The organism is Microbacterium sp. ZXT2-5, assembly GCF_055329545.1.
This window is the reverse complement of sequence record NZ_JBUZWD010000001.1, coordinates 2,010,224-2,067,894: the sequence shown is the minus strand read 5'-3', so window position 1 is coordinate 2,067,894 and position 57,671 is coordinate 2,010,224. Positions and strand designations below refer to the sequence as shown.

Annotated in this window: 42 protein-coding genes (2 of these 42 running past the window's edge); 21 read left to right on the top strand and 21 right to left on the bottom strand. The window is 71.9% G+C overall.

Annotated elements, in window-relative coordinates; all coding sequences use genetic code 11:
• The 3 genes in view from ACZBH1_RS09025 to ACZBH1_RS09015 are tightly spaced (at most 35 nt apart) and all read left to right on the top strand, a layout consistent with a single transcriptional unit that may run on beyond the window.
• A protein-coding gene (locus ACZBH1_RS09025; RefSeq protein WP_336394498.1) for a phosphogluconate dehydrogenase C-terminal domain-containing protein crosses the window boundary here: on the top strand, nt 1-482 show its 3' portion. It extends 397 nt beyond the left edge of the window; 482 of the gene's 879 nt are visible here — the last part of the coding sequence; its start codon lies beyond the left edge, outside the window; the stop codon is at nt 480-482.
• 1 nt (nt 483) lies between these two features.
• Nucleotides 484-1,239, top strand: coding sequence for an SDR family NAD(P)-dependent oxidoreductase (locus tag ACZBH1_RS09020; protein ID WP_336394497.1), 756 nt, complete (start codon nt 484-486; stop codon nt 1,237-1,239).
• A gap of 35 nt (nt 1,240-1,274) precedes the next feature.
• Nucleotides 1,275-3,092, top strand: coding sequence for a D-apionate lactonase family protein (locus ACZBH1_RS09015; RefSeq protein ID WP_378882884.1), 1,818 nt, complete (start codon nt 1,275-1,277; stop codon nt 3,090-3,092).
• A 57-nt stretch (nt 3,093-3,149) separates the two neighbouring features.
• On the opposite strand, the gene ACZBH1_RS09010 is transcribed toward ACZBH1_RS09015, so the two are convergent.
• From ACZBH1_RS09010 to ACZBH1_RS09000, 3 genes are read right to left on the bottom strand one after another with little or no spacing between them, the layout of a single operon-like run.
• Complete coding sequence (locus ACZBH1_RS09010; protein ID WP_463646184.1) at nt 3,150-4,334, bottom strand: cytochrome P450; 1,185 nt, start codon at nt 4,332-4,334, stop codon at nt 3,150-3,152.
• On the bottom strand, nt 4,331-5,461 hold the full coding sequence (locus tag ACZBH1_RS09005; protein WP_378882890.1) for an NAD(P)/FAD-dependent oxidoreductase: 1,131 nt from the start codon (nt 5,459-5,461) through the stop codon (nt 4,331-4,333). Before ACZBH1_RS09005 ends, ACZBH1_RS09010 begins: the two co-directional genes overlap by 4 nt.
• Nucleotides 5,458-5,730, bottom strand: coding sequence for a ferredoxin (locus tag ACZBH1_RS09000; RefSeq protein WP_336394493.1), 273 nt, complete (start codon nt 5,728-5,730; stop codon nt 5,458-5,460). Before ACZBH1_RS09000 ends, ACZBH1_RS09005 begins: the two co-directional genes overlap by 4 nt.
• Between ACZBH1_RS09000 and ACZBH1_RS08995 the strand changes: the two genes are divergently transcribed.
• A complete protein-coding gene (locus ACZBH1_RS08995) occupies nt 5,729-6,598 on the top strand; it encodes a helix-turn-helix transcriptional regulator (RefSeq protein ID WP_463646183.1) in 870 nt (289 codons plus the stop codon). The genes ACZBH1_RS09000 and ACZBH1_RS08995 overlap by 2 nt on opposite strands.
• Nucleotides 6,599-6,623: 25 nt before the next feature.
• Here ACZBH1_RS08995 and ACZBH1_RS08990 read toward each other — a convergent pair whose 3' ends face one another.
• The 4 genes from ACZBH1_RS08990 to ACZBH1_RS08975 are packed head-to-tail and all read right to left on the bottom strand — an operon-like array spanning nt 6,624 to nt 12,240.
• The gene (locus ACZBH1_RS08990; protein ID WP_378882896.1) at nt 6,624-8,819 is read right to left on the bottom strand and encodes a beta-galactosidase; all 2,196 of its coding nucleotides are present in this window, start codon (nt 8,817-8,819) and stop codon (nt 6,624-6,626) included.
• Nucleotides 8,820-8,822: 3 nt separating this feature from the next.
• Complete coding sequence (locus ACZBH1_RS08985; RefSeq protein ID WP_463646182.1) at nt 8,823-10,340, bottom strand: apiosidase-like domain-containing protein; 1,518 nt, start codon at nt 10,338-10,340, stop codon at nt 8,823-8,825.
• Between the two features lie 39 nt (nt 10,341-10,379).
• Nucleotides 10,380-11,408 carry a LacI family DNA-binding transcriptional regulator gene (locus tag ACZBH1_RS08980; protein WP_463646181.1) on the bottom strand — a complete coding sequence of 343 codons (1,029 nt, stop codon included), beginning with the start codon at nt 11,406-11,408 and terminating at the stop codon, nt 10,380-10,382.
• A gap of 1 nt (nt 11,409) precedes the next feature.
• Nucleotides 11,410-12,240: an NAD-dependent epimerase/dehydratase family protein gene (locus ACZBH1_RS08975; RefSeq protein WP_336394488.1), complete on the bottom strand. Its 831-nt coding sequence runs from the start codon at nt 12,238-12,240 to the stop codon at nt 11,410-11,412.
• Between the two features lie 117 nt (nt 12,241-12,357).
• On the opposite strand from ACZBH1_RS08975, the gene ACZBH1_RS08970 reads away from it, so the two are divergent.
• Entirely contained in the window at nt 12,358-14,952 is a 2,595-nt protein-coding gene (locus ACZBH1_RS08970) for a family 78 glycoside hydrolase catalytic domain (protein ID WP_463646180.1), read from the top strand.
• A 120-nt stretch (nt 14,953-15,072) separates the two neighbouring features.
• Nucleotides 15,073-16,053: a sugar-binding transcriptional regulator gene (locus ACZBH1_RS08965; protein ID WP_336394486.1), complete on the top strand. Its 981-nt coding sequence runs from the start codon at nt 15,073-15,075 to the stop codon at nt 16,051-16,053.
• Between the two features lie 179 nt (nt 16,054-16,232).
• On the opposite strand, the gene ACZBH1_RS08960 is transcribed toward ACZBH1_RS08965, so the two are convergent.
• From ACZBH1_RS08960 to ACZBH1_RS08945, 4 genes are all read right to left on the bottom strand, one after another.
• A complete protein-coding gene (locus ACZBH1_RS08960) occupies nt 16,233-16,892 on the bottom strand; it encodes an aspartate/glutamate racemase family protein (RefSeq protein WP_463646179.1) in 660 nt (219 codons plus the stop codon).
• A 20-nt stretch (nt 16,893-16,912) separates the two neighbouring features.
• The gene (locus tag ACZBH1_RS08955; RefSeq protein WP_336394484.1) at nt 16,913-17,827 is read right to left on the bottom strand and encodes a carbohydrate ABC transporter permease; all 915 of its coding nucleotides are present in this window, start codon (nt 17,825-17,827) and stop codon (nt 16,913-16,915) included.
• A 1-nt stretch (nt 17,828) separates the two neighbouring features.
• Entirely contained in the window at nt 17,829-18,710 is an 882-nt protein-coding gene (locus ACZBH1_RS08950) for a carbohydrate ABC transporter permease (protein WP_336394483.1), read from the bottom strand.
• Between the two features lie 65 nt (nt 18,711-18,775).
• Nucleotides 18,776-20,119: an ABC transporter substrate-binding protein gene (locus tag ACZBH1_RS08945; RefSeq protein WP_463646178.1), complete on the bottom strand. Its 1,344-nt coding sequence runs from the start codon at nt 20,117-20,119 to the stop codon at nt 18,776-18,778.
• Nucleotides 20,120-20,363: 244 nt separating this feature from the next.
• Here ACZBH1_RS08945 and ACZBH1_RS08940 point away from each other — a divergent pair, with 244 nt between their 5' ends.
• The 4 genes from ACZBH1_RS08940 (at nt 20,364) to ACZBH1_RS08925 (ending at nt 27,349) form a co-directional block, all read left to right on the top strand.
• On the top strand, nt 20,364-22,355 hold the full coding sequence (locus ACZBH1_RS08940) for a glycoside hydrolase family 127 protein (RefSeq protein ID WP_463646177.1): 1,992 nt from the start codon (nt 20,364-20,366) through the stop codon (nt 22,353-22,355).
• A 5-nt stretch (nt 22,356-22,360) separates the two neighbouring features.
• Nucleotides 22,361-23,632, top strand: coding sequence for a RuBisCO large subunit C-terminal-like domain-containing protein (locus tag ACZBH1_RS08935; protein WP_336394480.1), 1,272 nt, complete (start codon nt 22,361-22,363; stop codon nt 23,630-23,632).
• On the top strand, nt 23,625-24,887 hold the full coding sequence (locus ACZBH1_RS08930; protein ID WP_463646176.1) for a four-carbon acid sugar kinase family protein: 1,263 nt from the start codon (nt 23,625-23,627) through the stop codon (nt 24,885-24,887). Before ACZBH1_RS08935 ends, ACZBH1_RS08930 begins: the two co-directional genes overlap by 8 nt.
• 161 nt (nt 24,888-25,048) lie before the next feature.
• Entirely contained in the window at nt 25,049-27,349 is a 2,301-nt protein-coding gene (locus ACZBH1_RS08925) for a transglycosylase domain-containing protein (RefSeq protein WP_336394478.1), read from the top strand.
• 60 nt (nt 27,350-27,409) lie between these two features.
• On the opposite strand, the gene ACZBH1_RS08920 is transcribed toward ACZBH1_RS08925, so the two are convergent.
• Complete coding sequence (locus tag ACZBH1_RS08920; RefSeq protein ID WP_463646175.1) at nt 27,410-30,565, bottom strand: glycoside hydrolase family 2 TIM barrel-domain containing protein; 3,156 nt, start codon at nt 30,563-30,565, stop codon at nt 27,410-27,412.
• Between the two features lie 62 nt (nt 30,566-30,627).
• On the opposite strand from ACZBH1_RS08920, the gene ACZBH1_RS08915 reads away from it, so the two are divergent.
• Nucleotides 30,628-33,483, top strand: coding sequence for an FAD-binding and (Fe-S)-binding domain-containing protein (locus ACZBH1_RS08915; protein ID WP_463646174.1), 2,856 nt, complete (start codon nt 30,628-30,630; stop codon nt 33,481-33,483).
• Between the two features lie 10 nt (nt 33,484-33,493).
• Here ACZBH1_RS08915 and ACZBH1_RS08910 read toward each other — a convergent pair whose 3' ends face one another.
• The 3 genes from ACZBH1_RS08910 to ACZBH1_RS08900 form a co-directional block, all read right to left on the bottom strand.
• Entirely contained in the window at nt 33,494-34,501 is a 1,008-nt protein-coding gene (locus ACZBH1_RS08910; protein ID WP_463646173.1) for a LacI family DNA-binding transcriptional regulator, read from the bottom strand.
• A gap of 120 nt (nt 34,502-34,621) precedes the next feature.
• Complete coding sequence (locus ACZBH1_RS08905) at nt 34,622-37,447, bottom strand: alpha-L-rhamnosidase (RefSeq protein WP_463646172.1); 2,826 nt, start codon at nt 37,445-37,447, stop codon at nt 34,622-34,624.
• A 51-nt stretch (nt 37,448-37,498) separates the two neighbouring features.
• Complete coding sequence (locus tag ACZBH1_RS08900) at nt 37,499-40,186, bottom strand: family 78 glycoside hydrolase catalytic domain (protein WP_463646171.1); 2,688 nt, start codon at nt 40,184-40,186, stop codon at nt 37,499-37,501.
• A 265-nt stretch (nt 40,187-40,451) separates the two neighbouring features.
• Between ACZBH1_RS08900 and ACZBH1_RS08895 the strand changes: the two genes are divergently transcribed.
• From ACZBH1_RS08895 to ACZBH1_RS08885, 3 genes are all read left to right on the top strand, one after another.
• On the top strand, nt 40,452-41,762 hold the full coding sequence (locus ACZBH1_RS08895) for an ABC transporter substrate-binding protein (protein ID WP_336394472.1): 1,311 nt from the start codon (nt 40,452-40,454) through the stop codon (nt 41,760-41,762).
• A gap of 83 nt (nt 41,763-41,845) precedes the next feature.
• Nucleotides 41,846-42,763 (top strand): carbohydrate ABC transporter permease, encoded by a 918-nt coding sequence (locus tag ACZBH1_RS08890; RefSeq protein ID WP_336394471.1) that lies wholly within the window; start codon nt 41,846-41,848, stop codon nt 42,761-42,763.
• A complete protein-coding gene (locus ACZBH1_RS08885) occupies nt 42,760-43,674 on the top strand; it encodes a carbohydrate ABC transporter permease (RefSeq protein WP_336394470.1) in 915 nt (304 codons plus the stop codon). The genes ACZBH1_RS08890 and ACZBH1_RS08885 overlap by 4 nt, the downstream gene beginning before the upstream one ends.
• Nucleotides 43,675-43,686: 12 nt before the next feature.
• On the opposite strand, the gene ACZBH1_RS08880 is transcribed toward ACZBH1_RS08885, so the two are convergent.
• Nucleotides 43,687-44,469: a nucleotidyltransferase domain-containing protein gene (locus ACZBH1_RS08880; protein ID WP_463646170.1), complete on the bottom strand. Its 783-nt coding sequence runs from the start codon at nt 44,467-44,469 to the stop codon at nt 43,687-43,689.
• 182 nt (nt 44,470-44,651) lie between these two features.
• Here ACZBH1_RS08880 and ACZBH1_RS08875 point away from each other — a divergent pair, with 182 nt between their 5' ends.
• The 6 genes from ACZBH1_RS08875 to ACZBH1_RS08850 all read left to right on the top strand — a co-directional run bounded on the left by ACZBH1_RS08875 (nt 44,652) and on the right by ACZBH1_RS08850 (nt 51,855).
• Nucleotides 44,652-45,065: an L-rhamnose mutarotase gene (locus ACZBH1_RS08875; RefSeq protein WP_336394468.1), complete on the top strand. Its 414-nt coding sequence runs from the start codon at nt 44,652-44,654 to the stop codon at nt 45,063-45,065.
• Nucleotides 45,062-46,231 (top strand): L-rhamnose isomerase, encoded by a 1,170-nt coding sequence (gene rhaI, locus ACZBH1_RS08870; RefSeq protein WP_452323503.1) that lies wholly within the window; start codon nt 45,062-45,064, stop codon nt 46,229-46,231. Before ACZBH1_RS08875 ends, rhaI begins: the two co-directional genes overlap by 4 nt.
• Before the next feature lie 101 nt (nt 46,232-46,332).
• A complete protein-coding gene (locus tag ACZBH1_RS08865) occupies nt 46,333-47,238 on the top strand; it encodes an alpha/beta hydrolase fold domain-containing protein (protein ID WP_463646169.1) in 906 nt (301 codons plus the stop codon).
• A gap of 45 nt (nt 47,239-47,283) precedes the next feature.
• Nucleotides 47,284-49,320, top strand: coding sequence for a bifunctional aldolase/short-chain dehydrogenase (locus ACZBH1_RS08860; protein ID WP_463646168.1), 2,037 nt, complete (start codon nt 47,284-47,286; stop codon nt 49,318-49,320).
• A gap of 184 nt (nt 49,321-49,504) precedes the next feature.
• Entirely contained in the window at nt 49,505-50,869 is a 1,365-nt protein-coding gene (locus ACZBH1_RS08855) for a rhamnulokinase (protein ID WP_463646672.1), read from the top strand.
• Complete coding sequence (locus ACZBH1_RS08850) at nt 50,866-51,855, top strand: serine hydrolase domain-containing protein (RefSeq protein ID WP_463646167.1); 990 nt, start codon at nt 50,866-50,868, stop codon at nt 51,853-51,855. The genes ACZBH1_RS08855 and ACZBH1_RS08850 overlap by 4 nt, the downstream gene beginning before the upstream one ends.
• Nucleotides 51,856-51,882: 27 nt before the next feature.
• Here the strand turns inward: ACZBH1_RS08850 and ACZBH1_RS08845 are convergent, their stop codons facing one another.
• Both ACZBH1_RS08845 and ACZBH1_RS08840 read right to left on the bottom strand, forming a co-directional pair.
• Nucleotides 51,883-52,890, bottom strand: a complete 1,008-nt coding sequence (locus ACZBH1_RS08845) for a LacI family DNA-binding transcriptional regulator (protein ID WP_378882948.1) — start codon at nt 52,888-52,890, stop codon at nt 51,883-51,885.
• A gap of 74 nt (nt 52,891-52,964) precedes the next feature.
• A complete protein-coding gene (locus tag ACZBH1_RS08840) occupies nt 52,965-55,223 on the bottom strand; it encodes a beta-glucosidase family protein (protein ID WP_378882952.1) in 2,259 nt (752 codons plus the stop codon).
• 149 nt (nt 55,224-55,372) lie between these two features.
• Between ACZBH1_RS08840 and ACZBH1_RS08835 the strand changes: the two genes are divergently transcribed.
• Nucleotides 55,373-55,555 (top strand): hypothetical protein, encoded by a 183-nt coding sequence (locus ACZBH1_RS08835; RefSeq protein ID WP_336394461.1) that lies wholly within the window; start codon nt 55,373-55,375, stop codon nt 55,553-55,555.
• Nucleotides 55,556-55,588: 33 nt separating this feature from the next.
• On the opposite strand, the gene ACZBH1_RS08830 is transcribed toward ACZBH1_RS08835, so the two are convergent.
• The 3 genes in view from ACZBH1_RS08830 to ACZBH1_RS08820 are tightly spaced (at most 55 nt apart) and all read right to left on the bottom strand, a layout consistent with a single transcriptional unit that may run on beyond the window.
• Complete coding sequence (locus ACZBH1_RS08830) at nt 55,589-56,434, bottom strand: transglutaminase family protein (protein WP_336394460.1); 846 nt, start codon at nt 56,432-56,434, stop codon at nt 55,589-55,591.
• A gap of 55 nt (nt 56,435-56,489) precedes the next feature.
• Nucleotides 56,490-57,422 (bottom strand): alpha-E domain-containing protein, encoded by a 933-nt coding sequence (locus tag ACZBH1_RS08825; protein ID WP_336394459.1) that lies wholly within the window; start codon nt 57,420-57,422, stop codon nt 56,490-56,492.
• Nucleotides 57,416-57,671: the 3' portion of a circularly permuted type 2 ATP-grasp protein gene (locus ACZBH1_RS08820; protein WP_336394458.1), read on the bottom strand. It continues 1,415 nt past the right edge of the window; the window shows 256 of its 1,671 coding nt (coding positions 1,416-1,671); the start codon falls outside the window, past its right edge; the stop codon is at nt 57,416-57,418. Before ACZBH1_RS08820 ends, ACZBH1_RS08825 begins: the two co-directional genes overlap by 7 nt.

Below are 57,671 nucleotides of genomic sequence, written 5' to 3'. Positions count from 1 at the left end.
GCACCACCAAGGAGGAGTGGGCCGACACGTTCGGCGGCATCGCCGCCCCGCAGGATGCGATCGCCGCCGTCGAGAGCGACGACCCCGCGCACAAGGAGATCGTCGAGGCCACCGTGCGCGCGATCTACGCCCCCGTCATCGACGTCCACTTCGTCACCGTCAAGCAGCTCGCGCAGCTCGAGCCCACCCTCGTCGAGACCGTCGCCTGCATGATCGGCTCGCTCCTCAACGAGGCCCTCGACGAGGCGATCAACACCATGGGGGTTCCCGAGGCCGCCGCCCGCAGCATCCTGTACGGCCACACCCAGGTGGCCCTCGCCAACGGCCTGCGCGGCGACAACCCGTTCTCGGACGCCTGCCTCATCGCCATGGACTACGGCCGCGAGTCGATCATCAAGGAGGACTGGAAGAAGATCTTCCGCGACGACGAGCTCGACAAGAACCTCGCGCGCATGCTCCACCTCGACCACATCGAGCGCTGACGTGGGGCAGCTCGAAGGCAAGACCGCACTGATCACCGGCGCGGCGCTCGGCATCGGCCTCGCCGTCGCGACCCGGTTCGCCCGTGAGGGCGCGCGGGTCGTCCTCGCCGATCGCAACGGCGACGGGGCCGCGGCCGCGGCCGCCGAGATCGGCGAGCACGCCCGAGCGGTCACGATGGACATCTCGGACGAGGATGCCGTCGCCGCGGCGTTCGCCGAGGTCGAGGCGGCCGGCTGGGCGCCCGACGTCGTCGTGGCCAACGCCGGCGTGCAGCTGTTCGGGCAGGACGCGCAGGCGGCCGAGCTCGACCTGGACGTGTGGCGCCGCACGATCGACATCAACCTGACCGGGACGTTCCTGACGGTCAAGCACGCGGTGCGCTCGATGCTGCCGCGCGGCGGCGGGTCGATCATCCTGACCGGGAGCCCCACCGGCGTGAACGGCGAGGGCAAGGACTTCACCGCCTACAGCGCGTCGAAGGCGGGCATCCACGGCCTGGGCCGCACGGTCGCCGCCGCGTACGCCGACCGCGGCATCCGCGTGAACACGGTGCAGCCGGCGTACACCGAGACGCCGCTGGTCGCCGCCATCAGCGAGGACCCCGCGTCGCGGGCGGCGATCATCGGCCGCATCCCGCTCGGCCGGGCCGGCACGCCCGACGACGTCGCGGGCATCATGGTGTACCTCGCGAGCGACGACGGCGCGTTCGCCACGGGTGCGCTCTTCTCCGTCGACGGCGGGATGACCACGATCTGACCCGCGGAAGCGGGATCGCGACGAAGATGGGGCGCATGGCAGACGTGTGGAAGGGTGAGCCGGCACGGTCATGGCGGAGCGGCCGGTGGTCGCTGGAGCTGCGCGACGACGAGTTCGCCGACATCGCCTGCGACGGCGTCGTGGTGCTGCGGTCGGTGCGCGCAGTCGTCCGGGACCGCAACTGGGACACCGCGGGGCTCGTCGTCGACCGCGTCGACGAGTCCGGCATCGCCCTCACGCTGCACGTGCACTCGGAGGGGCTCGGGTCCGACCTGCGCGGCATCGTGCGGGCCGAGATCCGCGGACCGGGCAGGCTGCGGCTGCTGACGGACCTGGAGTCGGCTACCGCCTTCGCCACGAACCGCACCGGACTGGTGGTGCTGCACCCACCGGGGCTGGCCGGCGCCGCGCTCGAGGTGCGCCACTCCGGGGGGACGGTGGAGCACTCCCGCTACCCCGTCGCCATCAGCCCGCACCAGCCGGCGTTCGACATCGCGGGGCTGGCGTGGTCGCACGAGGGCCTCGACGTCGACCTGCGATTCGCCGGCGACGTGTTCGAGATGGAGGATCAGCGCAACTGGACGGATGCCTCGTACAAGACGTACAGCCGTCCGCTCGCGCTCCCCTTCCCCTACGAACTGGCCGCCGGCGAGCGGATCGTCCAGACCGTCGACGTCTCGGTGTCGGGGACGCCCACCGCCGGGGCCGGTGACGAGGTCGCCCGCATCCGCCTGGAGGACGGCCCGGCGATGCCCGCCATCGCGGTGTCCGCCGCCACGGCGCCCGACCCGGCGCCGTCCGGGCTTGCGGTGTCGCCCGACGCCGCGCCGTCCGGGCCGGACGGCTCGCCGGGGGCCGGCGCGTGGCCCGCCGCGGTGCTGGTGGAGCTCGACCTCGCCACCCGAACCTGGCAGGCCGCGCTCGGCCGGGCCGCGGCATCCGCTCTCCCCCTCGATGTGCGGTTCGTGCTCGCCGAGGACGACCCGACCAGCATCGACGAGGCCGTCTTCGCGCTGCACGACCTGCCGGTGGCACGTGTCACCGCGTTCTGGCCCACCGGGCCCGCCCGGCACGTCTCGGACCTCGAGGCGATCGGGCTGCTGCGCCACGCCCTCACCGAGGCCGGCGTGGATGCGCCGATCGTCGGCGGGGTCCGCTCGCACTTCACCGAGCTCAATCGCGAGCACCACCGCCTGCCGAGGCGGCTGGACGGCGTCGTGTTCAGCAGCACCCCGCTCTTCCACAGCCTGAGCACGGCCCAGCTGGTGGAGTCCGTGCCGATGCAGCGGCTCGTGGCGACCCAGGCCGTCGAGCTGGCGGGCGGACCGCCGGTGCACATCGGGCCGATCTCGCTGCGCCCGCACTTCAACGACGTCGCCACGACGCCCCCGCCGACACCCGAGCACGACGACCTGCGCGACGGCTACGGCTCGGCGCTGATCGACGCGGCGGACCCGCGGCAGTCCGCCCCGGAGCTCGCCGCGTGGACGGTGGCCAGCGCCGCCGCCCTCGCCGTCCCTGGCGTGGCGACGCTCGCGTACTTCGAGGAGTGGGGGCCGCGCGGCGTCCGCACGGCCGACGGCACCGCGCTCCCCGCGTTCGCCGCGGTCTCGGCGCTCGCCGCACTGGCGGGGACGCCCGGGCTGCGCGGCGACTCCCCCGACGGCCTCGTCTGGGCCCTCGGCGCCCGCACCGGCGCCGGCGGCGCGGAGGCGGGCGGCGCGGCGGGCCGCGACGGCGTCACCGTCCTCGTCGCCAACCTCGACGATCGTCCGCGACGGGTCGAGGTGACTCTCCCCGACGGCGCGACCCGCACCGCCGACGTCCCTCCCACGTCCTTCCTCACGCTCTGACTCCGCCGGCCCCACCGCCCGCCCCCGGCCCCCGATCCCTGCTGTTCACGATGAGGGTCAACGCCAGTCCACCTCGACGCCGCCGGCCTCGTACGTCGCGACGGGGTGCGCGAACGGCAGCGGTGAGAGCTGCTCGGCGTGCACCAGACGGATGCCGGGGGCCGCGGCGAGCAGCTGTCCGACGGCCTCGCGGATCTCGAGGCGCGCGAGCTGCTGGCCGACGCAGCCATGCGGTCCGTGACCGAAGCCGAGATGGCCGAAGGCGTCGCGGGTGACGTCGAACCTGTCGGGATCGTCGTACTGCCGCTCGTCGTGGTTCGCGGCCACGGGCGAGACGGCCACGGTGGTGCCGGCGGGGATGACGACGCCGTGCAGCTCGACGTCCTCCCGCGCGGTGCGAGGGAACAGCGTGACGAACATCGCCCCGACCCGCATGAACTCCTCGATCGCGCCCGGCAGCGTCGAAGGATCGTCCCGCAGGACGGCGAGCTGGTCGGGGTGCGTGAGCAGCGCCACCATCGCCGTGGAGATGAGGTACGCCACCGAATCACGGCCGGAGGTCATCAGCACGAGCAGGATGCCCTCGACCTCGGCGCGCGTCCACTCACCCTGCAGCAGGTGGGTGATGACGTCATCGCCCGGCGCGCGCTCCCTCGCGGCGAGGACGTCGCGGATGTAGTCGAACTTCTCCTGCGTCGTCGATGTGCCGGTCACGAACAGCTCGCCGAACCGCGGCGTCAACGCGTCGGGCACGCCCAGCACCAGGCAGTGCGTGCGCATCGAGATCGGCGTCGCGTAGTCGGCGAAGAGGTCGGCGGGCTGCTCCCGGGCGAGGAAGTCGGCGAGCTGCGAGGCCACGATCCCGGCCACCGCCTCCTCGCGGGCCCGGACGGCGCGCATCGAGAACTGCGACAGGATCGCCCTCCGCATGCGGAGGTGCTGCTCGCCGTCGAGCGCGAGCAGGTTCGAGGCGGCGAGCGCGGCGCGCCCGGCCTCGTCCAGATCGTCGAGCTCCGTCCCCTCCTGGGGCCCAGGAAAGCGGTGGACCGCGACGGTGAACCGCGGATCCGCCAGCACGTCGCGCGCGAGCGCATGCCGGGTGACGATGAGCCCGTCGGGCCCGTCGGGGTAGCGCAGCGGCGTCGCCGGCGCCTCGTCGCGCCACAGCGCCAGCGCCGGCGACGGCGCGAGAGGCGTGCCGTCGGTCGGCAGGACACGCTCCGGGTAGGGGCATCCGGTCATACGAGACTCCCTTCGGCGCGGAGGAGGTCGGCCCGGGCGACCCGGAACTCGCGCGCCATGTTCCATCCGACGAGCGCCTCCACGCGTTCCTCGCGCCGCGCGGCGAGGACGAAGCGGTCGCCGTCGGCGGCGCCCGCGATCACGCGCAGCTCGGCGTCGGGCCGCACCCGGCCGTGGACGAGGATCCGCGTGCCGAACAGCGTCGTCCAGAAGAACGGCTCGATGGGCGGGGATGCCTCACCCGTCGCGATACGACGGGCCACCGCCTGCGCCTGCAGGATCGCCGTCTGCTGGTGCTCCGTGCGCCGGGGACGCCCGTCCGCCGGATCGGTCCAGGCCGCGACGTCCCCGACCGCGTGGATGCCGTCGGCCGCGCGGCCGTTCGCATCGCAGACCACCCCGTCGGCGACCTCGAGTCCGGAGCCGCGCAGCCACTCGACCGACGGCGCGCAGCCGACGGAGCTCACGACCGTCGACGCGCCGGCGATCGTGCCGTCGGCGAGGTGCACTCCGGCGCCATCCACGGCGACGACGTGCGCACGCGTGCGCAGCTCGACCCCGTTCTCGCACAGCAGACCGGCGATGCGCGCCGACAGGCGCGGGCCGAGGGCGCCCAGCGAGACCCCCTCGCCGCGGGCGAGGAGGGTCACCGCACACCCCGCGGTGCGCGCCGCGGCGGCCAGCTCGCAGCCGAGCACGCCCGCCCCGACGATGGCGATCCGGTCGCCGCGCACGAGCCGCTCGCGCAGATGGTGCGCGTCCTCGATCGTCCGCAGCGTCTGCGACCCGGGAAACGGATGCCGCGCCGCCGCGCCGGTGGCGATCACCAGCTCGTCGTACCCGACCCGTTCGCGACCGACCGCGACCTCGCGTCGCCGCGGGTCCAGCCCCGTGGCGGCGCGGCCGAGGCGCAAGGTCGCGTCGAGCCCCGCCAGCTCGGCGCGGCCGCGAAGGGGTGAGGCATCCCACTCTCCCGAGAGGACCTGCTTCGACAGCGCCGGCCGGCTGTACGGCGCGTGGCGTTCGGCGCCGAGGAGCGTGATGCGCCCGTCGAACCCCTCGGCACGCAGGCTCTCGGCGGTCGTCAACCCCGCGAGTGAGGCGCCGACGATCAGCACATGCGTCATCGGTCCGTCACGCGGATCGCCCGCGCGGGGCAGAGCGACGCCGCGCGCAGCGCCGCGGCGACGTCGTCGTCCGCGGTCGGGTCGGGGTCGAGCACGACGACGATCCCGTCATCGTCCTGATCGAAGAGCGTGCCCGCCACGAGCGCGCACTGGCCTGCACCCACACAGGCGGTGGTGTCGGCGAAGATCGTCATGAGAGCAATATCCGCCGATTCTGCGTCGTATTCCACGTGTATGTTGACGACATGTCGGAGGATGTTGACGGTCATGCCTGACGCCCGCGTCCGCGGACGCCACGCGACGCTCGAACAGCACGGCGTCGCGGCCGAGAGGTTCACGGACTTCATCAGCCCCACGCTCGACCTGCACGGGGTGGACGTGGTCCTGCTCACCTTCGTGCTGCGCGGCACCGGTCGACACGTCCTGGACGAGACCGAGTACGCCATCACGGGCCCGTCGTTCGCGGTCACGCGCACCGGCGAGCGTCACGGTCTCATCACCGACGGCGATGCACTCGAGGTCGTGAACGTCTACCTCGACGTCGACGCGCATCCGGTCAAGCCGCTCGCGCCGCCGCTGGACCGCGCGCTGGCCGCCCTCCTGCCGCTCGGCGACGCGCCCCGGGTGCGGCTCCCCCAGGTCGCGATCGACGACGTCGCCCCGACGCGCGCACTGCTCGAGCTGCTGGAACGCGAGACCCTCCATCCGGGCCCGGGGACGGGCGACACCGTCGCCGCCCTGCGGCGGGCGCTGCTGGTCGAGTGCGCGCGTGCGATCACGGACCACGGCTTCCTCCCCGCCCGCAGCTCCCGCCGCCGCACGGACGTCGCCGTCGAGGAGGTGCGTGCGCACCTCGATCGCTCGTTCACCGAGAGCCAGAGCCTCGCCGACCTGGCGGCACGGGTCCACCTGGAGCGGACCTATCTCTCGCGCGCCTTCGCGGAGTCGACCGGGGAGACCATCTCCGAGTACATCGCACGCCTGCGGATCGGCTACGCGGCCACCCTGCTGCGCACGACCGACCGCAGCATCGCCGACATCGGCACCACCGCGGGCTTCCGCGACCTCTCCCACTTCGGCCGCACGTTCAAGCGCCTGCGCGGCGTCTCCCCCCGCGACTACCGGCGCACCCCCTGACCCCACGTCCCTGCGTTCAACCGATTCACGAGGCGGACGGGGACGGCGGGCTCGCCGCGACGGAGGGCGCCTCGCGCCAGACCCGCACGTCCCACGGCGCGAGGTCGACCTCGGTGCCCGCCGGGTGAAGGACGTCGTCGAGGACGGATGCCGCGTCCGCCGCGACCCGCACCGTGCGGGCGTGAGGCGACCAGTTGTGCACCACCCACACGCGACCCTGCGCACCCGTGAGCGAGTGCGCGGTGACCGACGCCGGCCGCGCGGTGAGGATCGCGGAGCCCGCGCGCTCCGGCCGACCGGGCGCCGCATCGCCCGGGAGCTCCGGCCGACCGGGCGCCGCGTCGCCCGCGGAGCCGCGGGCGGCGGCATCCGTCATCACGTCCGCCAGCGTCGCCCGGTCGAGCAGCGTGCCGACGACCGTGATCGCGCCCGCACCGACCTCGTGGCGCGTGACGGCGGCCCATCGGCCGAACAGCGGATGCCGGTACGCGAGGACGACATCGGCGCCGTCGGGCTCGAGCCCGTCGACCCACCCGTGCGCGGTGCCGACCACCACGCCGTCGCGCTGCACCTCGATCGGCTCGGCGAGCGCCGCGAACTCCCGGTAGCCGACCCCGGCCGCCGGCCCGACGATCGCGGGGGCCCGCACGGGTCGCATGCGGCCTTCGTCGTCGCCGTACCCGGTGCGGGGGCCGATCACCAGCCGGCCGCCGAGGCGGGCGTACTCGACGAGCGTCTCGAGCGTCGGATCGGATGCCGCGACCAGGCCCGCGACGACGAGCACCGGGTACCGCCGCACGAGCTCCGCCGGGTCGGGCAGCTGCCGGTCGTTGACGAACCCCACCTGCAGCCCGGCATCGACCGCCGCGCGTCCGAACGCGCCCACGATGCGCGCGTACGATCCCCGGTCTGCATCGGCGCCGTGCGCGAGCGGCGGCTCGAACGTCATCATCCACTCGCTGTCGTGCGCGTACACCAGGCCGACGTCGGCGTCGGGTTCGGCATCCGCCAGCCAGGGCGCCGCCGCCCCGAACTGCCGGCCGATCGCGGCGATCTCGGCGTGGATCCGCCCTGGTTCGAGGTCGTGGCCGAGGATGCCGCCCCAGTGCACCTCGGCGCCGGAGTGCAGCGTGTGCCAGTGCCAGTACGACACGAGCCGCGCGCCGCGGGCGACGAGCAGCCACGCCGCCTGGGCGAGCTGCCCGTCGTACGGCGGGCGGGTGAGCCACGCGGGGCCGATCGAGGCAGCGCCCGTCTCGGTGACGAGGAACGGACCCTGGCGGGACGCCCGCATGCGGTCGGCCATGAGCACGAGCTGCGGCACGTCGTCGGCGTACCACTGACCGCCCGCGCCGTCACGCTCCAGGTCCATCGCGTCCTGCGCGAGGTAGTACGCGTTGCCGCTGGCGATGTCCAGCCGCGCGCCGACGGCGACGTCGTCCATCGCCGGACGCTGGTAGGCGATGCAGGTGGTGAGGAACGTGTCGTCGCCTACGAGCGGGCGGACGAGGTCGGCCTGCCAGCCGATGAAGTCGGCGGTGAGCTCGGCCTGGAAGCGCCGCCAGGCGAGGTCGTAGGCGGGGGTGGTGTTGCCCGACGGCGCCCACAGCTCGTCCCACTCGGCGATGCGATGCGACCAGTACGTCAGCCCCCACGCGTGGTTGAGCGTCCCGACATCGCCGTAGCGCTCGGCGACCCAGTCGCGGAAGCGCCCGACGACCTGGTCGTTGTGGATCAGATGGAGGCCCGCCTCGTTGTCGAGCTGCACACCGATGACCGCCGGGTGCCGGCCGTGCCTGCCGATCACGGCGCGGATGACGCGCTCCGCGTAGCCGCGGAACAGCTGGGACGTGTAATCCACCTCCTGCCGGCCGCCCCACGGCACGGAGCCGCCGTCCTTGCGCACCACCGCGAGCTCGGGGTGTGCGCGCGCGAGCCACGGCGGCACGGCGTAGGTGGGGGTGCCGAGGATGACGTCGATCCCGTGCGCGTGCGCCGCGTCGAGCACGGGCGTCAGCCACTCGAGGTCGAACTCCCCGTCGCGCGGCTCCCACGTCGACCACACCGACTCTCCGACGCGGATGCAGGTGATCCCGGCATCCGTCATCAGCCGAAGGTCGGTCTCGAGCCGCGACGGGTCGGGCAGGTACTCGTTGTAGTACGCCGTCCCCAGGCGCGGGCCGCCGCGCCAGGCTTTCAGGCGATCGGATGCCGCGACCACGCGTCAGTCCGTCACGCGCGTGATGCGCAGGGCCAGCGCCTCGCCCTCGGGCAGCTCGACCGGTGCGGACGCCCGGGCGTAGGCGTCGTTGCGCTGCACGTCGTCGAGCGTGAACCGGCGGCCGACGGGGGTGATCGTCATGTTCCAGGTGTCGATCACGTCGACCTCGAACACGTCGCCCTCCTCCGGTCGCTCGCCCGGCACGCCGATGGGCAGCCGGAAGTCCCACGTCGCCGGCGCCGACGGGCCGAGGTACTGGACGTAGAGACGGCGCGGGATGCCGGCCACGTACGCAGGGTCGTCCCACTTGTCGATCGGGTCCAGGCCGGGGCCGTCGACCTCTTCGAGGATGCCGCGGAGGAAGGCCAGCCGCGGCGGCGAGTCGCCCTTGAGCGGGCCGCCCTCGACCATATGGAGGCTGCCGGACTCGGTGACGAAGCTCTCGCCGTGGGAGGCGTACGTTCCCGCGACGGTGGCGATCCAGAACTGGTGCACGAGCTGCTCGGCGTCGAGGTGACCCCAGCGGTCGGGGATGTCGCCCTCGTACTTGATCTCGTCGAGCACGACGGGCTTGCCGTAGACGTCGCGGTAGAGGTTGGCGCGGCCGAAGTCGGTGGTGACCGACCCGTTCTGTATCGACGCGTGGGTGACCCAGGGCTGGTTGTTGTCGTACAGCTCGATCCAGTTGTGGATCGAGCGGAGGTGGTCGTAGGGGTCGATCTCGGCCAGCAGCGCGCCGGTGCGGTCCCAGCGGTCGGCGGGTCGCTCGAGCTGGTCGAACTCGTTGCACAGCGACCACCAGACGTGCGGGTGGGCGGCCAGTCGCGCGACGAGGTAGCGGAGGTAGACGGCATCCTCCTCCTCCGTCAGCTCGTTCAGCCCGAACTGGCCGCGGTCGTACGCGTTGTAGACGAGGACGTCGGCCTGGATGCCGCGCTCCCCCAGCACCTCGACGGCCCGGTCGAGTCGCTGGAAGAACTCGGGCACCGGGCGGGTGACGTCCCAGCGTCCGTCCGTCTTCTCGAACGGCATGAGGGCCGGGGTGTGCTCGATGTAGCCGCCGCCCTGCGGGAAGACCATGAACCGGAACTTGTTGAACCCCGCCTCGGCGATCGCGTCGACGGTCGAGGAGAACAGCGGCTCGTCCTGGTGCAGCCAGTTGTACGCGGTCGCGCCGACCGGGCGGAACGGCGTGCCGTCGGCGTGCGCGAAGTGGAACCGGTGGGAGACGCGGACGGGCCCGTGATCACCGCCGGCGACGATGTCGAAGGCCCCCGAGCGCCCGGCCAATGCCGCATCGTCGGAATCGGTCGACCACGTCCACTCGCCGACGAGGTCGGGGGCGAACCGGGCGCGGTAGGTCGTGCCGCCGTCCCAGAACCCGGCAACGACGCGCTCCTGCCCGGTCGGCCCATGCTGGGCGCGCAGCGTCAGCGGCGTGCGGTCGGCGGGGATGACGCCGGCGCCCTCGAACGTCAGCTCGATCGGTCGGTACAGCTCATTCGGCTGCGGGTGGGACACGGGTTTCTCCTTCGATGTCGTATCCGTGGGCGGTTCGGTTCAGGCCGGGACCCGGCGCGAGCTCTCGCGCACGATGAGCTCCGGCTCGTAGATGCGCTGGACGACCGTGCCGTGCTCGATCGCCTCGAAGAGCAGATCGACGGCAGTCGCGCCGAAGTCGGCGTGCTGGGCGCGGACGCTCGTGAGGGGGATGAGGGATGCCTCGGCGAACTCGTTGTCGTCGTACCCGACGACCGCGATGTCGCGGGGCACCGAGACGCCGCCGGCGATGAGCGCCTGCAGCACGCCGAGGGCGAGCAGGTCGTTGGCGGCGAACACGCCGTCGGGCCGGTCGGCCGCGGGGCGTGCCGCCAGCGCTGCGCCGACCGCGCGGCCAGCGGCGATCGATCGCTCCGCCACCTCTTCGACGTCGATGACGCCCGAGGTCCCCGCCACCGCCTGGCGCGCGCCGTCGAGCCGATCCGCGACCTGCTGGACCGGCAGCGGGCCGCCGACGAACGCGATGCGGCGGCATCCGCCGGCCAGCAGATGCGCGGCGGCCTGCCGGCCCCCGGAGACGTCGTCGATCGAGATCGAGGGCTGCCGCTCGTCGCGCGCGCGACGGCCGACGAGCACCGACGGGGTGCCGCGCTCGCGCATGGCGGCGAGCCGGTTCTCGATCGGCTCGAACGACGACACCAGCAGCCCCCGCACCTGCCGCTGCTCGAACGCCTCGAGGTACGCGTCCTCCCGCTCGCGGTCGCCGTGGGAGTGCGCGAAGAAGACGGTGAGGCCGAGCCGCTCGGCGCGGTACTCCACCTCCTGCGCGATCTCGCTGAAGCGGGGGTTGCTGACGTCGGGCGAGAGGTAGCCGATGAGGGTGCTGACGCCGAGCCGCAGCTGCCGTCCTGCGCTGGACGGGACGAAGCCGAGCTCGTCGATCGCCTCGGCGATGCGCCGCGCCCGTTCCGCCGACACGCGGTCGGGGTGGTTGAGGTACGCCGAGACCGTGCCGACCGCGACGCCGGCGCGGGCGGCCACCTGGCGGATGCCGGGCCGATGCCCGGGCCGGTCCTCCGTCGCCGACATGTCAGCGCCAGTCGTGCTCGGCGGCGAATCCGAGGCGCTCGCGGATCTTGCGCGTCGACATGAGCGACTCGAACTCGCCGAGGTCGTCGGCCACCGGCGTGCCGGGGAACCAGCGCGCGGCGACCTCGCGCGACGGCGCCGCGTTGCCTGATTCCGGGGCGGCCACGTTGTACACCTCGAAGCCCGGCTGCGCCGCGGCCAGGGCGAGCGAGACGGCCAGCGCGCCGTCGCGCGCGTCCACCCACGACCCGACGAGGTCGCGGCGGTAGTGCGGCTCCGCGGCGCGCTGGAAGGTGGCGTACTCGTCCGGGGCGACGACATTGGTGAAGCGCAGCGCGGTGACCGACGACCCGGGTGCCCAGCGCACCAGCTGCGCGGCGATCGCCTCCTCGGCCACCTTGCCGAGTCCGTACGTGTTGTTCGCGCTGGTGTACGTCTCGTCGACCGGGAGCGACGGCGGGGCCTCGTCGAACGGGAAGCCCATCGCCGTGATGCTCGAGGCCAGCACGATCGTGCGGATCCCCGCGCGGTGCGCGGCGAACAGCGCGTTGAACGACACCGTGACGTTGTTGTGGAAGGTCGCGGCATCCGGAACCAGGCCGTTCACCGGGATCGCCGCGAGATGCACGAGGGCGTCCAGTCCGTCGTGGCGCGCGGTCACCGAGAGGAACGCGTCGAGCGTCTGCCCGAAGTCGGTGAGGTCGACCCGCGTGAAGCCCGGCCCGGGCGTTCCGGCGAGGTCGAATCCCATGACGTCATGGCCGTCGGCACGCAGTCGCTCGACCGTGGCGCGCCCGAGCTTGCCGCCGCTGCCGGTCACACCGATGCGCATGCCGTACCTCCTCGTCCGGGCACCGGGAACGCAGCTTGAAACGTTTCGAAATCGGTGCGACACTCACTGTACACGTTTGGAATGAAACGTTTCGAACATCTCCCAGAGAGGACACCGATGTCCGTCACCGTCGACGCCCCCCGCATCGAACACCACCGCGAGCCGCTCGGCATCGGAGAGCGGATGCCGCGCCTGTCGTGGCGCATCGCCGGCGCGCCGTCGGGCTGGCGGCAGACCGCCTACCGCGTGGAGCTCGAACAGCACGGCGCGACCACCTCGCACGATGTCGAGAGCCCCGACCAGGTGCTGGTCGCCTGGCCGGGCGAGCCGCTGCGCTCGCGCGAGCGCGTCACGGTGCGCATCGCGGTGCGCGGAACGGACGACGCGTGGTCGGAGGCATCCGCGCCCACCGTGCTGGAGGCGGGGCTCCTCGAGCCGTCCGACTGGGTCGCCCGGCCGGTCGGCGCGACCCGCAACGAGAACCCGAACAGCGACGACCGGCGACCCTCGCTCGTCCGCCGCGGCTTCGAGGCGCGCGAGGGGCTGGTGCGGGCGCGGCTGTACGCGACGGCGCACGGCCTCTACGAAGCGGAGCTCAACGGCGAGCGCGTCGGCGACGACGCCCTCTCGCCCGGCTGGACCGTGTACGGCCGGCGCCTGCGGTACTACACCTACGACGTGACCGCGCTGGTGCGCCCCGGCGAGAACGCGATCGGTGCGTGGCTCGGCGACGGCTGGTACCGCGGGCGGCTCGGCTGGCGCGGGGGCTTCCGCAACGTCTACGGATACGACCAGTCCTTCCTGGGCCAGCTCGAGCTCACGTACGGCGACGGCACCCGTGAGGTGATCGCCACCGACGTGTCGTGGCGGTCGGCGCCCAGCCCGATCCTGCAGAGCGGCATCTACGACGGCGAGGACTACGACGCCCGCCAGGAGCTGCCCGGGTGGTCCGCGCCGGGATTCGACGACTCGGAGTGGGAGGGCGTGCAGGAGCGGCACCGCGACCCCGCGACACTCGTCGCGCCCACCGCTCCCCCGGTGCGCGCGACCCAGGAGCTCCGCCCCGTCGAGGTGCTGACCGGGCCGAGCGGCTCGCGCATCCTCGACTTCGGGCAGAACCTCGTCGGGCGGGTGCGCATCCGGGTGTCAGGGCCGGCGGGTACTGCCGTGACGCTGCGCACCGCCGAGGTCATGCAGGACGGCGAGATCTACACCCGGCCGCTGCGCGCCGCGCGCTCGGCCGACAGCTACACCCTCGCCGGGCACGAGGTCGAGGAGTGGGAGCCCCGGTTCACCTTCCACGGCTTCCGCTACGTCGAGGTCACGGGATGGCCGGGCGACCTCGACGCGGATGCGGCGGCCGGCGCCCTCGTCGCCCGCGTGTACCACACCGACCTCGAGCGCACCGGCTGGTTCGAGTCCTCGGATGCGGCGCTCAACCGCCTGCACGAGAACGTCGTGTGGGGTATGCGGGGCAACTTCGTCGACATCCCGACGGACTGCCCGCAGCGCGACGAGCGCATCGGCTGGACGGGCGACATCCAGGTGTTCGGCCCGACCGCGTCGACGCTCTTCGACGTCTCGGGCATGCTGTCGGGCTGGCTCCGCGACGTCGCGATCGAGCAGCTCCCCGACGGCACGGTGCCCTGGTACGTGCCGGTGATCCCCGCCGTCGACAAGTGGACCCCGATGCGACCGGGCGCCGCCTGGGGCGATGTGGCGACGCTGCTGCCGTGGACCCTCTACGAGCGCTTCGGCGACGTCGGCGTGCTCGAGGCGCAGTTCGACAGCGCGCGCCGCTGGGTGGACCTGCTCGAGCGGCTCGCCGGCCCCTCCCGACTGTGGGACACGGGCTTCCAGCTGGGCGACTGGCTCGACCCGGCCGCGCCGCCGAACGACCCCGCCGACGCCCGCACCGACCGGTACCTCGTCGCGACCGCGTACTTCGCCAAGTCCGCCCGCACCGTCGCCCGCATGGCCGAGGTGCTGGGGCGCGCGGACGAGCGGGGGCACTACGACGCGCTCGCCGACGAGGTGGTCGCCGCCTTCGGCGGGGCGTACGTCCACGACGACGGCACGATGACCAGCGACGCGCAGACGGCCTACGCGCTCGGGCTGCGGTTCGACCTCATCACCGATCCGCAGCGGAGGGATGCCGCGGCCGCACGGCTCGCACAGCTCGTGCACGACGCGGGGAACCGCATCGCCACCGGGTTCGTCGGCACCCCGCTGGTGTCGGACGCCCTCAGCTCGGGCGGCCAGGTCGCCACCGCGTACGACCTGATCCTCGAGCGCCGATGCCCCTCGTGGCTGTATCAGGTGGAGCAGGGTGCAACCACGGTCTGGGAGCGGTGGGACTCGCTGCTGCCGGACGGCACGGTCAACCCGGGCCAGATGACGTCGTTCAACCACTACGCGCTGGGCGCGGTCGCCGACTGGATGCACCGCGTCATCGCCGGCCTCGCCCCCGATGCCCCGGGATACCGGCGCATCCGGTTCGCGCCTCGCCCCGGCGGCGGACTCACTTCGGCCTCGGCGCGCCAGCTCACCGCGTACGGCGAGGTGGCGATCTCGTGGCGCATCGCGGACGGGCAGCTGCACGTCGAGGTCACGGTGCCGGTGGGTGCCGAGGCGGTGCTCGACCTGGACGGCGTCGCGGAGGAGACCCTCGGCGCCGGCATCCACTCGCGCGCGGTGCCCGTGGTCGCCTGACGAGAGGGCCTGACGAGAGGGGCGCCGCCGTAGGTCTCCCGTGGCACTGGCGCGGACGGCGGAGACTGAATATCCTTTCGTTAGCGAATCCTCAGTCGGTTCGCCACGATCGGAGTCACTGTGCCCGTCACGCCGTACACCCGCCAGCCGGACGGGCAGGTGCGCCTGCTCACCAAGGTGGCCCGCATGTACCACGAGCGCGGCGTGCGTCAGGCCGACATCGCGACCGCGCTCAATATCTCACAGGCGAAGGTGTCGCGTCTGCTCAAGCGTGCGGAGTCCGTCGGGATCGTGCGCACCATCGTGACGGTGGCGCCGGGCGTGCACGCCGAGCTCGAAGAGCAGCTCGAGGAGAAGTACGGCCTCGCCGAGGCCGTCGTGGTCGACGTCGACCCCGATGCCGACGAGAAGGAGCTGCTGGCCTCGCTCGGGGCGGGGGCGGCCGGCTATCTCGAGGCGACCCTCTCGGGCGCCGACCGGATCGGCGTCTCGTCGTGGAGCCAGACGATCCTGGCGATGGTCGACCGCATGCGCCCGTTCACGGTGCGCGGCGCGACGGAGGTCGTGCAGCTGCTCGGCGGGGTCGGTGCGCCCGAGGCCCAGAGCCACTCCAACCGCATCCTCGGCGAGCTCGCCCGCACGCTGGGCGCGGAGCCCGTCTACGTGCAGGCCCCCGGCGTGGTGGGGGATCCGGCGATCCGCGACAGCCTGCTGCAGGACCCGTCGATGCAGGAGGTCGCGCGGCACTGGAACGACCTGACGATGGCCATCATGGGCATCGGCAGCATCGAGCCGTCCGACGTGCTCGCCACCAGCGGCAACGCGTTCCCGCCCGAGGAGCGACAGGGGCTGCTCGACGAGGGCGCGGTCGGTGACATCTGCCACCGCATCTTCCGCGCGGACGGCTCGCTCGTGCGCGGCGCGATCGACGACCGCATCATCGCCATCACCGTCGAGAACCTCATGCGCATCCCCCGCCGCGTCGGCATCGCCGGCGGCGAGCGCAAGCTGGAGGCGATCCACGGCGCCCTCGCCGGCAGCTGGGTCACGACGCTCGTCACCGACCTCCGCTCGGCCGAGGCCCTCGCCGACCGCTCCTGACCCCCGGCGCTCCGCGGGCGCGCCGGCTGCGGCATCCGCGATCCTCCGCGCCTCGCCACGGCATCCGCGGATCCGAATACCGGACTTTCGGCCCCTTTCCGGATCAGCAGCGCACCGCCGCTCCGGAAAACGTCACGAACTCCGAGTTCCGGATCGACGGGACCTCCTGCGGCCCGGATTCAGCGGGCGGCGAGGGAGGCCGCGAGGCGCTCGACGCCGAGGCGCGGGCTCGTGAGCACCGGCACGTCGACCGACACCGCCTCGGCCGCGGAGGCCATGGATGCCTGTGCCAGCACGATCACGTCGGCCTCGGCCGCGCCGCGCTCGATCGCCGCGGCGACCAGACGGTCGTGGGTCGCGCGGTCGCCCCCGGCGACGGCCGCGAAGGCGCCCTCGATCACCTCCGAGGTGAACTCCGGCTCCACCCCGGCGAGCCTGGCGCGCTCCTGGAGGAGTCCCAGGGTGGGACGGCACGTCGTGGGCAGGGTGGCGAGGACCCGGATGCGGCGACCGGCGCGCACCGCGGCATCCGCCATCGCCTCGTCGACGCGCAGCACCGGCACACCGGCCACTGCCGCTGCGGGTGAGGCGAGCTCGGAGATCGAGGAGCAGGTGAACATGACGGCATCCGCTCCCCCGGCCGCCGCCGCACGCACGAGGTCGTCGATCCGTTCGGGGACGGATGCCGCACGCTCCTCGTCGCCGAGATCGGCGACGATGCGGTCGTCGAGGTAGTTCACAACCGTCGCGCCCGGCAGGAACTCGGCCGCCAGCGCCCCGAACGGAGCGATGTTGACGGCGCCGGTGTGCAGGAACGCGATGCGCGGTGCGGAGGTCATGCAGTCAGCCTTCCAGGATCTCAGCCCTTGAGGGCGCCGCCGGACATGCCGGCCATGATCTTCTTGTTGAGCGTGAGGAACAGGATGAGCAGCACGAGGATGTTGATGCTCACCGCCGCGAACAGCGGTCCGTACTGCGTCGATCCGTACTCGTCGCTCAGGCTCAGCAGTCCGACCTGGATCGTCGCGAGGTCCGGCCGCGTCGTGAAGGTCAGCGCGATGAGCAGGTCGTTCCACACGCTGAAGAACTGCACCAGGCCGATCGTGAGGATCGCGTTCTTCATCATCGGGATGCCGATCACGAAGAACGACCGGAGCGGGCCCGAGCCGTCCACCGTCGCCGCCTCGAAGATCTCGCGGGGCACCGATCGGAAGTACGTCGCCATCAGGAACGTCGTCAGCGGCAGCCCCATGACGGTGTAGGTGATGATGAGCGGCCACAGCGTGTCGGTGATCCCGATGCGGAAGTACGTGATGAACAGCGGGACGAGGATCATCTGCCCCGGCACCATGATGCCGGCGAGGATGTAGAGCAGGACGCCGTTGCGGCCCTTCCAGATCATCACCTCGAGGGCGTATCCCGCCGCGACGCCGATGAAGACGATCAGCAGCACCGAAGGGATCGTGACCAGCACGCTGTTGAGCCAGTTGCGGGCGACGTTCCCATTGGTGAGAGCGGTGATGTAGTTGTCGAACTGCCACGTCTCGGGGAGCGAGAGGGCGGGGTTGGAGAGGAACTCGGACTGGGTCTTGAACGAGCCCAGCACCATCCAGACCTGCGGGTACAGCACCACGATCATCAGCACCGCCACGACGATCCACACCGGCAGGCGGCGCAGCGCGCGCAGCACGCCTCGGCGGGCGCGGTTCGGCGTCGGCCGTCGGACGGTGGGGGTGGCGACCGTGTATGCGGTCTCGGGCTGCGTCAGGGTCATGTCAGGCCTCCGCCTTGCGACGCGACGATCGGAAGATCGCGAGGGTGAACACCAGGCAGAGTGCGGTGAGGATGACGGCGATGGTGGAGCCGTAGCCGTACTCGGCGTACTCGAACGCGGTGCGGTACATGTACAGCGTCATCGGCGCGGTCGACGTGCCCGGGCCGCCGCCGTTGAGGGCGAGGAGGCTGTCGAACACCTTCAGAGTGGCGTTGAGGCTGAAGATGATCGAGGAGAGCAGGATGGGCAGCGACAGCGGCACCACGATGTGGCGGACCAGCTTGAGGCCGTTCGCGCCGTCGAGCCGTGCCGACTCGATGACCTCCTCGGGGATGTCGAGGAGCCCTGCGTACAGGAGCACGGCGTAGAAGCCCATCGAGCTCCACAGCGTCATCACGATGGCGGTGGTCATGGTGCCGACCGTCGAGGCCAGCACCTCGACGCTCTCACCGCCGAAGAAGTTGATGATGTCGTTGACCGGGCCCTGGTTCTCACCCACGGCCACGAAGCTGCGGAACAGCAGCGCCACGGCCACCGTGGGCAGGACGGTCGGGAAGAAGACCAGCGTGCGCACGAGGGTGGAGCCCTTGCGCAGGACGAAGACGTAGAGGAGGGCCAGCGCGTAGCCGAGCGCCACCTGCAGGGCGGTGGCGACCACCGCGAAGAAGATGCTGACCCACATCGACTGCAGCGCCGCCGGGTCGGTGAAGAACGTGGTGAAGTTCTGCAGTCCGACCCAGTCGAAGCCGCGCAGCGAGTTGCCCTCGAAGAACGACAGGCCGAGGGACCAGCCGACCGGCACCACCTTCAGCAGGGTGTACAGCACCAGGGCCGGTGCCAGCAGGATGAAGATCGTCTTCCGATCTCCGAAGATCGAGTTCATCTGCGAACTGCTTTCTGTGTGGAACCGGCTCCCCGAGCGACCGCCCGGGGAGCCGGTGCGGGAGGTCAGCCGTTGGCGTCGATGCTCGCCTGGAGCTCGGCCATGTAGTCCTCGGCGCTCATCTGCCCGGTCGTGAGCAGCGTCACGTTCGTCGATGCGAGCGAGTTGCTCTTCGAGTCCATGAGAGCCTCGAACCACAGTACGGTCTCGTCGATGCCCGCGATGCGCTCCTGCATCTCGGCGGTGTTGGCCGACAGGTCGGTGACCTCGCCGTTGACCTTGAAGCCCGAGATGACGCCCGCGTCCTGCAGCGCCTGCTGGCCGTAGTTCTCGGCGATGCAGCTCACCCAGTCGACCACCTTGGGGCCGAACTGCTCGGCGTTGATGATCATCGGGGCGCCGGCGTTCGCGGCGTACTGGTCGATCGAGCCGTTGCCACCCTCGACCTCGGGGAACGGCATGAAGCCGACGTTCTCGCCGCCGATCTGGTTGCGCTCCGGGTCGTTGATGGCGCTCAGCAGCCACGATCCGTCGTACGTCATCGCGGCCTGGCCGGTGAGGAACATGTTCGACGAGGTGTCGCCGTCGCGGGTCGAGAAGCCCTCGCCGAAGTAGCCGGCCGCGGCGAAGTCCGCGAGTGCCTGCGCACCCTCGACGTACTCGGGCTCGGTCAGCTTCGCCTCGCCGTCGCGCACGGCGGCCATCGCCTCGGGGCCGACGTTGCGGAAGATGTACATGCCCATGATGCGCGTGAGCGGCCAGCCGTTCGCACCCGCCTCGGTCATCGGCACGACGCCGGCGTCGGCCAGGACGTCGGCCGCGTCGACCAGCTCGTCCCACGTCTGCGGCTCTTCGATGCCGTTGTCGGCGAGGATCTCCTTGTTGTAGAAGATCCCCTCGATGTTGTACTGGTACGGCATCGAGAACATGCCGCCGTACACCTGCTCGACGGTCGAGGCGGCGGCGGGGAGGACGTTGCCCCACGCGTCGGCGCCCTCGAGCGCGGCCTTCAGGTCGCCCACGAGGCCGGCGGCGTTGAGGTCGCCGTCGGGACGGATGAGCGCGGTGCCCGCGATCGTGTGAGCCGGGAGCGCGCCCTGGCTGGCCAGCAGGGTGACCTTCTGCACGGTGTCGGCCTGCGCGACCTTCTGGTGCTCGAGCGGGAGCGCCTCGTTCTCGGCCTCGCACGCGCCCTCCGAGAGGGCGGTCAGCTGCTCCTCGAGGACCGGGTTCTCATTGGCGGTCATCACGGTGAAGGTGTCGGGGTCGGTCCCCCCGGCGCCGCTGCCGCCCTCCGACGATCCGGAGTCGGCGTCGCCGCTGCCTCCGGCGCAGGCGGCCAGCGGCAGCACCGCTGCCAGTGCGATGCCGAGCACCGCGGTGCGGCGACGGTTGCTGCGTGTGTTCATAGCGTCCTCCTTGACGACGGCCATGCGGGTGAAAGGTACGACACGACAGTAGGGACGATTTCGATGTGTGTCAACAGTCAGTACTGAAATTCTATTCACTTTGAGACGATTCACCCGCTAGACTGCATTTCCATGCAGCGTTGCGAGAACTTTCAGCGCCGCCTAGTCTGACCCGCATCGGCCCGCGCTTGCCGCGATGCGGCGACGAGCACGAGACTGAGACGCCATTTCGGAAGGAACCGCCATGACCGCCACGACCGCGACCAGGGCCCACGCCCGGCTGCGACCCCTCGGCGCCGGGAGCGCACGGTGGGCGAGCGGCTTCTGGGGCGACGTCCACGATCGCACGCGCGACGTGACCATCCCGCAGATCTGGTCCTCCCTGAGCGATCCGGCCGTCAGCCCCGGCCTCGCGAACTTCCGCATCGCGGCCGGCCTCGAGTCCGGCGAGCACTCCGGCCCGCCGTTCATGGACGGCGACTTCTACAAGTGGCTCGAGGCCGCCATCTCGCGCCTCGAGACGGACCCCGATCCCGAGCTCGCCGCCCGCATCGAGGAGATCGCCGCGCTCATCGCGTCGGTGCAGCGCGAGGACGGCTACCTCCACACCCCCACGGTCATCTCGTCCCGCAACCACGAGGACGTCATCGCCCTCGCCGACCGCTTCAACTTCGAGACGTACAACCTCGGCCACCTCATCACGGCCGGGGTGCGCCACTACGAGGTGACCGGGTCGACCACGCTGCTGGACGCCGCCCGCAAGGCGGCCTCGTTCCTCGAGGACCTCGCGACGAACAAGCCGCTCGAGCTCGCCCGCAGTGCGATCTGCCCGTCCCACTACATGGCGGTGGTCGACCTCTACCGGGCCACGGGCGACGAGCAGTACCTGCGGCTCTCCGAGGCGTTCATCCGCGTGCGCGACGACTTCGAGGGCGGCGACGACAACCAGGACCGCCTCCCGGTGCGCGAGCAGACCGTGGTCGCCGGGCATGCCGTTCGGGCGAACTACCTGTACGCGGGCCTGGCGGATCTGGTCGCCGAGACGGGCGACGACGAGCTCGAGGCTGTGCTCGAGCGACTGTGGCGCGACGTCGTCGACACGAAGCTCTACATCACGGGCGGTGCGGGCGCGCTCTACGACGGCGCCTCCCCCGACGGCTCGCCGTGGCAGAACCAGATCAGCCGCGTGCACCAGGCCTACGGCCGCGCCTACCAGCTTCCGCACACGACGGCGCACAACGAGTCGTGCGCGAACATCGGCCTGATCCTCTGGGGCGAGCGGATGCTGTCGCTCACGGCCGACGCGCAGTACGCCGACGTGATCGAGCAGGTGGCCTTCAACAGCCTGCTCTCCAGCATCAGCCTCGCCGGCTCGGAGTACTTCTACACGAACCCGCTGCGCCAGGTACGGGACCTCCCCTACCCGCTGCGCCGGCCCGGCGACACCGCCATCCACCCCACGCCGCCCCCGCCGCCGTCGGACGAGCGCCTGCGCGAGCCCTACCTGTCGTGCTTCTGCTGCCCTCCGAACATCGCGCGCACCCTCGCCCGCTTCCACGAGCGCGCCGCGTCGCTCGGTGACGACGGCCTGTACGTCCACCTCTACGGCGGCGGTGTCGTCGATGTCACGACCGGCGACGGGCGCCGCCTGGCGCTGCGGGAGGACAGCGACTACCCCTGGTCGGAGCGGCTGACGTTCACGGTGACGGATGCCGCGGCCGGCGGCATCCCGCTCCGCCTGCGCATCCCCGGCTGGTCATCGGGCGCGACGCTCAGCGTGAACGGCGAACAGGTCACCGTGTCGGACCCCGGCACCTACACGCCCGTCGAGCGCGTCTGGCAGAAGGGCGACGTCGTCGAGCTGACCCTGCCGATGCCGGTGCGGGTGCTGCGCGCCCACCGGCTGGCGGAGGAGGCCACGAACCAGGTGGCGGTGCGGCGCGGACCCGTCGTGTACTGCGTCGAGTCCGCCGACCTCCCCGAGGGCGTCGTCCTCGAGCAGGTGGCCCTGCGCCGCGGGGCGACGTTCGAGCCGGTCGAGACCGAGATCACGGGTCGGCGCGTCGTCGCGCTCGAGACCGAGGCCGTCATCCTTCCGGGCTCCGACGACGACGCCCTGTACGACGACCTCGCCGACACCGCCCTGCAGCAGGCGACGGTGCGACTCATCCCGTACTACGCGTGGGGCAACCGCGGCGCCGGCGAGATGTCGGTCTGGCTCCCGCTGGTCTGGTGACGCGCATGAACTCCCAGCACCCCGTCGGGGCGTCCGTCGTCGCGACGTACGTCATCGAGACCTCCCTCCCGCTCCAGCACGCGGCCGAAGTGCTCGCGGGCGAGCAGTCCACGGGCACCTTCGTGCGCGTGGAGCGCGAGTCCGACGACCTGCGCGCCCGGTTCGCCGCCCAGGTCGTCGGCATCGAGGAGCTGCCGCTCACCGGCGCCTCCCCCCTTCCCGGCGCGGTCGGCGATCCGGCGCTGCGCCGGCGGGCGCGGCTGCGGCTGCGGTTCCCGCTCGACAACTTCGGGCCGTCGCTGCCGAACCTCCTCGCGGCCGTCGCGGGCAACCTGTTCGAGATCAAGGAGCTGGCGGCGATCCGCCTGGTCGACCTCGAGCTGCCGCAGGCCTTCGCGGAGCGCTACCCCGGCCCGGCATTCGGCGTCGAGGGCACCCGGCGGCTCGTCGGCCGCCCCGAGGGCGCGATGATCGGCACGATCGTGAAGCCCAGCATCGGTCTGGCCCCGGCGGAGCTCGCCGAGGTCGTGGCGGAGCTCGCCGAGTCGGGCATCGACTTCATCAAGGACGACGAGCTGCAGGGCAACGGCCCGAGCGCTCCGCTGGCCGAGCGCGTCGCCGCGGTCATGCCCGTGCTGGAGCGCTACGCCGACCGCCACGGCCGCAAGCCCATGTACGCGTTCAACATCACCGATGACATCGGCCGCCTCGAGGCTAATCACGACCTCGTCGTTGCCGCCGGGGGCACGTGCGTGATGGCGTGCATCAACCTCATCGGTCTTCCGGGACTGGAGTTCCTGCGCCGCCACAGCGGCGTGCCGATCCACGGGCACCGGGCCATGTTCGGCGCCTTCGGACGCTCGGAGCAGGTCGGGATAGGGTTCCGTGCGTGGCAGAAGCTCGCGCGCCTGGCCGGCGCCGACCACCTGCACACCAACGGCATCAGCAACAAGTTCTACGAGACGGACGACCAGGTGCTCGACTCGATCGCCGCCGTGCGTGAGCCCCTCCTGGGGCTCACCCCGACGGTGCCCGTGCTGTCGTCGGGGCAGTGGGGCGGACTCGCGCACGCGACGTACGCCGCGGTGGGCACCACCGACCTCCTCGTGCTCGCCGGCGGCGGCATCCACGGTCATCCCGACGGCGCGGCCGCCGGCGTCGCGAGCATGCGCGATGCCTGGGCGTCGGCCGCACGCGGCGAGAGCGCCGACGACGCGTACGAGAGCTCCCCCGCGCTGCGCCGCGCCGCGGAGCTCTTCGGGCCCGTCCGTGCCTAGAGCCCGCGTCGCCTTCTACGGCGACGACTTCACCGGCAGCGTCGACGCGCTGCTGCAGTTCGCGCGGCGCGGCTGGACCGGTCGCCTGTTCACGCGGCTGCCGGATACCGCGACCCTGCGCGCGGCGGCCGGCGAGGTCGACGTGATCGGCGTGGCCGGCATCTCGCGCTCCCTTGCGCCGGCGGAGATGGACGACGAGCTCCGGCCCGTGTTCGCGGCGTTCGCCGAGCTCGAGCCGGACGTCGTGCAGTACAAGGCGTGCTCGACCGCGGACTCGGCGCCGGACGTCGGCAGCCTCGGCCGGGTGATCGAGCTCGCCCGAGAGGCATTCGGCGAGCGCCCGGTGCCGATGCTGTTCGCCCAGCCCGACTTCGGGCGCTACACCCTGTTCGGCCAGCACTTCGCGGCGGAGCGCGGCGTCGTCTATCGGCTCGACCGGCAGCCCACGATGTCGCAGCACCCCTCGACGCCGATGACGGAGGCCGACCTCGCCGCGCACATCGGGCGGCAGACGGACCTTCCGGTCGGCTCGATCCCGCTGGTCGCGTACGGCGAGCTGGACGCGCTCCTGCGGGGGACGCCCGCCGCGGCCGTCGTCCTCGACGCGCTCACCGACGAGCACCTCGTCACGATCGGCGAGGCGCTCGGCACGCTGCCCGCGCCGGTGTTCGCGATCGGCTCGGGCGGGCTCTCTCACGGCATCGCGGCGGCCGCCCCCGGCGATGCGCCGGAGCTTGAAGCGTCGTCGACGGCCTCGGGGCCGGTCCTCGTCGTGTCGGGCAGCCGCTCGGCGCAGACGCGCCGGCAGGCGGATGCCGCAGCCGCCGCGGGGTGGCTCGTGCGGCCTCTCCCCCTCGACGCTGCAGGCGTCGCCACAGCGCTGCCCGAGATCCTCCGGGCACTCGGCTCCGGCCGTGGCGTCGTGCTGACCTCCGACGACGCCGACACGGACGCCGCGGGGGGAGCGCCGCTGCTGCCGGCGATCGCGGAGGCCGCGGCATCCGTCATCTCGGCCGTCGCGCACGACGGCGCGTCCCGTCGCGTGATCGTGTGCGGCGGCGACACGTCGAGCCGCGTGACGCGCCTGCTCGGCGTCGAGTCCCTGTCGATCGCCGCGAACCCCTGGGGGAACGTCGTGCTGCTGCGCGCCCACGCCGGGGAGCCCGCGATCGACGGGCTCGAGCTGCTGCTCAAGGGCGGCCAGGTCGGGTCGGACTCGCTCCTCATCGACGTGGCGGCGCTCGGCCGCCGATAGCACGCCGGACCCGAGCCGGAGGGGTCGCGCACGGTAGCCGTATCGGAATGCCGGACGGTCTGTCATGCTTTCTCCCACCGCGATTGGAAGCTGTCGTGAAGCCGTCACAAGAGGTTTCTCCGCTAGCGCCCCTAGGGCCCTACCGACGCACGGTCGCGGGGGTGCTCGGCGGTCTGGTCGGGCTCGTCGCCCTCAGCGTGATCGCGGGCCTGCTGGCGGTCGCTCCGATCACGCCGGTGCTCGCGCTCTCGGGGCACGCGGCCAGCCGGGCGGTGTCGCTCTTCGACGGCATGCCGAGCTACCTCGCCATCGACCGGCTCATGCTGCCGACCACGATCTACGCCCGCGATCCACAGAGCGGGAAGGACGTGGAGCTGACCTCGTTCTACGACCAGAACCGCGTTCCGGTCCGCTTCGACGAGGTCGCACCCGTCATGTACGACGCGATCCTGGCGTCGGAGGATCCCAGGTTCTACGAGCACGGCGGCATCGATCTGATCGGCACCACCCGCGCGCTGATCAGGAACGCCCAGGGCGGCAGCATCCAGGGCGGATCATCGATCAGCCAGCAGTACGTCAAGAACGTCCTCGTGCAGCGGTGCGAGCGCGACGCGGTCGCCACCGACCGGCAGACCCGCGACGAGGTGCTGCGGACGTGCTGGCTCGACGCCACGCGGGCCAGCGGAGTCGAGGGCTACGAGCGCAAGCTCCAGGAGATCCGCTACGCCGTCCAGCTCGAGCAGGAGTACTCCAAGAACGACATCCTGCTCGGCTACCTCAACATCGCGAATTTCGGCGGCACGACGTACGGCATCGAGGCCGCGGCCCGCTACTACTTCAGCACCACGGCGGCGCGGCTCCCGCTCGGTCAGGCGGCGACCCTCGCCGGCATCGTGCAGAACCCGAACACGTTCCGCATCGACCGGCCGGGGGGCTCGATCATCGGGTCCGACGGCACCACATACAACAAGGCCGCCGACGGCGCGATCGCCGACGTCACCCCCGGCACGCTCGCGGGCTTGGACTCGCTGCTGGCGGCGGGGACGATCACGCCGGAGCAGCACCTCGCGGCCGGTGACGCCTACAGCGCGACCAAGGGGCGGCAGCTCTACGTGCTCGACCGGATGCGCGAGGACGGCCGCATCACCGACGAGCAGTACGTCGCCGCCGCGATCGAGCCGATCGCGCCCGCGGTCCAGCCCGCACTCACCGGGTGCGCGGCGACGTCGGCGCCCTTCTTCTGCCAGTACGTCGTCAACACGCTGCGCTTCGACCCCGACTATGCGGAGGCGTTCGGCGAGACGGCGCTGCAGCGCCAGCAGTCGCTCACCCGCGAAGGACTCCACATCTACACGACGCTGGACTGGCAGCTGCAGAACGCGTCTCAGGACGCGATGCGCCGGTACGCGCCGGAGGCGGTGCCGGGCATGGCGTTCGGCGCCGCATCGGTCAGCATCGACGCGCCCTCCGGCCGGATCCTCGCTATCAGCCAGAACAACCGGTTCACCGAGGACGCGGACCTGGCCGCGACCGATCCGGTCTACACATCCCTCGTGTACGCCGGTGACGCGGTGCACGGCGTCTCGGACGGCTTCCCGACCGGGTCGACGTTCAAGCTCTTCACCCTCGTCGACTGGCTCGAGCAGGGCCACTCGCTGTTCGAGCCCGTCAACGGCACGCTGCGCGCGATCCCGCGCCTCCGGGACCGCTGCGAAGGCACCTGGATCAACCGCGAGAACCACGTCGTGCGCAACTTCGGCGGCGTGCGCGGCTACACCGGGACCCCGATGCAGTTCACGGCGCAGTCGCTGAACAGCGGCTTCCTCGGCATGGCCGAGAAGCTCGACCTCTGCGACATCGAGCAGGTCGCCGCACGGATGGGCGTCACCCGCGGCACCGGCGACCCGGTGGATCTCGACGGCGCCGCGTCGATCATCGGGACCAACAACATCGCGCCGGTCGCGCTGGCGGGCGCCTTCGCCACGGTGGCCAACAACGGCGTCTACTGCGTCCCGCGGGTCATCGAACGGGTGGTCAACGCCGAGGGCACCGAGCTGCCCGTGCCCGGCGACCGCTGCTCGCAGGCCATCAGCCCGGAGGTGGCGGCGGCGACGGCGTTCGCGCTGCAGGGCGTGATGGTGCCCGGCGGGACCGGTTCGGGCGGAAACCCCAACGACGGCACGCCACTGCTGGGCAAGACGGGCACGCACGAGCAGATCCAGACGTGGCTCGTCGAGTCCAGCACCCGCGTCACGACCGCGGTCTGGGTCGGCAACGCGATCGGGGAGGGCGACGTGTTCCGGGTGTGGCACGACGGACGCCCGCTGTCGCAGGCCCGCCTGCCCCTCGCGCGCGACATCCAGGCCACCGCGAATCAGCTGTATCCGGGTGCCGGCTTCGCCCCGCCGCCCGGGCAGCTGATCGGACGGCCGCCGGCCCGGGGCGGGGGCGGGGACGACTGACCGCGGACGGTCACGCGCCGATCCGGCCGAGGATGCCGGCGACGCCTGGGAGCCGGCGGCTCACCGCGCGTGGAGCCGCACGCTCCAGGACGTGCGCTCGCGCGGGACGCGATACCGCGCCGGCAGCGCGGGACCCACGGATGCCGAGCCGAGGCCCTGCTGCGCGTGATCGATGTTGAGCCACACCCGTCCCGAGTCCACGAGCTGGTGCGGCTTGTCCGCGCGCTGCAGTGCGTGCGAGTCCCAGCGGCGGGCGGTGAAGTCGAACTGCGGCCGTCCGGTCACCACGAGCGACGGCATCCCGTCCCCGCCGATCTCGAGCCAGCGGGTCTGTACGTGGTTGCCGTTCTCCTGCGGCACGGGGTACGGCACCTGCAGGTCGTCGATGCTGCGGGAGTGACGGCCGACGCGCGAGCCCTCGAACGAATCCGCGTAGGTCTCACCCGGCCCCCTCCCGAACCACGTCGCGCGCTGCGCCTCGGGGGGCAGAGCGAACAGGAGCCCCAGCCGCGGCACCGGGATGTCGCGGTGCATGTAAGGGGTGTCCGCCCACGGACCGACGAAGTCGACGTCGGCCGTGAGCACCAGGGTGTCGCCCTCCGCTGCCCACGTCATCGTCCATTCGACGCCGTGCGGGTGCGTGCGCGGCGCCGTGCGCCCCCGCACCTGCAGTCTCCCGTCGGCGGCGACGACCTCGTCCACGCGGTGCAGCAGCCGGTGCAGCTGCGTCTTGCGCCACACCGCGGCCAGGTTGTTGAGCTCGCCCTGGCCATGGTCGTTCTCGGTCGGCGCGCGATGCAGGTCGAGGACCGGGCCGTCGATGTCGAGGTCGCCGAGCCGCGTCAGCCGCCCCGTCGTCGCGTCGAAGACGCCGGCCCCGACCTCGACCAGCCCCGCGGTCGCGCGGGAGGGACCACGCCGGGGACGGTCGGCGGCGGCAGCGGTCGACGCCGAATCGGCGTGATCGGTCGACGCCGGGCCGGCGTGGGGCTCCTCCGCGTCGAGCACCCGCTGACCCCACGCGACGACGTGGCCCGCCGACGCCCACAGCTCGTCTGCGGCGAGCGCGGCCTCGACCGTCAGGACGACGTCGGCGACGGATGCCCCGCCCGCCGCCGCGCTCCGCTCCGGCGGTCGGAGCGCGCGGCCTGAGGCATCCGGAATCGCGATCTCGACGGCCTCGCCGGCCGCCACGAACGGGACGGGCAGCTCCCCCGCCGCGGCGACGACGCCGTCGGCCTCGACGCTCCAGCGGAAGACGAGGTCCGAGGTGTCGACCGCGTGACGCCGGTTGAGGAGGCTCACCGAGCGCTCCCCCACCCGGATCTCGACGGGTTCGTGGGCCTTGGCCAGCTCGACGAGGCCCGGCGTGGGCGTGCGGTCGCTGAACACCAGCCCGTGCAGGCTGAAGCGGCCGCCTCGCGGCTCGTAGTCCACGTCGTCGCCGTGCATCACGAACGGGATGCCGTCATCGGTCGTCGCGTGGAACCCGTGGTCGATCCACTCCCACACGAACGCACCGCACAGGCGGTCGTGCGCACGGATGATCCGCCAGTAGTCCTGCAACGACCCGGGTCCGTTCCCCATCGCGTGCGCGTACTCGACGAGGAGGAACGGCAGCCTCCGGCGCCGCGCCTCGTCCGCCTCCGTGACGCCGTCAGGGAGCGGGGACGCCGCACCCTGCTCCCCCAGCACCATCCCGTGCATGCTGAGCCGTCCGCCGCGCGGCTCCTCGCGCCGCCCGATCTGCTCGAGAAGCTCCAGCGACGGGTACATCAGCGAGTAGAAGTCCGAGTCGCGGTAGCTCGGGTCCCGCTCGTACAGCACCGGACGCGACGGATCCCGCTCGTCGAGCCAGCGCCGCATGTCGGCGAAGGCGGCGCCGGTCATGCTCTCGTTCGCCAGCGACCACACCACCACGCTGGGACGGTTCTTGTCGCGCTCGACGGTCCGCCGGAGGCGGTCCATGAGCGCCTCACGCCACTCGGGGAGCGCGGGCGGGTTGCGGGCCCACCCCTCGTAGATGAAGCCGTGCGTCTCGAGGTCGACCTCGACGACGACCCACAGCCCGTATTCGTCGCACAGCCGGAGGAACTCCGGGTGCGGCGGGTAGTGGCTGGTGCGGACCGCGTCGATGTTCGCCCGCTTCATCATGACGATGTCCTGGACCATCGCATCGCGGTCCAGCGCGCGGCCGGTGAGAGGGTGATGCTCGTGCCGGTTCACACCGCGGAACGTCACCGGACGCCCGTTGGCGGTGAGGACGCCGTCGACGATCTCGACGCGCCGGAATCCGATGGCGAGCCCGACCGTCTCGCCGGCCGAGCGGAGCGTGCCGCGATACAGCCGGGGGCGGTCCGCGCTCCACGGCTCGACGGCGACGGTCGCGGTCTCACCGGCCGGCATGCGGATGCCGAGCTCGGGGATCTCGACCACCGCCGCGGTCGTGGCATCCACCCGCAGCGTGCCGAGGCCTGTCGACGCGTCGTAGTCGGCGTGCACGAAGTGGTCGTCGATCGCGTCATCGGGACGAGAGAGGAGCTCGACGTCGCGGAAGATGCCGGGCAGCCACCACATGTCCTGGTCTTCCAGGTACGTGCCCGCCGACCAGCGATGAACTCGCACGCACAGCACGTTGCGTCCCGCGCGCACCGGCGCCTCGAACTCGAACGGCAGACGGCTGCCGGTCGACCACCCCAGCTCCCGGCCGTTGAGCCACACCTTCGCGCACGAGTCCACGCCCTGGAACCGCAGCACCGCGCGGCCGAAGTGCTCGGGCACGTCGAACGTCACGCGGTAGTCGCCCGTCGGGTTCTCGGCCGGCATGCGCGGCGGATCGAGCGGGATGGGATAAGCCGTGTTCGTGTAGAGCGGTCCCTCCTCGGTGCCGAGCATGCGACGGGCGGGTCCGCCCGCGAGCGGCGTGAACTCCTCGAGCACCCAGTGGGAGGGAACCCGCATGCCGTCCCAGGCCGAGTCGTCGAAGTCCGTGTCGAGGAAGGCGTCGCCGGTGCCCTCGGCCGTGGGCGAGAGCCGGAAGCGCCACGTCCCGTTCAGGCGGAGCACGCGCGCGTCGGTCAGGGCATCGGCGCGGGGCCGGCGCCTGCCCGACCCGGGTGCCGTACTCTCCCAGTACCGCTCCCCGACGTCGGCACCCGTCGCCGCGTCGTGACCGCCGGAGACAGCCGTCGAAGATCCGCTATTCTGCATGTGCATCGGAGCTTGCATATCCATTCTTTTATGAATGTGATTGCAGTCTAGTCCAGCAAGGAGTCCCCATGGCAAGGACGGCGGCCCCGTCGACGCTTCCGCGCGCCCATGTGCCCGACGCCGTCATACGCGCCGTGACGGATGCCTCACGCATCCGCCGGCGCGCCATCGACCGCGTCGCCTACGCGAGCGACGCCTCGCACTTCCTCCTCACACCGCAGGCCGTCCTCATCGCCGCCGACGCCGCCGAGGTGGGCGCCGTCATGCGCGCGGCGAGCGCGAGCGGCTCGCGGCTGACCTTCCGTTCCGGCGGCACCAGCCTCTCGGGGCAGGCCTCGACGGACGGGCTCCTCGTCGACGCGCGGCAGCGCTTCCGGCGGATCGACGTGCTCGACGACGGCCGGCGCGTGCGGGTGCAGCCGGGCGCCACGGTGCGCCAGGTCAACGCGCGCCTCGCGCGCCACGGCCACCGGCTCGGGCCCGACCCCGCCAGCGAGCTGGCGTGCACGATCGGCGGGGTGGTCAACAACAACTCCAGCGGCATGGCGTGCGGCATCACCGAGAACACCTACCGCACGCTCGAGTCCCTCGTCTTCGTCCTGCCTTCGGGAACGATGGTCGACTCCGGCGCCCCCGACGCCGACACCGCGCTGCGCGCGGCGGAGCCCGCGCTCGTCGACGGGCTGCTCCGGCTGCGGGAGCGCGTGGTGTCGAACCCGCGCTCGGTCGAGATCATCCGCAGGCAGTTCGCGATGAAGAACACGATGGGATACGGCGTCAACGCCTTCCTCGACTTCGAGACCCCCGCGCAGCTGCTCGCCCACCTCGTCGTGGGCAGCGAGGGGACGCTCGCGTTCGTCGCCGAGGCGACGTACCGCACGGTGCCGCTGCGCCCGCAGATCGCGACGGCCCTGACCGTGTTCCCCGATCTCGACGCGGCCACGCGCGCCCTCCCCGACCTCGTCGCCACCGGGGCCGTGACCCTCGAGCTGATGGATGCCACCTCCCTGCGCGTCGGCCAGTCGCTCGCGGGTGCCCCCCGGCAGATCCAGGGACTCGCCGTCCGCGACCAGGCCGCACTGCTGATCGAGTATCAGGCGGATGACGGCGAGGAGCTCGCCGACCTCGTCGCCCGCGGCGGGCGGGCGCTCGCGGCGCAGCCGCTCGAGGCCGCGGCCGCCTTCTCGTCCGACGCCGCGGAGCGCACGGCCGCCTGGAAGCTCCGCAAGGGCCTGTACGCCTCGGTGGCCGGCGCCCGGCCGAGCGGGACCACGGCACTCCTGGAGGACGTGGTGGTGCCCGTCGAGCGCCTCGCCGCCGCATGCGAGAGCCTGCAGACGCTCTTCGACCGCTACGACTACCGCGACAGCGTCATCTTCGGGCACGCGAAGGACGGCAACATCCACTTCCTCCTCACCGACCGTTTCGAGTCGTCCGAGCAGCTGTCGCGTTACACCGCCTTCACCGAGGACATGGTCGACCTCGTGCTCGAGGCGGGCGGCAACCTCAAGGCAGAGCACGGCACCGGGCGCGTGATGGCGCCGTACGTGCGGCGTCAGTACGGCGACGAGCTGTACGAGGTCATGCGCGAGCTGAAGCGGCTGTGCGACCCGGCCGGCATCCTCAACCCGGGTGTCATCATCGACGACGACCCCGACGCGCACCTGAAGAACATCAAGCTGGCCGATCCGATCGAGCCCGAGGCCGATCGCTGCGTCGAGTGCGGCTACTGCGAGCCGGTGTGTCCGAGCAAGGACCTGACGCTCACCCCGCGCCAGCGGATCGTCACGCGGCGAGCGATCGCCCGAGCCGAGGCATCCGGCGACGACGCCCTCGTGCGGGAGCTGGAACGCGACTACGACTACGCGGGGGTCGACACCTGCGCGGTGGACGGCATGTGCCAGACTGCGTGCCCCGTGCTCATCAACACGGGATCGCTCGTCAAGCGGCTGCGGCGGGAGAACGCCGGGCGCGTCGCGAGCACGGCATGGTCGGGCGCCGCCCGCTCCTGGGGCGCAGCCACGCGGGCCGCGAGCGCGGGCCTGACCCTCGCGGACAGGCTCCCCGGCGGACTGGTCACCGCGGCCACCGACGTCGCGCGCGCTGTGCTCGGCGCCGACGCCGTTCCGCGGTACACCGACGACCTGCCGCCGGGCGGCTCGCCCCGCTCCCGGCTCGGGTCCTCGATCGGCGCGCCGGACGCGGCCCCGGTCGCGGTCTTCCTCCCGGCCTGCGTCAACACCATGTTCGGGCCGGCCGGGGACGGCATCGGCGTGACCGAGGCCTTCCGTCGCCTCGCGGAACGCGCCGGCGTGCGGCTGGTGGTGCCCGACCGCGTCGACGCGCTGTGCTGCAGCACCCCGTGGACCTCGAAGGGCTACGCCGGCGGTCGCGCGATGATCGCCGAGCGCGTGGTGACGGAGCTCGCTGCGACCTCCCGGGACGGCGAGCTGACGATCGTGACGGATGCCTCCAGCTGCACCGAGGGCTTCGTGCACCTGCTCGCCGACGCGGGCGTCGCGGGCGTCGTGGAGGACGCCGTGTCGTTCACCGAGCGGGTGCTGCTCCCGCGCCTGGGCCCGGTGACGCCGCGGGTCGGGACGCTGGCGCTTCATCCGACCTGCTCCTCGGCGCAGCTCGGCCTCGACCCGGCGCTGCGCCGGGTGGCGGAGGCCGTGGCCGCCGAGGTCGTCGTCCCCGACGCATGGGGCTGCTGCGGCTTCGCCGGCGACCGCGGGATGCTGCATCCCGAGCTCACCGCGTCGGCCACCGCCGCCGAGGCCGCCGAGGTGCGCGCGCTGGACGCGGACGCGCACGCGTCGTGCAACCGCACGTGCGAGCTGGGCCTCACGCGCGCGACCGGAGCGGACTACCGGCACGTGCTCGAGCTGCTCGAGGAGGTCACCCGCCCGACGGCGGGATGACGAGGCGAACCTAGCCCGCCGTCGACTCCCGGACCACGAGCTCGGGCTGGAAGCGCACTGTGCGCTCGTGCGCACCGCCGGCATCCTCCTGCTCCTTCAGGAGCAGGTCCACCGCGGTGTAGCCGATCAGGTGGGCGGGCTGGCGCACCGAGCTCAACGGCACGACCGTGGCCGAGGCGAAGTCGATGTCGTCGTAGCCGATGAGGGCGATGTCGCGCGGCACCCGGAGGTCGGACATCAGCGAGAAGGCCTGCAGCGCGCCCACGGCGAGCAGGTCGTTCGCGGTGAAGACGGCGTCCGGCCGATCCCCGACCGGCCGCGCGCGGAGCAGCTCGCCCGCCTCGCGTCCTTGCAGGACGGTCAGCGCCGACATCTCGACCACTTCCAGCGTCGCGCCCTCGACCTCGGCGATGGCCCGGCGGGCGCCCTCGAGGCGGTCGGCGACCTGACGGATGGTGAGGGGACCGGCGATGTACGCGACGCGTCGCCGTCCGGTCGACAGCAGGTGCGAGACGGCGAGGTAGCCCCCCTCGACGTCGTCCACCGACACCGAGGCGAACCCGCGCTCGGCATCCTCGTGGTCGACGAGCACGACGGGGACGCCGCCGCTGCGGAGCCGGTCGAGGCGGTCGAGGTCACCGTGCACCGGCGTCACCAGCACGCCGTTGACCCGCTGCTCGCGGAACAGCTCGAGATAGGCGTCCTCGCGGTCGGGGCGCTCGTCGCTGTTGCCCAGCAGCACGCTCATGCCGGACTCCGCCGCGCGGTCCTCGGCGCCGCGGGCCACCTCGGCGAAGAACGGGTTGCCCGCATCGAGCACGATGAGCGCGATGCTGCGGCTGCGTCCCGCCCGCAGCTGGCGTGCGGCGTCGTTGCGCACGAAGCCCAGTTCCTCGATCGCCTGCGTCACCCGCTCGACGGTCGACGGCGAGACCTTCTCGGGACGGTTGAGCACATTCGAGACCGTTCCGACGGAGACGGATGCCGCAGCCGCGACATCGCGCACGCTCACCACCATGGATCCCCCAGTGCTTCCTCTTGCTGTCCGCGAGTGTAGGGCACCGGCGCGCGGTGGCGCCCGAGGGGCCGCCGCGACGCCGTGCGCGGCGCCGGACGGCTCCCCCGGGCAGACGCCGGGTCAGGCATCCGCGTGCGCCTTCTCGCGCTGAGCCGACAGCGCGGCGAGGCGCTCGGCGATCTCCTGCTGCGTCTCGGGACCGGCGTGCATGAACAGCGCCTCTCCGAGCTCCCGCCGCGAGGACCACCGCGTGTGGGTCCGGAACGCGTGCGCCTTCTCGGGGTCCACCGCCTCCAGCACGCGGCCGACCGCCTCGTACGCCTCGAGGTCGTCGATGACGGCGGCGAGCGTCGAGTCCAGACCGATGCGGGATGCCGGCGCGGCGGGCGCGGCATCCGCCATCTCCCACTCGTGGGTGCCCGCACCCACCTCCAGCTGCCGGCCGTCGGGCAGGACGACCACGGCCGTCGTGTTCGGCGGCACGACAGCCTCGACGCGCAGGACGCCGTCGCCACGCGTCCAGCCGGCCCGCGCGGTCCCGTACGGCGTGAGGTGCTCGGCCCAGGCGTGGTCGAACTCCGCGAGCGGCTGCGGCTCGATGCGGATCCGCGCATAGCCGGGCGCGTCCGGCGCGAGCCCTGCGACCACCCGGTGCAGCCAGTCGCCGATCGCGCCGAGCGCGTAGTGGTTGAACGACGTCATCTCGCCCGGGTTGATGGAGCCGTCCGGCAGCATCGAGTCCCAGCGCTCCCAGATCGTCGTGGCGCCCATCGTCACCGGGTACAGCCACGAGGGGTTCTCGGTCTGCACCAGCAGGCGTCGCGCCGTCTCGAGGTGGCCGGTGCGGGTGAGCGCGTCCTGGATGATGGGCGTGCCGACGAACCCGGTGCCGATGCGGTAGCCCGAGAGCCGCGTGAGCTCGGCGAGCCGCTCGCCCAGCTGCGCGTGCTGCTCGGGCGGCGCGATCTCGAAGACGATCGCCATCGCGTACGCGGTCTGGGCGTCCGACATCATGCGTCCGGCCGGCGTCACGTACTCGGCGAGGAACGCCGCGCGCACCTCCTCGGCGACCCGGGCGTAGTCACGCGCCTCCTCATCCCTCCCGAGCAGTGCCGCCGCGCGGGCGACGGCGTCCGCGGACCGGAAGAGGTAGGCCGAGGCGACGATGTCGGCGTCGGTCTTGGCGTTGGCGGGCAGGTGCGGCGGAGCATCGGGGTCGAGCCAGTCGCCGAACTGGAACATCCCCTCCCACAGGCGCCGGGGCCCGGCGAGCTCGATGAGCACGTCCGCCCAGCCCTTCATGCTGGAGTACTGGCGCTCGACGGTCGCGACATCGGCGTAGCGCTCGTGGAGCACCCACGGCACGATGGTGGCGGCATCCCCCCACGCGGCGGCGGGACGCGCGGCGCCGAGCGCGTTGGGCACGACGAACGGCACGACGCCGTCGACCTGCTCCAGCGCGAGGTCGCGCAGCCACGAGTCGAGGAAGCCGCGCACGTCGTAGAGGAACGACGCGGTCGGGGCGAACACCTGGATGTCGCCCGTCCAGCCCAGGCGCTCGTCGCGCTGCGGGCAGTCGGTCGGCAGGTACAGGAAGTTGCCGCGCAGGCCCCAGACGATGTTCTCGTGGAGCTGGTTGACGAGGGGGTGGGATGCCTCGAACCAGCCGGTGCGCTCCATGTCGCTGTGGATCACCACGGCCGTCACCGCGGACGGGTCGAAGTCGCCCGGCCAGCCGTCGACCTCGGCGTAGCGGAACCCGTGGAAGGTGAACTCGGGCTCCCACTCCTCCACGCCGGAGCCTGCCAGCGTGTAGTGGTCGGTGGCCGCCGCCGCGCGCAGCGGGCGCGTGCCCAGCTCGCCGTGCTCGAGCACTTCGGCGTGGCGCAGCGTGATCTCGGTGCCCGCCGGTCCCTCGACCCGGATGCGGAGGCGTCCGACGAGGTTCTGCCCGAAGTCCAGCACCGTCCTGCCGCTGGGCGTCGTGATCACCTCCTGCACCGTCAGCTCGTCGAGCCGGCGCACGAACGGCGACACCCGCGCCTCCGGCGTGCGGATCGCCTCGAGCTCTGCGGCCGGACTCCACGCGGACGCGTCGTAGCCGGCCTGCGCGAAGCCGCGGCCGTCGGCGTCGACGAGCGCGCGGCGTGCGTCGTGGTCCTCCCCGGCATACAGGCCGCTCGCCGTGATGGGCCCTGTCGACGCCTGCCACGAGGCATCCGTCGTCACCCACTCGGACGACCCGTCCGCGTACTCGATGAGCAGCTGACCGGCGAAGCGGGGCTGCTCGGCGTAGAGCGGCCGGGCGTTCTCGCGGAAGCCGTAGCGCTCGGTCGCCCACGCGCCCGCGAGCCGCACACCGATGGCGTTGCGCCCCTCGGCGAGGAGCGCCGTGACGTCGGTCGTCTCGTGGATGGTGCGGTGCTGGTACGGCGTCCAGCCGGGCTTCATCACCTGGTCGTCGACGTCGGTCCCGTCGATCGCCACCTGGTACACCCCGACGGCCGTCGCGTACAGGGTCGCGCGGGCGACGGGTCCGGTGACGTCGAACTCGGCGCGCAGGCAGACCGGCTGCGCCGTCTGCGACGGGGAGGCCAGCCCGATCGCCGTCGCCTGCCACTCGCCCTCGCCGAGGAAGCCGGCGAACACGCGCCGCGGCGCGCTCCACGGGCCCGTCACGCCGTCCTCGCCGGTGACCCGCACGCGGAGCGTCGCCTCCTCGCGCGGCGCGAGCGGGGCGAACGGCCACGCCACGCGCGTGGACATGCGTCCCTCGACGCGGTGCTGCGACGCATCGGCGCCGCGGGTGATCTCGACGTCGGCCGACGCCTGGAGCCAGCCTGGAGCGTCGGTGTCGGTGCGCCAGCCGATCTCGGGCGCGGGCGACGCGACGACGTCGCTGCGGTACGGCGCGTCGATGACGATGTGGGGAACGGGGCTGCTCATGGCACTCCTCGGGGTTGTCGGCAGTGGGGCGGGGTCGGTGTGGGGCGGGTGTCAGGCGGGCACGACGGCGACCGGATGCGCGATCGCCGGGGCCGTGACGCGGATGCGGTGGATGCCGTGGCCGAGCTCGGCCGGCGCCGGGGCGTCGTCCACCGTCGCGGTCGACGCGGCCGTGACCGGAAGGTCCAGCAGGGCGCGGGAGCCGAACGGCACCTCGAGGGTCGCCTCGAAGACGTCGCCCTCGACGCGCCATCGGATGGCGAGGCGCCCCTGCGGCGTCTCGATCGACGCCGCAGCCCGGTCGAGACCGTCGGCCGGCCGCGGCGCGACGTGCACCGTGCGGTAGCCCGGGTCGTCGGCGTCGGGCGCGAGGCCGGCGACCGTGCGGTACACCCAGTCGATCATCGCGCCGTACGCGTAGTGGTTGAACGAGAGCATGCCGGTGTCCGCCTCCGACGCGTCCTCGGTGGGCAGGGCGTCCATCGCGCCGGAGTGGATGCTGCCGTCGGGCAGGATCGCATCCCACCGCTCCCACACCGTCGTCGCGCCGCGATCGACCTGGTAGAGCCACGACGGCGCCTCACGGCGGAGGACCATGGTGTACGCCTCGTCGAGGTGACCACTGTGCGAGAGCGCGAACAGCACCAGCGGCGTCCCGAGGAAGCCGGTCGCGATGCGGCCGTGCTCGCGGCGGACGTTCTCGGCGAGCCCCGCGGCGATCTCGGGGCGACGCGCGGCCGGCGCGAGGCCGAACTCGAGGGCGATCGCGGCCCCGCTCTGGGTGAGGACGGCGTCCTCGCCCCAGCGCTCGAACGTCGCCGCGGCGACGCGGTCGGCCAGCTCGTCGTACCGGGCGGCACCGTCCTCGTCGCCGAGGATCCGCTCGGCGCGCGCGAGCAGGCGGGCGGAGCGGGCGTAGAACGCGTTCGAGACGAAGTCGCTCGACACCTTCGCCTCCCACGGCCGGTCCCCGGGCGCGTCCGGATCGAGCCAGTCGCCGAACTGGAAGTCGCCGGGCGCCAGCACGACGTCGTCGCCGGCCCGCCGGCGCAGGTGCTCGACCCATCGGCGCATGCTGTCGCGCTGGCGCTCGAGCACCTCGGTCGAGCCGTACGACTCGTACACCGCGAACGGCACGATGGTGGCGGCATCCGCCCATCCGGCCCGTCCCATGTTGGGCGTCTGCACGCCGCCCATCAGCATGTCCTGCGGGCGGATGATGTCGGGGACGACGGCGGGCACGCCGCCGTCGTCGGTCTGATCGATCTCGAGGTCGCGCAGCCACGAGAGCCAGAACGCCTGGGTGTCCAGCAGCGTGCTCGCCGTCGCCGCGAACGCCTGGGCGTCCCCGGTCCAGCCGAGCCGTTCGTCGCGCTGCGGGCAGTCGGTGGGCACCGAGACGAAGTTGTCCCGCTGCGACCAGTACACGTTCGAGTGGAACCGGTCGAGGGCCTCGTGCGAGCACTGGAACGAGCTGCGCACGGCGAGGTCGCTCGAGATCGCGACGGCGGTCGCCGAGACGACCTCCGCGCCCTCGACGTCGGCGTAGCGGAACCCGTGGAACGTGAACGCCGGCTCGAGCACCTGCTCGCCGTCGCGGTCGAGCGTGTAGACGTCGGTGGCCTTGGCCGACCGCAGCGCCTTCAGGTGCAGGTCCCCCGAAGGCTCGAGCACCTCGGCGTGACGCACGGTCACGACGTCGCCGGCGCGGCCGCGCACCACCAGCCGGACCCAGCCGGAGATGTTCTGCCCGCCGTCCAGCCGCGCGCGGCCGTCGTGCCCGGCGACCGACATCGGCAGCTCGGCGACGGTGCGCACGGGCGGCGCCGAGCGAGGCTCGAACCGGCCGGGGTCGATCTCGACGACGGATGCCGCCACCCAGCCGTCGCCCCGGTAGCCCGGCTCGTGCATGCGGGGGTCGTGGCGGCGCAGGTCGGTCACGGTGCCGTCGTAGATGCTCGCGCTGCGCAACGCGCCGAACCCGGCCCGCCACGAGGCATCCGTCTTCGCGACGATCGCACCGTCGGCCTCGAGCTGGGCGAGCGCGCCGGTGCGGTCGCCGTAGATCGCCTGCCGCCGCGCGAAGCCGAAGCTGCCGCGGTACCAGCCGTCGGCGACGGCGAGGACGATCACGTTGACGCCCTCGTGCAGCAGCCCGGTGACATCGAGCGTGTCGACGAGGATGCGCTCCTGGTAGGACGTCCACCCCGGCGTGAGGTGGGCGTCGGTCGCGCGCACGCCGTTGATCCAGGCGTCGACGAGGCCGAGGGCGCTCAGGCGCAGCCGCGCCGCCGACGGGACGCGCTCGAGCGCGAACTCCGTGCGCAGCAGCGGGACGGGGCCGTCCGCCGGGCCGTCGGCGCCGATGACGGATGCCTCCAGATCGGGGCCGTCCACGCCCGCCTCGACGACGAGCGGCTCGCTCCAGTCGGACCAGCCGTTGGTGGTCGCCAGGCGCACCGCGAAGGCCGCGCGCTCCCCGGGCGCGAGTTCGCCGGCCACGTGCACGCCCACGGTCCGCGCATCGGCCACCGGCTCCGCGGCGGCGAGCGCGGCACCCTCCCGGCCCTGCGAGAGCTGATATCCGACGATGCGGGCGCGGGGGTCGTCGGTCTCGGCGCGCCAGCTGAGGCGCAGGCCGCGGCGAGGAACCCCGAGCAGGGCGTCACCGTGCTGGGTGCGGAGGCCGACCACGCGGGTCGCAGCGTCGAGCGCGTCGGCGGGGGGAAGAGCCGTCATGGCCGGATCCTTTCGGCGGGCGGCAGCGTCGCGGCCCGCGGGACCATCGTGAAACGATTCAGGGTTGGATGTCAACCAAAGTGTAGACCGTTACACGATCGTGACTGAACGTTTCAAACCCGCTGTTGACCCCGGCGCGGATGGGCCGTAGCTTACGAGAGTTGAATGGTTTCAATGTCGGATGGCATGGGACTCCATCCGACGAAGCACCAGGGAATCCGGCAGCGTGGGCGGATCATCCGCTCGGCTTTACAAGGAGGTAAAGATGAAGAGCTCCCCGACCAGGAGAGTGCTCGTCGCAGGCGCGGGCATCGTGGCACTGGCCGTTCCGTTGGCGGCGTGCAGCGCCGGTGGCGGCGGATCCGAGGACGGCACGGTCGAGATCACGTACCTGACGCAGAACGCCGAGGCGAACGTCGCCGCGGCCGAGGCGCTCATCGAGGCGTTCGAGGAGGAGAACCCCGACATCTCGGTGCGCCTCGAGACGCAGCCGGCGGGCACCGAGGGCGACAACCTGATGAAGACGAAGCTCGCCACCGGCGAGATGGAGGACGTCTTCCACTACAACTCGGGCTCGCTGTTCCAGGCGCTCAACCCCGACCAGAACCTCGTGCCGCTCGACGACCAGGACTGGACCGGCGACCTCATCGACACGATGACCGCCGTGGTCTCCACCGACAACGGCGTCTACGGCGCGCCGTGGGGCGCCACCCAAGCCGGCGCCGTGGTCTACAACAAGGCGATCTACGCCGACCTCGGCCTCGAGGTGCCCACGACGTGGGACGAGTTCGCCGCGAACAACGAGGCGATCAAGGCGGCCGGCATCGCCCCCGTCATCCAGACCTACGGCGACACCTGGACGAGCCAGCTCTTCGTGCTCGGCGACTTCGGCAACGTCCTCGCGCAGGACCCCGACTGGGCCGAGGAGTACACCGCGGGCAACCGCAAGTACGTCGACGAGCCGGGCATCCAGGGCTTCGCGAACCAGCAGGCCGGCTTCGACGCCGGATGGTGGAACGAGGACTTCGGGTCGGCATTGTTCGACGACGGCGCCCGCATGGTCGCCACCGGCGAGGGCGCGCACTACCCGATCCTCACCGGCATCGTCTCGACGATCTCGCAGAACAACCCCGACGAGCTCGAGGACGTCGGCGTCTTCCCGCTGCCCGCCCAGGACGCGGCCGACACCAAGCTCACGGTGTGGCTGCCGAACGCGATCTACATCCCGAAGACGACCGAGGGCGACAAGCTCGAGGCGGCGAAGAAGTTCGTCGCGTTCACCCAGACCGAGGCCGGCTGCGAGGTGCAGAACACCGCGATGGTGCCCAGCGGGCCGTACGCGAACGCCTGCGAGCTTCCCGGCGACGTGCCCGGGCTGCTGAAGGACATGCAGGTCTACTTCGACGAGGGCAACACCAACCCGGCGCTGGAGTTCCTGTCGCCCATCAAGGGACCGAACCTCGAGAACATCACGGTCCAGGTGGGCTCGGGCATCAGCACGGCCGAGGACGGCGCCGCCCTGTACGACGAGGATGTCGTCAAGCAGGCGCAGCAGCTCGGCCTCGAAGGCTGGTGAGCCGGCAGCGGATCTGAACAGCATCCGATTCGGGGGTCGCGTCGTCCGCGGCGCGGCCCCCTCCCCACATCAATGGAGATGACATGACGACGCTCGCACCCGCCCCACCGCAGACCGCCGCTCCCCCGCCACGCAGACGGCGGACGATCGGGAGCATGTACCCGCTCTGGTTCTACGTGCCGGCCGGGATCCTCTTCATCGTCCTGTTCGCCGTCCCGACGTTCGCGTCCTTCTACTTCAGCCTCACCCGCTGGTCGCTGTTCGACGTCGAGTTCATCGGGTTCGACAACTTCGTGACGTTCTTCACGGAGCCGATGCTCTACCAGAGCCTCATCAACACGTTCATCTACGGCTTCATCACGTCCGGGCTCAAGGTGGTCCTCGGGCTCGCACTGGCCCTGCTGCTGACCGGCTCGATCCTCGGGCGCGGCTACCTCCGGGCGACGATCTTCTTCCCCGTGCTGGTCTCGACGATCGGCGTCGGCATCACGTTCAAGGTGCTCATGGACCCGTTCGACGGGCTCATCAACGAGACCCTCGCGATCTTCGGCATCCAGGGTCCCGCCTGGCTCACCGACCCGTCCCTCGCCCTCTACTCCGTCGCGCTGGTGGATGTCTGGCAGGGCGTCGGCATCGCCACCCTCATCTACATCGCGGGCATCGTCGCGATCCCGCAGGAGTACTTCGAGGCCGCCCGCGTGGACGGCGCCGGCGCCTGGAAGGTGTTCCGCAACATCACACTCCCCCTCGTCACCCCGGCGACCGGCACCGTCGTGCTGCTGTCCCTCATCGGCGGGCTCCGCTCGTTCGAGCTCATCTGGGCGATGACCAGGGGCGGTCCCGGGTTCTCGAGCGACGTCATCGCGTCGGTCATCTACAAGCAGTACCAGGCGGGCTTCTACGGCCTGTCGACGGCGGGCAACGTGGTGCTCTTCGTCATCGTCACGGCCATCGTCGTGCCGATCTTCTGGGCCATCAACCGTCGGCAGGTGGAATCATGACCGTCACGCGCACCATCACGACCGCGGACTCGCGCTCTGCGCGACGACTGCCGCGCGAGGACCGCCGCCCGCTGACGCTGCGCAAGTTCCTCCGCAAGTACGTCGTCGGCGTCATCGCGATCATCCTGTCGATCATCGTCTTCATCGTGCCGTTCGCGTTCATCTTCCTGACCGCGGCGAAGAACCCCCAGGAGGCGTCGCTCTTCGAGTTCACGCTGCCGCAGGAGGGCTGGTACCTGTGGGAGAACTTCCTCACGGTGCTGCAGACGCGGGACTACATCATCCTGCGCGCGTTCTGGAACAGCACGGTGCTGACGGTCGTGAGCGTGGCGATCATGGTGATCTTCTCGGCCGCCGTCGGGTACGTGCTGCAGCGCCGCAAGTCGCGGTGGAACGGCATCGTCTACTTCTTCGTGTTCGCGGGCCTCATCGTCCCGCCCGCCGTGGTGCCCACCATCTGGGTGCTGCAGGGGATCGGCCTGTTCAAGACCATGCCCGGAATGATCCTCATCGAGGCGGCCTTCGGCCTGTCGTTCTGCATCCTGCTGTTCCGCGCCTTCGTCGCGACGATCCCGCGCGAGCTGGACGAGGCGGCGATCATCGACGGCGCAGGACCCATGCGGCTGTTCTTCTCGGTCGTGATGCCGCTGCTGAAGCCGGTCATGGTGACGATCATCGTGGTGCAGGCGGTGCGCGTGTTCAACGACTTCACCGGACCGCTGTACTTCCTGCCCGGCGACGCGAACGCGACGGTCCAGCTGACGCTCTACAACTTCCAGAGCCAGAACCTCAGCCAGTGGAACCTGCTGTTCATGGACATCCTGCTCATCACCATCCCGCCGCTGATCATGTACATCTTCTTCAACCGGCAGATCGTCGCAGGCTTGACCAGCGGAGCGGTCAAGGGGTGATGCGGCGTGGTGTCACCAGAACTCCGCGGGCACGGTCCCGCGGAGCCAGGCGAGTTCGTTGTCGCGGATGAAGGTCGACAGCGTCTCGTCGGGGGTGAGGTCGCCCGCCAGCCACTCATCGAGGATGCGGAGCAGCTCGCGGCCGGAGTCCGTGTCGGGATCGTCCACGACACGGCTCCACGCCTCGACGAAGCCGTCGGGCGTGTCGACGGTCAGCATCAGCTTCGAGACGTACTTCGGTCCGGGCAGCATCACGTGGTTCGCCGCGAGCGCCGCCCGCGCCGCAGCCAGGGCGAGATGCAGTCCGGCGTGGCGGCGGAGGAATCCGTCGCCACGCTCGACCGCCTGGCGCAGGAAGTAGCCGCCGTAGAGGCGCGCCTGCGCCACGTGGGAGCGGATGCGCTCCTCCCAGACGTCGTCGGGGAGCACCGGGATGCGGGCGACCGTGTCGGCCAGCCCGTCCAGCTCGCTCCACGCCACGCGCGCACCCACGAAGGACGCGCGCGTGGGGTCGTCGGCCCGCTCGATCGCCGTCTGGAGGTACGTCGGGCTGACGAGCTTGATGTCGATGTACGAGCCCGGATAGTCCAGATCCCGTCGCTCGACCCAGGCGTACCGGCCGCGCGCGGTCTCGGCGGCGAAGCGCTCGTCGTCCACCACCAGGTACACGTCGACGTCGGAGTCCTCGCGCTCCCGGCCCCGGGCCACCGAGCCGACGAGCACCACGCCGAGCACGCCGGGCTCGTCGCGTACCGAATCCACGTAGGCGGCGAGCGCCCGCTCCTGCTGCTCCACTCGTGCTCCTTCGCATCGAATCCCTCCCCACGCTATCGACACATCCGGCGTCCTCGCGTAGCATGCGACGGGAAGCGCTTTCCCAGTTGCGGAAAACGTTTCGGACGTTTATCGTTGAAACGATTCATACCGCGGGCGATCCCATCGGGGGGATCGGCCGACCGCAGAGGAGCCCCACACTCATGACGAGCCCGACCGCGACGAAGCGCGTCTGCTTCCAGCTGCAGGTGCGACCGGAGCTGCTGGACGAGTACATCGCCCGGCACACGCCGGTGTGGCCCGAGATGCTCGAGGAGATCGCGGCGGCCGGCCGGCGCAACTACTCACTGTTCCTCGGCGAGGGCGGCCGGCTCATCGGCTACTACGAGACCGATGACGACGAGGCCGCCCAGGCCTACCTGGCGCAGTCCGAGGTGGCCGCGCGGTGGGAGGCCGAGATGGGCCGCTTCTTCACGGGCCTCGACGGACGCCCCGACCAGTCGGCGACGCCCCTCACCGAGGTTTTCAACCTGCACGACCAGCTCACCGCCGCCCGGGGTGCGGCGAGCGAGAGGCTCCAGACGGACCCCGCCCACGAAGAAGGCACCGCATCATGACGACGACGCTGTCACCTGACATCCTGTCCGCGCTCGAAGGCCAGGCCATCGAGCTGCCCAGCTGGGCGTTCGGCAACTCCGGCACGCGGTTCCGCGTGTTCACGACGCCCGGGACGCCCCGCGACCCGTACGAGAAGATCGCCGACGCCGCCCAGGTCAACGCCTACACCAAGCTCGCGCCGAGCGTCGCCCTGCACATCCCGTGGGACAAGGTCGACGACTACGCCGACCTGCGCCGCCACGCCGAGGACCTCGGCGTGAGCCTCGGCACGATCAACTCGAACACCTTCCAGGACGAGGACTACAAGTTCGGGGCGCTCACGCACCACGACGACCGCATCCGCCGGAAGGCGATCGACCACCACCTCGAGTGCATCGACATCATGAACGAGACGGGGTCGCGGGACCTCAAGATCTGGCTCGCCGAAGGCTCGAACTACCCGGGCCAGGGTGACATGCGCGCCCGCCAGGACCGCCTGCAGGACTCGCTGCAGCAGATCTACGACCGCCTGTCGGACGAGCAGCGCCTGGTGCTCGAGTACAAGTTCTTCGAGCCGGCGTTCTATCACACCGACGTTCCGGACTGGGGCACCTCGTACGCACAGGTCGCAAGCCTCGGCGACAAGGCGATGGTCTGCCTCGACACCGGCCACCACGCGCCCGGGACGAACATCGAGTTCATCGTGATGCAGCTGCTGCGCCTCGGCAAGCTGGGCTCGTTCGACTTCAACTCGCGCTTCTACGCCGACGACGACCTCATCGTGGGCGCCGCCGACCCGTTCCAGCTGTTCCGCATCATCTTCGAGGTGGTGCGCGGCGGCGGCCTGAACAACCCCGACGTGGCCTTCATGCTCGACCAGTGCCACAACGTCGAGGACAAGATCCCCGGCCAGATCCGCTCGGTGCTCAACGTCCAGGAGATGACGGCGCGCGCCCTCCTCGTCGACCGCGACGCCCTCGCCGCGGCGCAGCAGGCGAACGACGTCCTCGCGGCCAACGCCGTGTTCATGGACGCGTTCTACACCGACGTGCGGCCGGCGCTCGCCCAGTGGCGCGAGTCGCGCGGGCTCGCCGCCGACCCGATGGCCGCGTACGCGGCATCCGGCTACCAGCAGCAGATCGCCGCGGACCGCGTCGGCGGCACGCAGGCCGGCTGGGGAGCCTGACCGCACCAGACCCACCGGGGGCGTGGGATGCCGATCCCCGCGCCCCCGGTGCACCACCCGATCCCGGCGCCGACGCCGGGAGCAGATCCCGAAGGATGCAGATGAGCGAGCCCTACTCCGCCGCCGATGGACTCGTGCGCGTATACCCGGCGCGCGAGCCGAACGGCTCCGGCCTGGTGTGGGCGCACGGCGGCGGATTCGCCTTCGGCGACCTCGACATGCCCGAGTCCGACTGGGTCGCGCGCAGTCTCGCCGCGCGCGGCACCACCGTGGTGTCGGTGGACTACCGACTGGCTCCGGTGCCCGAGGGGTGGCGGCCCACTGAGCCCGCGCGCCCGGGGCACCACTACCCCGCGGGCTCCGACGACATGCTCGCGGCCTGGTCGTGGGTCGTCCAGACCGCCGACCGGCTGCGCATCGCACGCGACCGCATCGCGATCGGCGGCACGAGCGCCGGCGGCAACCTCGCGGCGGGGGCGACGCTGCGCCTCATCGAGCGGCGGGCGCAGGCGATGCCCGCCCTGGTGCTGCTGGCGTACCCGACGCTGCTGGCCGTGCAGCCCGCGCCGGATGCGGCTCTGCGCGCGGCGCTCGATGCCCGTCCGGACGCCGACCGGTTCGGCCCCGACGCCGTCCTCGGCATGTACGAGAACTACCTCGGCGGCCCGGTCGACCGCGCGCCGCTGGGCGCGATCCCCGGCCTCGCCCGACCCGTCGACCTGGCGCAGTTCCCGCCGACGCTGATGGTCAACGGCGACGTCGACGAGCTCCGCGTGTCGGGTGAGGCGTTCGCCGCGTCACTGCGCGCCGCCGGACGCCCCGTCGAGGTCGTCACCGAGCTCGGCACCGAGCACGGCCACCTCAACCGGCCGCATGAGCCGGCGGCTTCCGTCACGATCGACCGCTTCGCCGCCCGCCTCGCCGCCCTCCCGGCAGGCGCCCCCGCCTCCACCCCCTCCGTTCAGCCGTCGCAGGCGCACGCCGAATCAGCCCCGAGCCGGGCATAGCCGACGAACGAACCCCCGAACCGCACGCGCAGAAGGAACCGCATCATGACCAACCAGGCCGTCACCGACCTCATCACCCGGTCCAATCGCCTCGGCGCCGACCCGAAGAACACCAACTACGCCGGCGGCAACACGTCGGCCAAGGGCACCGAGACCGATCCGGTCACCGGCGAGCCCGTCGAGCTGCTGTGGGTCAAGGGCTCCGGCGGCGACCTCGGCACGCTGAAGGAGTCGGGCCTGGCGGTGCTGCGTCTGGACCGCATGCGCGCACTGGTCGACGTCTACCCCGGTGTCGACCGCGAGGACGAGATGGTCGCCGCGTTCGACTACTGCCTGCACGGCAAGGGCGGCGCCGCGCCGTCGATCGACACCGCCATGCACGGCCTCGTCGACGCCGCGCACGTGGACCACCTGCACCCCGACTCCGGCATCGCGATCGCGACCGCGGCCGACGGCGAGCAGCTCACCGCCGAGATCTTCGGCGAGAAGGTCGTGTGGGTGCCGTGGCGTCGCCCGGGCTTCCAGCTGGGCCTGGACATCGCCGACATCAAGGCGAAGAACCCGCAGGCGATCGGCACGATCCTCGGCGGCCACGGCATCACCGCGTGGGGCGACACGTCCGACGAGGCCGAGCAGAACTCGCTGTGGATCATCGAGACCGCCGCGGCCTACATCGCGAGCAACGGCAAGGCCGACCCCTTCGGCGGCGTTCGCGCGGGCTTCGAGGCACTCCCCGAGACCGAGCGCCGCGCCAAGGCCGCCGCGCTGGCGCCGACCATCCGCGGCCTGGCGTCGACCGACAAGCCGATGGTGGGCCACTTCACCGACTCCGACGTCGTGCTGGACTTCCTCGCCTCCGAGCGCGCGCCCGAGCTGGCGGCGCTCGGCACCAGCTGCCCCGACCACTTCCTGCGCACCAAGGTCAAGCCGCTCATCCTCGACCTGCCGGCCGACGCGAGCGTGGAGGACTCCATCGCGCGCCTGCAGGAGCTGCACGAGGCCTACCGCGCCGACTACCAGGCGTACTACGACGCACACGCCACCGCCGAGTCCCCCGCGATCCGCGGCGCCGACCCGCTCATCGTCCTGGTGCCCGGCGTCGGCATGTTCTCGTACGGCGCCAACAAGCAGACCGCCCGCGTCGCCGGCGAGTTCTACGTCAACGCCATCAACGTCATGCGCGGCGCCGAGGCGCTGTCGACGTACTCCCCGATCTCGGACGCCGAGAAGTTCCGCATCGAGTACTGGGCGCTCGAAGAGGCGAAGCTGCAGCGGATGCCCAAGCCCAAGACGCACCAGGGCCGCATCGCGCTCGTCACGGGCGCGGCATCCGGCATCGGCAAGGCCATCGCGACCCGCCTCGCCGCCGAGGGCGCGTGCGTCGTGATCGCCGACCTCGACCTCGGGAAGGCGCAGGCCGCCGCGGCCGAGCTCGGCAACGCGGATGTCGCCATCGGCGTGGCCGCGAACGTCGCCGACGCCGATGCGATCCAGGCCGCCTTCGATACCGCCGTGCTCGCGTTCGGCGGCGTCGACCTCGTCGTCAACAACGCCGGGCTGTCGCTGTCGAAGCCGCTGCTGGAGACCACCGAGAAGGACTGGGACCTGCAGCACGACGTGATGGCCAAGGGCTCGTTCCTGGTGTCGAAGGCGGCGGCGAAGATCCTCATCGAGCAGAAGCTCGGCGGCGACGTGATCTACATCTCGTCGAAGAACTCCGTCTTCGCGGGCCCCAACAACATCGCGTACTCCGCGACCAAGGCCGACCAGGCCCACCAGGTGCGCCTGCTCGCGGTCGAGCTCGGCGAGCACGGCGTGCGCGTGAACGGCATCAACCCCGACGGCGTCGTGCGCGGCTCGGGCATCTTCGCCTCCGGCTGGGGCGCCAACCGCGCCGCGACCTACGGCGTGAAGGAAGAGGACCTCGGCCAGTTCTACGCCAACCGCACGATCCTCAAGCGCGAGGTCGTGCCCGAGAACGTCGCCGACGCCGTCTACGTGCTGACCGGTCCCGAGCTCTCGCGCACCACAGGTCTGCACATCCCGGTCGACTCCGGCGTGGCCGCCGCGTTCCTCCGATGACCGCCGCGAGGGCGCGCCGAGATGCCGCGATCTCGTCGACCGACCACGCTGTCGGCGCCGAGGACGTGGTCGCTCGCCGAGGACGGGCGATCTCGACGGCCGACGGCGTTCCTGCGAGCCGGAGCCCGCGGTGACCGGCGGGGTGGTCGCGGCCGTCGACCTCGGCGCGACGAGCGGTCGCGTCATGCTCGGGCACGTGGAGGACGGGATGCTGCGCCTCGAGCAGGTCGCCCGCTTCCCGAACGGTCCCGTGCCCGGCCCCGACGGCGGGCTGCACTGGGACTTCACGGCGCTATACCGCCACATCCTCGACGGGCTCGCCGAGGCGTTCCGGCGCGAGCCGGGCATCGCCAGCATCGGCATCGACTCGTGGGCGGTCGACTACGGGCTCGTGCACGGCGGGGAGCTGCTCGGCGAGCCGTTCCACTACCGCGACGAGCGCACCGCCCGCGGGGTCGAGCTCGTCCACCGCGAGGCGCCGTTCGACGAGCTCTACCGCCGCAACGGCCTGCAGTTCCTCCCCTTCAACACGCTGTACCAGTACGCCGTCGAGCCCGCGCTGGCCGACGCCGAGGCCTCGCTGCTCATCCCGGACCTCGTCGCGTTCCTCCTCACCGGGACCCGCGTGGCCGAGCGTACGAACGCCTCGACCACGGGGCTGGTCGACGTCCGCACCGGCGGGTGGGACGTCGAGCTCGCCGGACGCCTGGGGATCCCGGCATCCGTCCTGCCCCCTCTCGTCGACCCCGGCGCGGTGCTGGGCACCCTCCACGGTGAGGCGCGCCAGCGCGTCGGCGCACCCCTCGAGGTCATCGCGGTCGGCTCGCACGACACCGCCTCTGCGGTGGTCGCCGTGCCGCTCAGCACGCCCGACGCGGCCTACATCTCGTGCGGCACGTGGGGCCTGGTCGGCGTGGAGCTCGACGAGCCGGTCGTGAGCGACGCCGCACGCGAGGCGAACTTCACCAACGAGGGCGGCGTGGACGGGCGCGTGCGCTTCCTCCACAACGTCACCGGGCTGTGGCTGCTCAGCGAGGCCGTACGCACGTGGGAGGCCGAGGACGGCGCCGCGATCGACCTTCCGGCTCTCCTGGCTGACGCGGCGGACGTGACGGGCGACATCCCGCTGTTCGACGCGAACGACCCCCGCCTGTCGGCTCCGGGCGACATGCCGGCCCGGATCGCCGCGGTCATCGCCGAGACGGGCGCTGCGGTGCCCGAGACGCGCGAGGCGTTCGCCCGATCGATCGTCGAGAGCATCGCCCAGGCGTTCGCCGACGCGGTCGCCACCGCGGCGCGGCTCACCGGGCGCGACATCGACGTGATCCACATCGTCGGCGGCGGTGCGCTCAACCGGCTGCTCTGCCAGGCGACCGCGGATCGGTCGGGACTGCCGGTGCTCGCCGGTCCCGTCGAGGCCACGGCGCTCGGCAATGTGCTGGTGCAGGCCCGCGCCCACGGGTGGTTCGGTCCCGGCGCGACGCTGGAGGACCTGCGGCAGGTGGTCGCGGCATCCGTCTCGCCCGAACGCTACGAGCCGCGCCGATGACCGGCTACGGCGCCGCGTTCGACTGGGCGCGACGGCATGTCGAGGCAGGCCGCCTGCCGTCCGCCGTGCTGGGTGTCGCCACCGCCGACGGGGTCGTCGCGCTCGATGCGTTCGGGGCGACGAACGGCCGCACGGCGCGCACCGGCGACCCGTACTGGCTCTTCTCGATCACCAAGGTGCTCACCGGGCTCACGGCAGCCCGCGCCGTCGAGCGCGGCTTCCTCACCACCGAGACGCCGCTGGCCGCCGCCCTTCCCGGGTTCGGCGCGGGGCGGGACGACGTCGTGCGCCTGCGTCACCTCGTGAGCCACACCTCGGGGATCCGCGAGCCCGGCCTCGACCCCGCCGAGGGCTTGCGTGCCGCCCTCCTCGCCCCGGGCCGCGACTTCGCCGCGGGCACCGCCTCGCGCTACTCCACCGTCGCGTTCGACGGCATCGCCGAGCTCGTCCGCCGCACCGCAGGATGGGAGTGGGATGCCGACGTCACGGCGTGGGCCGCGACCATCGGCGCCCACGGACTCACCCTCGACCCGGCCGCCGACCCGCACACCGTGGTCGACGCGTCGCGGCTGGGGCTCGACATGCGCGGGTTCGCACGTCACCGCAACCCCGGCGCCGGCTTCATCGGGACGGCCGAGGACCTGCTGGCGCTCGGCTCGGCCCTCCTGCGCATCCGCCGGGGCGAGACGGGCGGCATCGTGCAGCCGGCGACGCTCGACATGATGCTGCGTCCGCTCACCGGCGGCATCCCCCGGCTGGAGCCGTATCCCGCCGAGCGCGGCCAGGACTGGGGCTTCACCTGGAACCTGCGCACCCGCGCCCCCGGCCTCATCGACCGCGACGTCTTCGGCCACGGCGGCTGGGCGGGCACCGAGTTCTGGGTGCATCCGTCGGCGGGCGTCGCGTTCGTGCTGCTGACGAACCAGGCCGAGCGCCCGGGCGTCGACCTCGACGAGCTCGACAACGCGGTGATCGCCGGGGTCTGAGCCGCGGCCTGCCCGGACCACCCCCGCTCAGGGCGCCGATGTGGAGGTGCGCACGCGCAGCTCGACCTCGAACCCCTCGTGCACCGGCTCGGTGCGGCCGGCGAAGCGCTCGAGGAGCATCTGCACCGCCCGCGCCCCCATGGCCTCGCCCGGCTGGTGCACGGTGGTGAGCCCGAGGGCGGGGTGCGAGGCCATCGGCACGTCGTCGTAGCCGACGACGGAGAGCGGCCGGCCGACCTCGGCGGCCGCGCGCATCGCCCCGAACGCGAGTTCGTCGTGCGCGGCGAACACCGCCGTCACCGGGGTGCCGTCGGCGAGGATCCGCCGCACCACGTCGTAGGCCGGGCCCTCCCCCTCGTCAGTCCGCCAGACGACCGCGCGCTCGCGGTGACCGGCGTCCGCCATGGCCGTCAGGTACTCGCGCAGGCGCACACCGTGCGGGAACGGCTCGGCGTGGTCGGACTCCGGCAGCGTGAGGTGCGCGATGTGCGTGTGCCCGAGGCCGAGGAGGTGCTGCATCGCGGCACGGGTTCCCGCCGCGTCGTCGCCGGCGACCACGTCGTAGCGGTCGGACGTGTCGTGCCGCCCGAACATCACGATCGGCACCGACGCCGAGATGCGTTCCAGCCCCGCCTCGTCGACGCGGGGCGAGACGGCGATGAGGCCGTCCACCTGGCGGTCGACGAGCGCCTCGAGCGCGCGCAGCCCTTCACGGGATCCGGCTTCGGCGGGGGCGATGATGAGCTGATACGGGGTGCCCTCGAGCGCGCGCGTGGCACCGCGGACGATGCGCGAGAAGAAGTGGTTCGCCAGGTCCGGCAGCTCGATGCCGAGAGTGTAGGTCCGGCCCCGCATCGCGCGCGCCGCGATCCGCGGACGGTAGTTGAGCTCGGTCATCGCGACCGTCACCCGCTCGCGCATCGCGTCGCTGACGCCGTAGGCGTTGCGCAGCACCTTCGACACGGCGGCGCGTGACACGCCCGCTGCGGCGGCGACGTCCTCGATGGTCGCCGCACGGGGCCGATCGACTGTCATGACTTGAGGCTAGTGGTGGCGCACACGCCGGATGGGACGGTGGCCGGTGCCACCGCCCCACCCGGTGCCGTCAGCTACCGGATCGAGAACGAGGCCGCCGCCTCGGCGTCGATCGAGCCGCCGACCGTCACGGTGTGCGTGCCGGGCGTGGTGACCCACGCCGACGCGTCCGAATCCCAGTACTCGAGCAGGTGCATGTCCGCGAGGTCCTCGGCCGAGAGCGTCACCTGCACGTTGCGGTGCTCACCGGGCTCGAGCGTCACGCGCTCCCACCCGATCAGTCGCTTGGACGGCTCGCCCGCGGCATCCGGAAGCTCCAGGTACACCTGGGCGACCTCGGTGCCGGCGACGTCGCCGGTGTTGGTGAGCCGGAACCGCACGCGGATCTCCTTGTCGCCGGTGGTCGACTTCGGCGTCACCGTGACGTGGTCGTACGAGAACTCGGTGTAGCTCAGGCCGTGGCCGAAGGCGAACAGCGGCTCGATGCCCTCCGCCTCGTACCAGCGGTAGCCCACCTTCAGGCCCTCGCTGTAGTCGACCTGCAGGATGCCCTCGGCGTCCGGCACGCCCGGATACTGGGCGACCGAGCCGGCCGTCGGCGTGTCGGCGAGCGAGGCCGGGAACGTCATCGGGAGCTTCCCGGACGGATTGACGTCGCCGTACACGAGCGCCGCCAGCGCCGGGCCGAACTGCTCGCCCGAGTGCCACGCGTGGAACACGGCGTCGACGTCGTCGATCCACGGCATCTCGACCGCGGACCCCGCGTTGAGCACCGCGACGGTGCGAGGAGCGGATGCCGCGACCGCCGCGATCAGCTCGTCGCCGTTGCCGTCCAGCCGCAGGTCGGGCAGGTCCTGGCTCTCGCCCATCGTGTAGTGCCCGAAGACGATCGCGACGTCGGCGGCGGATGCCACGGCCGCCGCCGTGGCCGCGTCCGCACCGTCGTCGTATACGACCTGTCCGCCCGCCTGCCCGACCCGATCGGTGAGCGCGGTGAGCGGGTCGACGAGGGCGTTGCAGTTGAGCACCGGCCCGCCGGGACCGAACGGGAAGTCCCACGCACAGCCGGTCTTGGCGCTGACGCCGTCGGTCGGGATGCTGGAGGCGGTCTGTCCGATCACCGCGACGGTGAGGTCCCCCTCAGCGAGCGGCAGCGCGCCGTCGTTCTTGAGGAGCACGGTGCTCTGCTCCGCGATCTCGCGCGCGAGCGCCTTGTGCGCGGGCGTCGAGACGTCAGCCACGGGGGCGGCGGGCACCGGGTGGTCGAAGAGGCCTCCGGCGATGTACGACCGCACCACGCGGAAGGCCGCCTCGTCGATCCGCTCCTGCGTGATCTCGCCCGCCGCCAGCGCGGCGTCCAGGCGCGCGGGCGTGAACCAGCGCGGCCGGTTGAGCTCCTGGTCGAGCCCGGCGTTCAGCGACGGAGCCGTCGAGTGCACCGAGCCGAAGTCGCTCATCACGTAGCCCTCGAACGGGTAGTCCTGCCGCAGGCTCGTGGTGAGGATCTCGTTCTCGCACGCGTACACGCCGTTGACCTGGTTGTACGAGCACATGAGGCTGCCGGGGTCGCTCTTGCGGACGGCGATCTCGTACGGCAGATCGTAGATCTGCTTGAACGTGCGCTCGTCCATGTTCGACGAGCTCGACTGCCGCGCCTCCTCCTGCTCGTTGGCGACGTAGTGCTTGAGGTTGGCGATCACCGGCTTGTCGGGGTTGCCGTCCTCGAGTCCGCGCACGTTCGCCGCCGCCATGAGACCTGACAGCACCGGGTCCTCGCCGAAGTACTCGGAGCCGCGGCCCGACAGGGGCGTGCGTCCTGACGCGATGCCCGGTCCGAGGATCACCGCGCTGCGCTTGTCGAACGACTCGCTGCCGTGCGCGACGGCCTTCTGCTCGCCGAGCTCGAGGTTCCACGTGGCGGCCACCGCGATCGGACCAGGCCACGCGGTCGTCCCCGCCGAGAGGTAGACGCCGTCCGGGCCGTTCGCGTAGATCACGACGGGCGTGCAGGGCACCTGTGCCGGATAGACGACCGGAGCCTCGCCCGAGAAGCCGGGGTTCCAGGTGGTGCGCGCCGGGTCGTTCGCGGGCTGCTCGACGAGCCAGCGGTACTTCTGGTGCTGAGAGCTGGCATCCAGCAGCGCCTGCGCGCGCTCATCCGCAGAGCGCGAGGCATCCATCCACGGCACCGTGCTGCAGTCCACGGCGGCAGCGGGCGCAGCGGCCGCGACCACGGCGCCGGTCGCCACGAGGCTCGCGCTCACGAGCAGCGCTGCGGTCCGTCGGCGGACGCGTCGGGCGCGCCCCCATCGGTGGTTCTCGAACAACGTCATCGTCGATCCCTCTCCATCGAAGGAGCGATCCGTAGACCGCTCTACATACTGTAGACCGCTCTACGGTGGCACGTCGCGGAAAGGACGTCAAGGATCGCCGTCCGGTCGTGGCACGCCGAACCTCACTGCTGCGGGTTAGCGTGGGAGGCATGGACGAACGGCGAAGCGACGAAGATCAGCCCGGCCAGGCGGCGAACCCGGACGCCGGCGGAACAGTCGGGGGCGGCAACCCGACCGGTGGAGACACGACGACCGAGGAGCAGCTCGAGGCCGACAACGCGGTCGAAGAGGACATGCTCGAGACCCTCGACCCCGACAACCGGCCCGTCTGACCCGCGTCGGACTCACGTCCGGCGGGCGCGGCGTCACACCTCGCGGGTGATCGTCACCTTCACGTGCAGGCTCGACTTGAACGGGCCGGCGTACACCCCGCGCAGCGGCGGCACGTCGCCGTAGTCCCGGCCGCGCCCGACGAGCACGTGGCGGTCGCCGATCTCGATGTTGTTCGTGGGATCGAAGCCCTGCCACTCGCCGGCGAACCACTCGACCCAGGCGTGCGACTCGCCGGTCACGGCGACGCCGACCTCGGCCGACGGACGCGGGTGCAGGTAGCCCGACACGTAGCGGGCCGGGATGCCGACCTCGCGCAGCGCGCCGAGCGTGACGTGCGCGATGTCCTGGCAGACGCCCTTGCGCGCCTCCCACGCCTCGCTCGCCGTGGAGTGCACCCCGGTGATCCCGTGCATGTACTCCACGGCGTCGCCGATGGCGACCGCGATCGCGTGCGCAGCCCGCCCCGGGTGGTCGTGCTGGGCGGCGATCGACCGCGCGAGATCGGCGACCTCTGCGTGCGGACGCGTGCGCCCCGTCTGCGACAGCTGCTCGACCGTCCCGATGGAACGGCCCGACTCGCGGGCGAGGCCGTCCCACGTCACGTCGATGTGCTCGAGCGGTCGCGGACGCACCTCGACCAGCGAGCGCGCCGTGATGGTGAGCGACGCGTGGGGCGACAGCACGTCGAACGCTGCCACCCGCGTGCCGAAGTAGTCGACGTACTGGTTGACGGAGGTCGACGGCTCGATGTCGAGCGACGAGTTCAGCACGAACTGGCTGTCGGTGGAGCCGGGCAGCATGCGCGCCTCGTTGTAGGACGCGCTCACGTCTCCGTGGTAGCTGAAGCCCGTCTGGTGCTCGATGCGCAGTCGCTTCATGACTGACACCCCCGCGTGCGGGCGTGTACCCCCGGTTGGTGAGCCTGTCGAACCATCATGAGATCTCTCCGATCCAGCTGGGCTCGGCCTGCGTCGGGAAGAACCGGCCGCGGATGGCCTCGGATGCCTCGCGCGTGACCTTCTGCACGCGGTCCATGTGGGCGGGCAGCTCGCCGAGGATCTCGGAGATCGGGCGGTACTCGAGGTCGTTGCGGATCTGACCGAGCGCCCGCAGGACGGTGTTGGAATGCCCGACGCGGTCCGCGCGCGGATCGATGGCGCTCATGCACTCCTCGGCCCGCTGGATCGAGTAGATGATCGAGCGCGGGAAGAGGCGGTCCAGCAGCAGGAACTCGGCAGCGTTGCGCGCGCTCGGCATGCCGCGATACGTGCGCAGGTACGCCTCGTACGCGCCGCACGAGCGCAGGATCGTGGTCCACGACGGGCCGGATGCCTCGGTCAGCGACCGCGTCGCCAGCAGCCGCGCCGTCATGTCGGTGCGCTCGATGCTGCGGCCGAGGGTGAAGAACTGCCAGGCCTCGTCGCGGCTGGTGGACGAGTCCACGATGCCGATAGCGAGCGCCGCGCGCTCCCGGACCCACTGGAAGAACTCGTGCACGCGGTCGTTCTGCAGGCGCCGCGGCATCCGTGCGTTCGTGGTGTTCAGCGTCTCCCACAGCTCCGTCGAGACGATCTCACGCGCCCGTCGGGCGTTCTCGCGGGAGGCGGTGAGCGCGTAGGCGATGCTCGACGGGTTCATGCGGTCGACGGCGAGACGCGCCAGCACGTCCTCGCGGCGCACCAGGTCGACGCCCTCGGGCGGGAGCGAGCCCATGACGCTCAGCAGCGACCGGCACGCGATGTCCTCGTCGATCCACGGGTCCTCGAGGAGGAGCTGCAGGTGCACGTCGAGGATGCGCGCGGTGCCGTCGGACCTCTCGATGTACCGCCCGATCCAGAACAGCGACTCTGCGATGCGGCTCAGCATCCGCCATCACCCCCTGTCTGCTGCTGCTGCTCCTGCTGCTCGCGGTTGCCGCGCACGGGATCGCGCGGCGAGTGCGCGGGCTCGGTCTGCGGGTCGTAGATGATCGGGATGGCCGCGGTCACGGTGGCCTGGTCGGCGACCAGCTCAGGCACCTTGCCCGGGCCGTATTCGCCACCCGTGGGCGCGGAGCCTCCGACGATCCAAGTGTCCTTCGAGCCGCCGCCCTGGCTGGAGTTCACCACGAGCTGC

Coding starts and splice junctions, on each gene's coding strand:
- ACZBH1_RS08900 (WP_463646171.1), bottom strand. CDS start 40,186: ATGACGGCTCTTCCCCCCGCCGACGCGCTCGACGCTGCGACCCGCGTG.
- ACZBH1_RS08850 (WP_463646167.1), top strand. CDS start 50,866: ATGACCGGCTACGGCGCCGCGTTCGACTGGGCGCGACGGCATGTCGAG.
- ACZBH1_RS08935 (WP_336394480.1), top strand. CDS start 22,361: ATGAACTCCCAGCACCCCGTCGGGGCGTCCGTCGTCGCGACGTACGTC.
- ACZBH1_RS09000 (WP_336394493.1), bottom strand. CDS start 5,730: ATGACCGTCAACATCCTCCGACATGTCGTCAACATACACGTGGAATAC.
- ACZBH1_RS08905 (WP_463646172.1), bottom strand. CDS start 37,447: ATGAGCAGCCCCGTTCCCCACATCGTCATCGACGCGCCGTACCGCAGC.
- ACZBH1_RS08860 (WP_463646168.1), top strand. CDS start 47,284: ATGACCAACCAGGCCGTCACCGACCTCATCACCCGGTCCAATCGCCTC.
- ACZBH1_RS08825 (WP_336394459.1), bottom strand. CDS start 57,422: ATGCTGAGCCGCATCGCAGAGTCGCTGTTCTGGATCGGGCGGTACATC.
- ACZBH1_RS08995 (WP_463646183.1), top strand. CDS start 5,729: ATGCCTGACGCCCGCGTCCGCGGACGCCACGCGACGCTCGAACAGCAC.
- ACZBH1_RS08855 (WP_463646672.1), top strand. CDS start 49,505: ATGCTCGGGCACGTGGAGGACGGGATGCTGCGCCTCGAGCAGGTCGCC.
- ACZBH1_RS08915 (WP_463646174.1), top strand. CDS start 30,628: ATGGCAAGGACGGCGGCCCCGTCGACGCTTCCGCGCGCCCATGTGCCC.
- ACZBH1_RS08945 (WP_463646178.1), bottom strand. CDS start 20,119: ATGAACACACGCAGCAACCGTCGCCGCACCGCGGTGCTCGGCATCGCA.
- ACZBH1_RS08895 (WP_336394472.1), top strand. CDS start 40,452: ATGAAGAGCTCCCCGACCAGGAGAGTGCTCGTCGCAGGCGCGGGCATC.
- ACZBH1_RS08920 (WP_463646175.1), bottom strand. CDS start 30,565: ATGCACATGCAGAATAGCGGATCTTCGACGGCTGTCTCCGGCGGTCAC.
- ACZBH1_RS08955 (WP_336394484.1), bottom strand. CDS start 17,827: ATGACCCTGACGCAGCCCGAGACCGCATACACGGTCGCCACCCCCACC.
- ACZBH1_RS08975 (WP_336394488.1), bottom strand. CDS start 12,240: ATGCGCATCGGTGTGACCGGCAGCGGCGGCAAGCTCGGGCGCGCCACG.
- ACZBH1_RS08980 (WP_463646181.1), bottom strand. CDS start 11,408: ATGTCGGCGACGGAGGACCGGCCCGGGCATCGGCCCGGCATCCGCCAG.
- ACZBH1_RS09015 (WP_378882884.1), top strand. CDS start 1,275: ATGGCAGACGTGTGGAAGGGTGAGCCGGCACGGTCATGGCGGAGCGGC.
- ACZBH1_RS08910 (WP_463646173.1), bottom strand. CDS start 34,501: ATGGTGGTGAGCGTGCGCGATGTCGCGGCTGCGGCATCCGTCTCCGTC.
- ACZBH1_RS09010 (WP_463646184.1), bottom strand. CDS start 4,334: ATGACCGGATGCCCCTACCCGGAGCGTGTCCTGCCGACCGACGGCACG.
- ACZBH1_RS08890 (WP_336394471.1), top strand. CDS start 41,846: ATGACGACGCTCGCACCCGCCCCACCGCAGACCGCCGCTCCCCCGCCA.
- ACZBH1_RS08830 (WP_336394460.1), bottom strand. CDS start 56,434: ATGAAGCGACTGCGCATCGAGCACCAGACGGGCTTCAGCTACCACGGA.
- ACZBH1_RS08970 (WP_463646180.1), top strand. CDS start 12,358: ATGTCCGTCACCGTCGACGCCCCCCGCATCGAACACCACCGCGAGCCG.
- ACZBH1_RS08835 (WP_336394461.1), top strand. CDS start 55,373: ATGGACGAACGGCGAAGCGACGAAGATCAGCCCGGCCAGGCGGCGAAC.
- rhaI (WP_452323503.1), top strand. CDS start 45,062: ATGACGACGACGCTGTCACCTGACATCCTGTCCGCGCTCGAAGGCCAG.
- ACZBH1_RS08950 (WP_336394483.1), bottom strand. CDS start 18,710: ATGAACTCGATCTTCGGAGATCGGAAGACGATCTTCATCCTGCTGGCA.
- ACZBH1_RS09005 (WP_378882890.1), bottom strand. CDS start 5,461: ATGACGCATGTGCTGATCGTCGGCGCCTCACTCGCGGGGTTGACGACC.
- ACZBH1_RS08845 (WP_378882948.1), bottom strand. CDS start 52,890: ATGACAGTCGATCGGCCCCGTGCGGCGACCATCGAGGACGTCGCCGCC.
- ACZBH1_RS08840 (WP_378882952.1), bottom strand. CDS start 55,223: ATGACGTTGTTCGAGAACCACCGATGGGGGCGCGCCCGACGCGTCCGC.
- ACZBH1_RS08865 (WP_463646169.1), top strand. CDS start 46,333: ATGAGCGAGCCCTACTCCGCCGCCGATGGACTCGTGCGCGTATACCCG.
- ACZBH1_RS08885 (WP_336394470.1), top strand. CDS start 42,760: ATGACCGTCACGCGCACCATCACGACCGCGGACTCGCGCTCTGCGCGA.
- ACZBH1_RS08875 (WP_336394468.1), top strand. CDS start 44,652: ATGACGAGCCCGACCGCGACGAAGCGCGTCTGCTTCCAGCTGCAGGTG.
- ACZBH1_RS08960 (WP_463646179.1), bottom strand. CDS start 16,892: ATGACCTCCGCACCGCGCATCGCGTTCCTGCACACCGGCGCCGTCAAC.
- ACZBH1_RS08940 (WP_463646177.1), top strand. CDS start 20,364: ATGACCGCCACGACCGCGACCAGGGCCCACGCCCGGCTGCGACCCCTC.